This is a genomic window from Cytobacillus sp. MT66 (assembly GCF_058792595.1).
Genome location: NZ_JBXAFB010000005.1, coordinates 287,341 through 345,011 on the forward strand (window position 1 = coordinate 287,341; position 57,671 = coordinate 345,011).

General features: G+C 36.8%; 57 protein-coding genes (1 of these 57 running past the window's edge). 40 read left to right on the plus strand and 17 right to left on the minus strand.

Annotated features, from left to right (window positions below; genetic code table 11):
* From AC1Q59_RS11740 to AC1Q59_RS11765, 6 genes are all read left to right on the plus strand, one after another.
* Window positions 1-239 carry the 3' end of a virulence-associated E family protein gene (locus tag AC1Q59_RS11740; protein ID WP_492366004.1) on the plus strand. 2,167 nt of this gene lie to the left of the window's left edge, so only the last 239 of its 2,406 coding nucleotides appear in the window; the start codon falls outside the window, past its left edge; the stop codon is at window positions 237-239.
* Between the two features lie 254 nt (window positions 240-493).
* A complete protein-coding gene (locus AC1Q59_RS11745) occupies window positions 494-772 on the plus strand; it encodes a PDDEXK family nuclease (RefSeq protein ID WP_492366005.1) in 279 nt (92 codons plus the stop codon).
* Window positions 773-1,020: 248 nt separating this feature from the next.
* Window positions 1,021-2,010 (plus strand): UDP-glucose 4-epimerase GalE, encoded by a 990-nt coding sequence (gene galE / locus AC1Q59_RS11750; protein WP_492366006.1) that lies wholly within the window; start codon window positions 1,021-1,023, stop codon window positions 2,008-2,010.
* A 1,089-nt stretch (window positions 2,011-3,099) separates the two neighbouring features.
* The gene (locus tag AC1Q59_RS11755) at window positions 3,100-4,164 is read left to right on the plus strand and encodes a competence protein CoiA family protein (protein WP_492366007.1); all 1,065 of its coding nucleotides are present in this window, start codon (window positions 3,100-3,102) and stop codon (window positions 4,162-4,164) included.
* Window positions 4,165-4,317: 153 nt separating this feature from the next.
* Window positions 4,318-4,728, plus strand: a complete 411-nt coding sequence (locus AC1Q59_RS11760) for a hypothetical protein (RefSeq protein WP_492366008.1) — start codon at window positions 4,318-4,320, stop codon at window positions 4,726-4,728.
* Window positions 4,725-6,050 carry a recombinase family protein gene (locus AC1Q59_RS11765; RefSeq protein ID WP_492366094.1) on the plus strand — a complete coding sequence of 442 codons (1,326 nt, stop codon included), beginning with the start codon at window positions 4,725-4,727 and terminating at the stop codon, window positions 6,048-6,050. The genes AC1Q59_RS11760 and AC1Q59_RS11765 overlap by 4 nt, the downstream gene beginning before the upstream one ends.
* A 67-nt stretch (window positions 6,051-6,117) precedes the next feature.
* On the opposite strand, the gene AC1Q59_RS11770 is transcribed toward AC1Q59_RS11765, so the two are convergent.
* Complete coding sequence (locus tag AC1Q59_RS11770) at window positions 6,118-6,972, minus strand: DUF4365 domain-containing protein (RefSeq protein ID WP_492366009.1); 855 nt, start codon at window positions 6,970-6,972, stop codon at window positions 6,118-6,120.
* Between the two features lie 202 nt (window positions 6,973-7,174).
* Here AC1Q59_RS11770 and AC1Q59_RS11775 point away from each other — a divergent pair, with 202 nt between their 5' ends.
* The 4 genes from AC1Q59_RS11775 to AC1Q59_RS11790 all read left to right on the plus strand — a co-directional run bounded on the left by AC1Q59_RS11775 (window position 7,175) and on the right by AC1Q59_RS11790 (window position 11,385).
* Window positions 7,175-7,918 (plus strand): uracil-DNA glycosylase family protein, encoded by a 744-nt coding sequence (locus AC1Q59_RS11775; RefSeq protein ID WP_492366010.1) that lies wholly within the window; start codon window positions 7,175-7,177, stop codon window positions 7,916-7,918.
* A 142-nt stretch (window positions 7,919-8,060) separates the two neighbouring features.
* Window positions 8,061-8,618: a metal-dependent hydrolase gene (locus tag AC1Q59_RS11780; RefSeq protein ID WP_492366011.1), complete on the plus strand. Its 558-nt coding sequence runs from the start codon at window positions 8,061-8,063 to the stop codon at window positions 8,616-8,618.
* A gap of 12 nt (window positions 8,619-8,630) precedes the next feature.
* Entirely contained in the window at window positions 8,631-10,271 is a 1,641-nt protein-coding gene (locus tag AC1Q59_RS11785) for a helicase-associated domain-containing protein (RefSeq protein WP_492366012.1), read from the plus strand.
* A complete protein-coding gene (locus AC1Q59_RS11790) occupies window positions 10,261-11,385 on the plus strand; it encodes a hypothetical protein (protein ID WP_492366013.1) in 1,125 nt (374 codons plus the stop codon). Before AC1Q59_RS11785 ends, AC1Q59_RS11790 begins: the two co-directional genes overlap by 11 nt.
* A 90-nt stretch (window positions 11,386-11,475) precedes the next feature.
* Here the strand turns inward: AC1Q59_RS11790 and AC1Q59_RS11795 are convergent, their stop codons facing one another.
* On the minus strand, window positions 11,476-11,712 hold the full coding sequence (locus tag AC1Q59_RS11795) for a DUF2188 domain-containing protein (RefSeq protein ID WP_098353075.1): 237 nt from the start codon (window positions 11,710-11,712) through the stop codon (window positions 11,476-11,478).
* Between the two features lie 154 nt (window positions 11,713-11,866).
* On the opposite strand from AC1Q59_RS11795, the gene AC1Q59_RS11800 reads away from it, so the two are divergent.
* The 6 genes from AC1Q59_RS11800 to AC1Q59_RS11825 all read left to right on the plus strand — a co-directional run bounded on the left by AC1Q59_RS11800 (window position 11,867) and on the right by AC1Q59_RS11825 (window position 16,815).
* A complete protein-coding gene (locus tag AC1Q59_RS11800) occupies window positions 11,867-12,736 on the plus strand; it encodes a hypothetical protein (RefSeq protein ID WP_492366014.1) in 870 nt (289 codons plus the stop codon).
* Window positions 12,737-13,056: 320 nt separating this feature from the next.
* Window positions 13,057-13,518 (plus strand): hypothetical protein, encoded by a 462-nt coding sequence (locus AC1Q59_RS11805; protein WP_492366015.1) that lies wholly within the window; start codon window positions 13,057-13,059, stop codon window positions 13,516-13,518.
* A 48-nt stretch (window positions 13,519-13,566) separates the two neighbouring features.
* Window positions 13,567-14,691, plus strand: coding sequence for a PIN domain-containing protein (locus tag AC1Q59_RS11810; RefSeq protein ID WP_492366016.1), 1,125 nt, complete (start codon window positions 13,567-13,569; stop codon window positions 14,689-14,691).
* 106 nt (window positions 14,692-14,797) lie between these two features.
* On the plus strand, window positions 14,798-15,466 hold the full coding sequence (locus tag AC1Q59_RS11815; protein WP_492366095.1) for a restriction endonuclease: 669 nt from the start codon (window positions 14,798-14,800) through the stop codon (window positions 15,464-15,466).
* Between the two features lie 216 nt (window positions 15,467-15,682).
* Complete coding sequence (locus AC1Q59_RS11820; RefSeq protein WP_492366017.1) at window positions 15,683-16,276, plus strand: ATP-binding protein; 594 nt, start codon at window positions 15,683-15,685, stop codon at window positions 16,274-16,276.
* Window positions 16,276-16,815, plus strand: coding sequence for a transposase (locus AC1Q59_RS11825; protein ID WP_492366018.1), 540 nt, complete (start codon window positions 16,276-16,278; stop codon window positions 16,813-16,815). Before AC1Q59_RS11820 ends, AC1Q59_RS11825 begins: the two co-directional genes overlap by 1 nt.
* A gap of 74 nt (window positions 16,816-16,889) precedes the next feature.
* Here AC1Q59_RS11825 and AC1Q59_RS11830 read toward each other — a convergent pair whose 3' ends face one another.
* The 4 genes from AC1Q59_RS11830 to AC1Q59_RS11845 all read right to left on the minus strand — a co-directional run bounded on the left by AC1Q59_RS11830 (window position 16,890) and on the right by AC1Q59_RS11845 (window position 20,228).
* Window positions 16,890-18,020: a bifunctional cystathionine gamma-lyase/homocysteine desulfhydrase gene (locus AC1Q59_RS11830; protein ID WP_492366019.1), complete on the minus strand. Its 1,131-nt coding sequence runs from the start codon at window positions 18,018-18,020 to the stop codon at window positions 16,890-16,892.
* Between the two features lie 15 nt (window positions 18,021-18,035).
* A complete protein-coding gene (locus tag AC1Q59_RS11835; RefSeq protein WP_492366020.1) occupies window positions 18,036-18,956 on the minus strand; it encodes a PLP-dependent cysteine synthase family protein in 921 nt (306 codons plus the stop codon).
* A 152-nt stretch (window positions 18,957-19,108) separates the two neighbouring features.
* Window positions 19,109-19,570, minus strand: a complete 462-nt coding sequence (locus tag AC1Q59_RS11840; protein WP_492366021.1) for an S-ribosylhomocysteine lyase — start codon at window positions 19,568-19,570, stop codon at window positions 19,109-19,111.
* A gap of 19 nt (window positions 19,571-19,589) precedes the next feature.
* The gene (locus AC1Q59_RS11845) at window positions 19,590-20,228 is read right to left on the minus strand and encodes a class I SAM-dependent DNA methyltransferase (RefSeq protein WP_492366022.1); all 639 of its coding nucleotides are present in this window, start codon (window positions 20,226-20,228) and stop codon (window positions 19,590-19,592) included.
* A 318-nt stretch (window positions 20,229-20,546) separates the two neighbouring features.
* Between AC1Q59_RS11845 and AC1Q59_RS11850 the strand changes: the two genes are divergently transcribed.
* Window positions 20,547-21,572 carry a CapA family protein gene (locus AC1Q59_RS11850; protein WP_492366023.1) on the plus strand — a complete coding sequence of 342 codons (1,026 nt, stop codon included), beginning with the start codon at window positions 20,547-20,549 and terminating at the stop codon, window positions 21,570-21,572.
* 568 nt (window positions 21,573-22,140) lie between these two features.
* The gene (gene ftsZ / locus AC1Q59_RS11855) at window positions 22,141-23,280 is read left to right on the plus strand and encodes a cell division protein FtsZ (RefSeq protein WP_492366024.1); all 1,140 of its coding nucleotides are present in this window, start codon (window positions 22,141-22,143) and stop codon (window positions 23,278-23,280) included.
* A 294-nt stretch (window positions 23,281-23,574) separates the two neighbouring features.
* Here ftsZ and AC1Q59_RS11860 read toward each other — a convergent pair whose 3' ends face one another.
* Window positions 23,575-24,558 (minus strand): alpha/beta fold hydrolase, encoded by a 984-nt coding sequence (locus AC1Q59_RS11860; RefSeq protein WP_492366025.1) that lies wholly within the window; start codon window positions 24,556-24,558, stop codon window positions 23,575-23,577.
* 416 nt (window positions 24,559-24,974) lie between these two features.
* On the opposite strand from AC1Q59_RS11860, the gene ggt reads away from it, so the two are divergent.
* Complete coding sequence (ggt, locus tag AC1Q59_RS11865; RefSeq protein WP_492366026.1) at window positions 24,975-26,741, plus strand: gamma-glutamyltransferase; 1,767 nt, start codon at window positions 24,975-24,977, stop codon at window positions 26,739-26,741.
* A gap of 276 nt (window positions 26,742-27,017) precedes the next feature.
* The gene (locus AC1Q59_RS11870; protein WP_492366027.1) at window positions 27,018-27,278 is read left to right on the plus strand and encodes a hypothetical protein; all 261 of its coding nucleotides are present in this window, start codon (window positions 27,018-27,020) and stop codon (window positions 27,276-27,278) included.
* Between the two features lie 554 nt (window positions 27,279-27,832).
* Here AC1Q59_RS11870 and AC1Q59_RS11875 read toward each other — a convergent pair.
* The gene (locus AC1Q59_RS11875) at window positions 27,833-28,312 is read right to left on the minus strand and encodes a PAS domain-containing protein (RefSeq protein WP_492366028.1); all 480 of its coding nucleotides are present in this window, start codon (window positions 28,310-28,312) and stop codon (window positions 27,833-27,835) included.
* A 546-nt stretch (window positions 28,313-28,858) separates the two neighbouring features.
* Here AC1Q59_RS11875 and AC1Q59_RS11880 point away from each other — a divergent pair.
* A complete protein-coding gene (locus AC1Q59_RS11880) occupies window positions 28,859-29,611 on the plus strand; it encodes a DUF6904 family protein (protein ID WP_492366029.1) in 753 nt (250 codons plus the stop codon).
* A gap of 145 nt (window positions 29,612-29,756) precedes the next feature.
* On the opposite strand, the gene AC1Q59_RS11885 is transcribed toward AC1Q59_RS11880, so the two are convergent.
* The 4 genes from AC1Q59_RS11885 to AC1Q59_RS11900 form a co-directional block, all read right to left on the minus strand.
* Window positions 29,757-29,978 (minus strand): type II toxin-antitoxin system RelE family toxin, encoded by a 222-nt coding sequence (locus AC1Q59_RS11885; protein ID WP_492366030.1) that lies wholly within the window; start codon window positions 29,976-29,978, stop codon window positions 29,757-29,759.
* On the minus strand, window positions 29,971-30,201 hold the full coding sequence (locus AC1Q59_RS11890; RefSeq protein WP_492366031.1) for a hypothetical protein: 231 nt from the start codon (window positions 30,199-30,201) through the stop codon (window positions 29,971-29,973). The genes AC1Q59_RS11885 and AC1Q59_RS11890 overlap by 8 nt, the downstream gene beginning before the upstream one ends.
* 362 nt (window positions 30,202-30,563) lie before the next feature.
* Entirely contained in the window at window positions 30,564-30,965 is a 402-nt protein-coding gene (locus AC1Q59_RS11895; RefSeq protein WP_492366096.1) for a CBS domain-containing protein, read from the minus strand.
* A 237-nt stretch (window positions 30,966-31,202) separates the two neighbouring features.
* The gene (locus AC1Q59_RS11900) at window positions 31,203-31,688 is read right to left on the minus strand and encodes a hypothetical protein (protein WP_492366032.1); all 486 of its coding nucleotides are present in this window, start codon (window positions 31,686-31,688) and stop codon (window positions 31,203-31,205) included.
* Window positions 31,689-31,854: 166 nt separating this feature from the next.
* Here AC1Q59_RS11900 and AC1Q59_RS11905 point away from each other — a divergent pair, with 166 nt between their 5' ends.
* The 4 genes from AC1Q59_RS11905 (at window position 31,855) to AC1Q59_RS11920 (ending at window position 35,471) form a co-directional block, all read left to right on the plus strand.
* Window positions 31,855-32,514: a hypothetical protein gene (locus AC1Q59_RS11905; protein WP_492366033.1), complete on the plus strand. Its 660-nt coding sequence runs from the start codon at window positions 31,855-31,857 to the stop codon at window positions 32,512-32,514.
* Between the two features lie 56 nt (window positions 32,515-32,570).
* Entirely contained in the window at window positions 32,571-32,807 is a 237-nt protein-coding gene (locus AC1Q59_RS11910; protein WP_492366034.1) for a DUF6429 family protein, read from the plus strand.
* 18 nt (window positions 32,808-32,825) lie between these two features.
* On the plus strand, window positions 32,826-34,490 hold the full coding sequence (locus tag AC1Q59_RS11915) for an SWIM zinc finger family protein (RefSeq protein WP_492366035.1): 1,665 nt from the start codon (window positions 32,826-32,828) through the stop codon (window positions 34,488-34,490).
* A gap of 618 nt (window positions 34,491-35,108) precedes the next feature.
* On the plus strand, window positions 35,109-35,471 hold the full coding sequence (locus AC1Q59_RS11920) for a CBO0543 family protein (protein ID WP_492366097.1): 363 nt from the start codon (window positions 35,109-35,111) through the stop codon (window positions 35,469-35,471).
* Between the two features lie 89 nt (window positions 35,472-35,560).
* Here the strand turns inward: AC1Q59_RS11920 and AC1Q59_RS11925 are convergent, their stop codons facing one another.
* Window positions 35,561-36,313: a CBS domain-containing protein gene (locus AC1Q59_RS11925; RefSeq protein ID WP_492366036.1), complete on the minus strand. Its 753-nt coding sequence runs from the start codon at window positions 36,311-36,313 to the stop codon at window positions 35,561-35,563.
* A gap of 497 nt (window positions 36,314-36,810) precedes the next feature.
* Here AC1Q59_RS11925 and AC1Q59_RS11930 point away from each other — a divergent pair, with 497 nt between their 5' ends.
* The 11 genes from AC1Q59_RS11930 (at window position 36,811) to AC1Q59_RS11980 (ending at window position 49,142) form a co-directional block, all read left to right on the plus strand.
* Window positions 36,811-37,794 (plus strand): uroporphyrinogen decarboxylase family protein, encoded by a 984-nt coding sequence (locus AC1Q59_RS11930; RefSeq protein WP_492366037.1) that lies wholly within the window; start codon window positions 36,811-36,813, stop codon window positions 37,792-37,794.
* 585 nt (window positions 37,795-38,379) lie between these two features.
* Entirely contained in the window at window positions 38,380-39,396 is a 1,017-nt protein-coding gene (locus AC1Q59_RS11935) for a TAXI family TRAP transporter solute-binding subunit (protein ID WP_492366038.1), read from the plus strand.
* Between the two features lie 84 nt (window positions 39,397-39,480).
* Complete coding sequence (locus tag AC1Q59_RS11940; protein ID WP_492366039.1) at window positions 39,481-41,367, plus strand: TRAP transporter permease; 1,887 nt, start codon at window positions 39,481-39,483, stop codon at window positions 41,365-41,367.
* Window positions 41,368-41,453: 86 nt separating this feature from the next.
* The gene (locus AC1Q59_RS11945; protein ID WP_492366040.1) at window positions 41,454-42,230 is read left to right on the plus strand and encodes an IclR family transcriptional regulator; all 777 of its coding nucleotides are present in this window, start codon (window positions 41,454-41,456) and stop codon (window positions 42,228-42,230) included.
* Between the two features lie 29 nt (window positions 42,231-42,259).
* Window positions 42,260-42,646 (plus strand): hotdog family protein, encoded by a 387-nt coding sequence (locus tag AC1Q59_RS11950; RefSeq protein ID WP_492366041.1) that lies wholly within the window; start codon window positions 42,260-42,262, stop codon window positions 42,644-42,646.
* A gap of 19 nt (window positions 42,647-42,665) precedes the next feature.
* A complete protein-coding gene (locus tag AC1Q59_RS11955; protein ID WP_492366042.1) occupies window positions 42,666-43,049 on the plus strand; it encodes a MaoC family dehydratase in 384 nt (127 codons plus the stop codon).
* Between the two features lie 11 nt (window positions 43,050-43,060).
* Window positions 43,061-45,181: an acetate--CoA ligase family protein gene (locus tag AC1Q59_RS11960; protein ID WP_492366043.1), complete on the plus strand. Its 2,121-nt coding sequence runs from the start codon at window positions 43,061-43,063 to the stop codon at window positions 45,179-45,181.
* A 17-nt stretch (window positions 45,182-45,198) separates the two neighbouring features.
* The gene (locus AC1Q59_RS11965; RefSeq protein WP_492366044.1) at window positions 45,199-45,984 is read left to right on the plus strand and encodes an enoyl-CoA hydratase/isomerase family protein; all 786 of its coding nucleotides are present in this window, start codon (window positions 45,199-45,201) and stop codon (window positions 45,982-45,984) included.
* 35 nt (window positions 45,985-46,019) lie between these two features.
* Window positions 46,020-47,183, plus strand: a complete 1,164-nt coding sequence (locus AC1Q59_RS11970; protein WP_492366045.1) for a 3-hydroxyacyl-CoA dehydrogenase — start codon at window positions 46,020-46,022, stop codon at window positions 47,181-47,183.
* A 43-nt stretch (window positions 47,184-47,226) separates the two neighbouring features.
* The gene (locus tag AC1Q59_RS11975; protein ID WP_492366046.1) at window positions 47,227-48,003 is read left to right on the plus strand and encodes an enoyl-CoA hydratase/isomerase family protein; all 777 of its coding nucleotides are present in this window, start codon (window positions 47,227-47,229) and stop codon (window positions 48,001-48,003) included.
* 146 nt (window positions 48,004-48,149) lie between these two features.
* The gene (locus AC1Q59_RS11980) at window positions 48,150-49,142 is read left to right on the plus strand and encodes an NADPH:quinone oxidoreductase family protein (protein ID WP_492366047.1); all 993 of its coding nucleotides are present in this window, start codon (window positions 48,150-48,152) and stop codon (window positions 49,140-49,142) included.
* Window positions 49,143-49,366: 224 nt separating this feature from the next.
* Here the strand turns inward: AC1Q59_RS11980 and AC1Q59_RS11985 are convergent, their stop codons facing one another.
* From AC1Q59_RS11985 to AC1Q59_RS12000, 4 genes are all read right to left on the minus strand, one after another.
* A complete protein-coding gene (locus AC1Q59_RS11985; RefSeq protein ID WP_492366048.1) occupies window positions 49,367-50,677 on the minus strand; it encodes a TRAP transporter large permease in 1,311 nt (436 codons plus the stop codon).
* A gap of 2 nt (window positions 50,678-50,679) precedes the next feature.
* Complete coding sequence (locus AC1Q59_RS11990; protein ID WP_492366049.1) at window positions 50,680-51,222, minus strand: TRAP transporter small permease; 543 nt, start codon at window positions 51,220-51,222, stop codon at window positions 50,680-50,682.
* A 115-nt stretch (window positions 51,223-51,337) separates the two neighbouring features.
* Entirely contained in the window at window positions 51,338-52,450 is a 1,113-nt protein-coding gene (locus AC1Q59_RS11995) for a C4-dicarboxylate TRAP transporter substrate-binding protein (protein ID WP_492366050.1), read from the minus strand.
* Window positions 52,451-52,473: 23 nt separating this feature from the next.
* A complete protein-coding gene (locus AC1Q59_RS12000; protein ID WP_492366051.1) occupies window positions 52,474-53,457 on the minus strand; it encodes a fumarylacetoacetate hydrolase family protein in 984 nt (327 codons plus the stop codon).
* A 117-nt stretch (window positions 53,458-53,574) separates the two neighbouring features.
* Here AC1Q59_RS12000 and AC1Q59_RS12005 point away from each other — a divergent pair, with 117 nt between their 5' ends.
* The 4 genes from AC1Q59_RS12005 (at window position 53,575) to AC1Q59_RS12020 (ending at window position 57,299) form a co-directional block, all read left to right on the plus strand.
* A complete protein-coding gene (locus AC1Q59_RS12005; protein WP_492366052.1) occupies window positions 53,575-54,255 on the plus strand; it encodes a GntR family transcriptional regulator in 681 nt (226 codons plus the stop codon).
* Complete coding sequence (locus AC1Q59_RS12010) at window positions 54,252-55,013, plus strand: cyclase family protein (RefSeq protein ID WP_492366053.1); 762 nt, start codon at window positions 54,252-54,254, stop codon at window positions 55,011-55,013. Before AC1Q59_RS12005 ends, AC1Q59_RS12010 begins: the two co-directional genes overlap by 4 nt.
* A gap of 32 nt (window positions 55,014-55,045) precedes the next feature.
* Window positions 55,046-56,593: an AMP-binding protein gene (locus tag AC1Q59_RS12015; RefSeq protein WP_492366054.1), complete on the plus strand. Its 1,548-nt coding sequence runs from the start codon at window positions 55,046-55,048 to the stop codon at window positions 56,591-56,593.
* A 217-nt stretch (window positions 56,594-56,810) separates the two neighbouring features.
* Complete coding sequence (locus AC1Q59_RS12020) at window positions 56,811-57,299, plus strand: hypothetical protein (RefSeq protein ID WP_492366055.1); 489 nt, start codon at window positions 56,811-56,813, stop codon at window positions 57,297-57,299.
* Window positions 57,300-57,671 lie beyond the last annotated feature (372 nt).

The window sequence follows — 57,671 nt, forward strand, 5'->3', positions numbered from 1 at the left end:
CCTATTTGCATATGGATCAGGGTGAAAGCCAACCAGAAAAAACAATGAAGTTAAATAAGGTGTGTGCTCAAATGGTGTGGGAAGAGCTATTTCAAAAGGATATATCTATTATGACCAGATATGATGCCAAAGAAATCAATATGATTATTCAGCATACACCAGGCTGGAAAAGGGTGAGCTCTGTTCGTTTTGATAATAGTTATGGAACACAAAGAGGATTTAGAAGAGAGGGTTTGTAAACAGGTAAACTTTAAAAAACATTAATTGTTTACACCTCAAGCCCTTACTACATCTTACTTATATACTTTGTAAACATGATAAACATAACTATCTATATAAAGAAGAAATAGAGAATAACATATATAGCTTATACAGCCTAATAGCCATATATGTGTATGTTAACTGTTTTTATGTTTACTTGTTTACGAGAAAGCTGAAAGCCTATGAATACTGGGGGTTAGCTGTAAACATTTATTTTAGGGGTGATCGATAGATGAATGAAGCGAGTATAGAAAAAAGGCTAAAAATGAAAGTGAAGCAAGAAGGCGGGTTGGCTTTGAAACTCGTATCCCCCGGTTTTGCAGGGGTGCCAGATCGGTTGGTACTCTTTCATGGTTCAAAGGTTGCTTTTGTGGAATTAAAGGCACCAGCTAAGAGGCTACGAGCATTGCAGCTAAAAAGGAAGAAGCAGCTGGAATCGTTAGGATTTAAAGTTTTTAAGATTGATAGCTACGAGGCGGTCGATCGAATGCTGGAGGAGATGAACCCTTGAAATATAAACCGTATCATTACCAGGCTTATGCCACCCAATGGATTATTGATAAAAAGAAATCAGCTCTCTTCCTCGAAATGGGAATGACATAGTACGCTGTCACCAACCGAATAATCTTGTTTCACAAATATGTTTCACAACGGAGTTATCTTAGGATGGGCTCTTTTTTTATTTAATAAATGACAGTTGCAGTGAATTTTTTATTTTGTAAGTGCAATTGGTTAAAGACTATGGAGGTTAGCTTAAACATGTCTATATTAATAACCGGTGGATCTGGTTACATCGGATCCCATACAGTGAGGTACTTCTTGGACAATAAAGAAGATGTTGTTGTTGTCGATAATCTTCAAAATGGCCATAGAAATGCAGTTGATGTCAAGTATTTTTATGAAACCGATCTTAGGGATAAAGAAGCCCTTGATAACGTATTTAAGACACATGATATTGAAGCAGTCATTCATTTTGCTGCTAATTCCTTGGTTGGAGAAAGTATGGAGAAACCCTTTGATTACTATCATAACAATGTATACGGCATGATGTGTTTGTTAGATGTTATGAGAGAAAATCATGTTAATAAGATTGTATTTTCTTCAACAGCTGCTACATATGGAGAGCCTAAGAATATCCCTATTCTTGAGGAAGATGAAACCAATCCTAAAAATACTTATGGTGAGACAAAACTAGCAATGGAAAAAATGATGAAATGGTTTGACCAGGCATATGGAACTAAGTATATCTCATTAAGGTATTTTAATGCTGCAGGTGCACATGAAAGTGGAACGATTGGTGAAGACCATGATCCAGAAACCCATCTTATTCCATTAATTTTACAGGTGCCACTTGGCCAAAGAGAGAAGATTTATATGTTTGGCGACGACTATCCAACAGAAGACGGTACTTGTATTAGAGATTATATCCATGTAATGGACTTAGCATCAGCCCATTATCTAGCTTTAGAATACTTAAGAAAAGATAACCCTAGTGAAATTTTTAATCTTGGTAATGGAAATGGTTATTCTGTCAAAGAAGTCATCGAAGTGGCAAGACAAATAACAAATCATCCAATTCCGGCAGAAATAAAGGAAAGAAGAGTGGGTGATCCTGCAGTATTGATTGCATCGTCGGAAAAAGCACAGCGGATTTTGGGGTGGAAACCGGAGTTAGATTCTTTGGAGAAGATTATTGGGGATGCTTGGGAGTGGCATAGGAAGAATCCTAGCGGGTATTCATTGAAATAATAGAATACTATTTGTTTATATTGATATTGGTTTAGGTGCCAGTCACTGCCCCCTATATTGGCCAGAAATTGGCGGAACCCTTTGTCTGTTAACTGACGGGAATAATTTTCTAAATCATACATGGACATTATCATCGTCTAATTCTAGACAGGCAATACCGTCAACTTTTGGTCATTTGAGGATAGCGATAACACTGTTTTTTGACACTAAATTGGTCGGAAATTAATGAAATCATTTTTCCAAAAATAGATGAGTATGTTGCCGAATTAGGGAAATCTTAGAAATAACCGAGTTGATTGCTTTGCCAATGTATTACGGTGGTTTTGATTGCAAATAAAAAGGTGTCTCTTGAAAAAAATACAGGCGCTTTGTCCGGATTTATTATTAATAAGCTTTGTTGTAATTTAATTAACTAATTAAAAACAAACACCCATTTATCAAGGTTTTAAACAAAGAAAAAAGCTGATTATTCCCTGATTGAGAAGATAAACCAGCAATTTGTTACTGTTATATTCTTTTCTAATTTATTTGTATAATCTGCAGGTTCTACATCCTTTTAAAAGGAGTAGAACCCGCCGAGGTCTCATTAATTTTTGTTTTTAAACAATTTCTTTAACAGTATTTTTAGCAGTCGTTTTATATCTGGGTACAAGGGAGTTTTGGAAAATTGAAAAACTAATATTAATAATAGAAAAATCCATTCAATTGATTCTATTTTTATCGCCCCCCATGAGACAGGCGAGAACTGCTAACAAAATATTATATGTTAATTTTTGAGCATTGTGATAAAGAAATGACATTTTCTAAATAAGTATTCAAATGGAACATTAAGAGTTACAGTTGCCTGGCACCACCCAAAAAAATTTTGTTTCACAAAGATGCTTAGCAGCTGCTAATATAATTTCAAGGGATTGTATCTGTTTATTATTTTTTAAAATCCAAGCCTTCTTAAAAGAAGTTAACTTCCGATTGGATTTCAATGATTTCATGAATCTGGGTGCCATTCACCACCCGAATAATAGTTTAATATAATCACTCAACATTAGTATCTACATAATCCTTGGTATTTGTACAATAGGGGGAGAAAAGATGAATGTTGCATTATTAAATGATTACGAAATTGACATCGAAAGTTTGGGAATAGAACTAGAAGAACAGGGCTACGAACGAAATAAAGTCAAAAAACAGTTAAATGATCGTTATCGGCGATTTTCACAAAAAGGCGACTTTCGATGTGTATGTTGTGATGAGCGGGTAGAAATGGTTTTATCAGAAGATAAGGTGTTTTACTTTAGACATTATGATAAGGAAAAATGCTCCTATAGCGAAAATCATAAAATGTACAAAAGCCAAAAGGAACATTTAGAGGATGTACCGAAACATCGAGCCGGTAAAGCCATTTTACGAACTTACCTAGAAGGAACCTGTAAAATAAATAATATAAGGTTGATCGATGGAAATCGATTTAAGAGTACATTGTCTTTTGTTCCTGATTTTATCCTTGAATTTCCAGATGGCAAAAGATGGGCGATTGATTATTTAACAGGGCTAAAAAATGATAGAAAATATGCAAATAGCCTAAATAAGCGTAGACATGCATACATACAGCATCAATTCACCCCTATTTTTTTATTTGATAGTTATTGGTTAGCTTATGAACCTGAAATTAACCATGTTTCTCTCGTAGATGGAGAATTATTATGTGTTAGTCAAACCAAGCAAGATTACTTATGGACCGAATTTATAAGAGGATTGGAACCGAATCTGAAAGAGGCTTTACTTAATCATCGTCCTTTCAATCTTCAAGTAAAAAGCATGGTTTACTTTGTTCCCCATGAACGTGAAATTAATATTATCCGATTTTTACATGAACATGAAAACCTTAGAAAAACCAGAACAGTATACAAGCCAATAAAAGTACCATTGGAAAAAGCTTTAACAATTAATCATCAACAATCTGATTTTCTTTATACCAACGAGAACGAGGATGGGTATCGAGAAGATCTTAAAAGACAACTTGAGCAGCTCTATCAGCAACAAGAAGATATCCGAAAGCAACAAGAGTTAGAAAGAGCTAGAAAGAAAGAAGAGGAACGGAAACAAAGAGAGTTTGTCAGAGCTAGGGAAGAAGAACGAAAGAAAATAGCAGCTTAAAATTCAAGAGATTATTATGACAGCACATTGGATGTTCCTTTTACTGGACGAAGCCAGCAGCAAATGGATACAGACTTGAAAAGGGATATGGAATCCTTACAGAGGAACAATTTATCTACTAAGCCTTATTGGTACAAACAAGTGGTACAGCATATGTCGAAATATTATGGAGTAGATAGTGAGGTCGAGAAGGATCTACAGAGTATTGAAAACGCTCTAATAAATGAAACAGCGGGGGCTTCAGCTACTTTAGAAAATGACCAAACCAGGGAAGTAAAGAATAACATAACAACCAGACTTCCAAAATGGAAGGCTGATGAGATTTTAAATCATTATGTAAATGGTGAATCTTATTTTATTGGTGACCAAAGTAAATGGAAAGAAATAGTGTTAAATTCTTTCGAACTCATTTATCACAATAAGATATCAATGCCACAGTTGCTGCAGAAAATAAAAGAGCAAGGAATTGAGTTTAAACAATCTGAAAAAATCATGTCCTATCCAATAACATCGGGTGCCAGGCACCATCCAGAAGTATCGGAGAGAAACATCGGTGGCTTATAGATGAAGAAGAGGCAAAAGTCGTCCGTCGTATATATGCTGATATACAAGCCGGCAAAAATAATACGCAAATTATAACAGCGTTAACTCAGGACCGGATTCCTACCCCACAAGGAAGAGAGATTTGGAGCTTAAGTACTGTGAAGGAGATCCTAACAAATGTTGTCTATAAAGGCGACTACCTCTATCAAAAATACTTTATGCTAGATACTTTAGAAGAAAAGGCTGCTACGAACCGAGGAGAGTTACCTCAATATTATATTGAAGGCCATCATGAAGCGATCATTGATCCGGAAGAATGGGAGGCTGTACAAGCAATCATGAAGGAACGCTCGACGGCCTTTAAGACTCGTAACCACAAGAAATACTCGAAAAATAACAATAAAAATGAGGCTTTTATAGATAAATTTCAATGTGGAGAATGCGGAAATGGTTTTACTCATCAACGCTCTGTAGAACGACGTGGTGATGATGAAGGATACGAGGTTCACCGATGGGTATGTAGGCTAGCTCAGAAATATTTTGCTGTCTATGGCTGTTCCTCGCATCGCTTTCAACAAACCTATTTCGAACAGCACTTTATCAACATGTTAAAGGAACTTCATCAAAATGAGGTATTTCGGGAAAAAGTAAATAAGGCCATTTCTCAAACGGAGCTAAGTGCCCAGGAACTGAAACAAGAAGAAGAGGTTCAAAAAAGAATTGAGCAGTTGAATCAAGCGCTGTATGAAGCGGTAGATGAAGAGCTCCATCAAGACGGGCAAGATTCTAAAAGAGTAGATGATTTAAGTGGAGAGTTAGTAAATCTGCATAAGCAGCTAAAAGCATTCTCCGATCGTAAGAAGGTAGCGGAGAAATATAAACATGAAGTTAAAGAGCTAATGAAGCAAGTAAAAAAGGTGAATGAGGAACAACAGCATGTTTTTCCTGCAGAGCTTTACTCACAGTTTGTCGAGCAAGCTACGGTCTATAAGGACGGAAAGGTAGTTTACCATTTCAGTATGGGAATAGAGTGGTCTACGGTTGAAAGGTATGAAAGCTACCGACATCAGCTTTTAGAGGAAAAGAAAGCTAGGCGCCACGATAGGCGAAAGAAAAAACAAGCGGACTTTTTGAAAGGGCCGGAAGTGACGGCCTTACTGGAGTATTGTGAAGAACCACGGCTGTGGGGAGAAATCTTGGAGTTTATGAACACGTTGATGACGATATCACCTTCCTATTTCCGAAAAAGCATAGTATTACCACTAATCGAAGAGAGGAAGCTGCAGAAGAAATTCTTGCCGGAACGTCAAAGAAAGCATAAATATTATATAGTGAAGAAGTGATAAAGGTACCCACCGAGTTGATGTATAGGTTTCTATACGGATACTTGGTGGGTCTGTCTTTATATTATCAATGGCTACTTTCAAGAAATTTATCTACTGTTAAAAAGGCAGTACCTAACTTATTAACATCAATAAAGTAAGTATAGTGCTTATTTGGGCTGCTACTAGCTAATTCCAAATTTGCCCAACTTAGGTATTCCTTTATTGATTTGTCGAAATCCTTAGTGGGATCAAAATAAAAGTCCCAAGTGACTCTATCAATTACCTTAGATTGATCACTAGATAAAATTTCAATAAGGATTTTATATAGCTCTGGCTTTTCAGTGGGATTACAAGCTAATTTTATCTGATAATCTTTTAGGCGTAATTCTATTAGATATCTACTAGCTTTCAAAGAGGCAAATTTTAATTGTTGTGTACTTTGATTATGTGCAATTTCTTCAAGTGTTTTTATATATAAAGTATCATTTAATACTTGGTCCTTTGGGATAGATACCTTAAAACTTGCATCAAGCTTTTCTGTAGTCGCGGTTGTGATATGCTGCCAGTAACAAATTTGTGTTTTAGGGTGAACTACAACAATTAAGACAGGTAGTGCGTGGTTCAACCAGTAGTCATAATGTTTTAGTGACCCATAGAATATAATTTCTCTTTCATTTTCATCAGCTTGGTTTTCCCATCCATCTTTAAACCAACTAGATCCAGATTTAATTTGCAGTGCTATTAATCTACCAGTAGGCTTATCTCCCATTAGCATCTCAATGTGTGCATCAATTCCGTAATCATTTATTGGCTGTTCTCTAAAAGCCCATTTCATAACTGATTCTACAGATGCTCCTACAAAATGAATTCCAGAACGTTCAGTTCGTTGACTTTCGGTTGCTTTGATATATTCCTCTGCTATCTTTTGTTTACTAGTCATATAATCCCCCTATATAAAATATACTTAACATATTGATTATTTCACAATGCCATTAAGATGGTAAATAATAAATTTGGTATAATTTTGTAATAGAGAAGAACCTTGCTTTTTACACGTTTCTAAAAAGTAGTGTAAAACATATAAAAATATAATAGGGATAATAGAGTGAGTGTTACCAACAAGGAAGGGAGAATGATCAAGTTTGAAAGGTAAAATAATAGATAGGATTTACAAACCATGTAAAGCTTGCAAATTCAATTCTGACCGTGAGGTTTTATTTTATGATACAGAGCAAAATAAAGAGAACTTAAAGGTAATGATAATTTATGAGGAACCGGGTGGAACACCTGGTGGTGATGACAAATATATTGCCAATTATTCACCAATGGAAAAGGCTAAATATCATAGGAAACACTTCCCTGCTTGGCTGGCAAAATATTATACGTATCATTTACAGATTTTTAAGTTTTTAAGACGTGATGGTTATATTTCGAGGCATTTGAATTATTTTGAAACAGCCATGAAGGAAGTTTATTTCACTGACGCAATAAAATGTAGAGTAGAAGGAAATAAAGATAAAGGTGACTTAAGAACATGTAGCAATGAGTATCTGATTCAAGAAATAGATGAGCTACCTAATTTAGAGTTGATAATAGTTTGTGGTGCAATTGCACTAAATTCATTAAGGTGCATATGTGATACACCCTCACAGGTTGGTGTGCTGTCTCAAAATCCTTTAATGTCGTTTAATAATCGATACTTAGATAAAAGACATGGAGATGTATATGACTTTAAATTTAGAGGGAGAAAATGGATAAAGGTAATACACTTTGCACATCCTCGTTGGGTTTATGATTACTCAGGTATTCCAGCTGTGGACCGGGAACATGTAATTATTAAGAAAGCATGTAAATTTGCTTTTGATAGTGTAAAAGAATTGTCATAGATGATTTAGAAATAGAGGGAAATAAAGTACTAATCGTAGTTTTTTAGCGGATGTTGATTTTGAACTTATATAGTAAAAAAGTTATATCCATAAATAACCGAGCATATCCATAAAATAAAATCATATGGGGAGCTTGGTTATATTGCGTTATAAAACACACATCGTAAGCTCGTTAACAGCAGGTGCTGGTTTGGCAATTATGTTAAACTATCCTTTTCATATTGGATATGTAATTGGGATATGTTTTGGTAGCTTGCTGCCGGATATCGATGAACCGCGGTCGTTCATTGGTCGTAGATCCTTTGGTCTTTCTAAATATGTTAAACAAAGATATGGACATCGAGGAATTACACATAGTTTATTTGCATGGATGCTTGTATCAGTTGTTTTTTTAATCTACCCATCTTTCTTAACAGTTGGCCTTTCGTTAGGATACCTGTTTCATTTAATCGGAGACTTATTTTCAGTACGAAGCATTCCTATTCTTGCCCCATTTAAACCAGTCCGTCCGAATCTCCCCTTTACATACAAAACAGGTAGTTTTACAGAGGACATATTACTCTACATTTTTACTTTTCTATTATTCTATTTTGTGTTTGCATTCGGAAAGCTTTACCCCTATTTGATTCAATCAACAGTAGAGTTAGTTTCTTCAATTATTCATATATTAATGGATTACCTAAAGACAATATCTAAATGAGGAAGTGGTGAAGTGTATAGAAAACCATTGGTCATTCATCCTGACAGCAGGAATGTTTATTTGTTGGAAGGTTTAGATGAAAAAGGAGAAGTCGGTCAGGAATTAATTGAATTCGCAGATTTAATTAAGGCACCCGAGCAAGTTCATACATATGCTTTAACCCCATACGCGTTATGGACTGCAAAGGCAAAAGGGGTAGAAGTAGATTTTATTATTCGTTTCTTAGAGGAACAATCTCAAAATGTAGTACCAGATTCGTTAAAAGAGACTATTAAAAAGAATATGAACCATTTTGGAGCATTACAATTTTCCATGGATGATGATCGTTTGCAATTACAGGCAAGAACGGAAGAGTTAATAAGCGAAATTAAAGCCATTGAGGGAATTCAAAGTAAAATCGTAGGTCATCCGGATCCGAAGACTTTATTGTTTAAAGCTCGGTACAGAAAAGAGGTTAAGAAACTACTCTTTGAGCATGAATTATTTGCAAAAGATATTGTATATGAAGTTGGAGAGGAATTAGATATTACCAGCATAAACCTTCAACTATTGGATTACCAGTATGCTGCCGTTGAGTCGTATTTAACTTTTAACCACCAAGCTGGAGGTGGTGGCACGATAATTATGCCACCGAACTCAGGAAAGATCCTAGTCGGAATTAAAATTATTGAGGCATTAAAAATATCAACACTAATAATTGTCGAAGATAAACATAGGGCAGAGAAGTGGAAAAGTGAACTCATTAAAAAGACAGACCTATCTGAGAGCAATATTACAATCTTTAGTAAGGAAGACAAAAGCTTAAAACCAATTACAATTGGAACATATGAAATTCTTGCTGATCACGTAGAGGATTTGGTGGGCTTTGGTTTTGTGATATATGATGATGCTCATAAACTTCCAACGCCAACCCATGAAAAAACAGCAGATATTCAAGCAACAAACAAATTAGCTTTAGCCTCTACTCTTGCGAGATCTGATGGCAATGGCCATCTTGTTTTAGCATTAATTGGGCCAAGATGGTACGAAGTACTGCATCGAACCCTGGTAAACCGAGGATACCAAGTTCCAGTTAGGTGCGTAGAAATTAAAATCCCTTTACCTCCAGATGAGTGGCGTAAATATATAGCTAGAGATCATAATAAGAAAGTAAATCCGGACACTTTAAATTCTAACAAATATAAGGCGTTATCCATTTTATTAAAAAAAGAGAAAGCAAAAAGATTATTGGTTGTTTCTTATTTCAATGAGGTTACAACAGCATGTAGTGAACTAATTGAAATAGATACCTTGACGAATCAATTAGGTGAAGAAAAGCAAAAATACCTTATAAGTTCATTTAACAGTAGAGAGATTGATAAATTAATAACATCCTCAAAACTTATTGAAAATATGCCACTTTCCATGGTTGAAGTGATGATTGCCTTATCCCATCAGCAAGGGTCTGTAAGGGAAGAATATCTCCGGCTGGGGAAATTACTGCCGGCAGAAGAGTGGAAAGAAGATGCTGTATTGTACTCGCTCGTTTCATTAAATACGGATGAGGAAAGACATTATTCCAAAAGAAGACGAAGACTTATCAATTATGGATTTCATTATCGAATTCTTACATTTGAGGAGCTAGTGGATAGGGGTGAGTTTTTTGAATCATAGAGAAGCCCTATTGCAGTTAGGTGAAGAACATTTAGAGGATATCCTGAACAAATTAAAAATAGAACCTTTTAAAGATGCTACGAAATCATGGGTTGCTAAGGATATCGCAGCATTTTATCAAGATTCAAAAAAGTTTCATCGTGTAATACAAAGCTTTGGCGAACAGACAATAAATGATTTACTTCTTTTTGCACATATTCAAAAGCCAATTAATAATGAACAAGCACAGTTATTTAATGATTACGGAATACTTGTTGAGGGAGAGCTTCCAGATGATTTGAAAGATTGTTTAATCCAGTGGTCAAGATCGATGTTTGTTAAAACATTTTCATCAATTAGTGAAGGTACTAACCAAAGCTTTTTCTTAAAGTGTGTATTATTACTTAATTACTTTGAAAGAGAACAGAATGTGAAATTAACGCATAGAAAAAATGATCGTAATGTTCGTCTTTTGACAGAAGAGTTAATCATGGACAAGGAAACAGTTTGGAAAGTAATTAATACTTTAGTTAACTATGGATTTCTCAAGAAAACTAAACATCTATATGAACTTAATGTATCTGCTTATACAAAATGGAAAAAGCAAACAATAGACAAGGTTTTAGAAAATTTTTATGAGAATCAGGTTGGAAGTAGAGGTATTTTGTTTTTACAAAAAATCTCCAAATACCAACAGAACCCTGATGAATGGGTTGATATGACTGTTATTTCAGACACTGCTATGGAATTTGACCAAACAAGGCAATTAGGTTTAATACAGGTTCATAGGGAGTCAGGAAAAACATATGTTCAATTGATGCCTGAGGGCTGGTATCTTACTAAAAAGCAAGTTCATCCGTTATGGAATCAAGAAGCATTGTTAGTATCAGCTTCATTTGAAATTTTTGTACCTTATCATTACGATCCATTTATACTATTTGAACTTCTGCCAGTATGTAGATTGAAAGATTCACATTACTTTTTAGTATTTGATATTGAACTTGATCAGATAATGAAAAATAAAAAAATCACACAAGAATTTCATTACACTTTAACTGGATGCGCTTCAGCAATTCCAGATGTAGTAGATTATGAACTTAAGATAGCAATTAATAAATTAAAAGAAGAAGTATAAAGATATCAAAGGAACCCACCGAGTTGATGTATAGGATTCTATACGGATACTTGGTGGGTTATTTCTACTTGTTAGCTCCGGATATGCTGGCTAATGCTTTTTATCTTTTGGTGGGTTTGGGTCATTCCCGTAGCTGTCTGAATCTCGAAACTTACCATTTTTCCCTTGAATCCTTAATTCTGAACTGTTGCTTTTGGCCCGTTCTCTTCCGTAACTTATAGCATCCCTTTGAGTATCGAATGTTTTTGCTACCCTTGATTTGTTCTCACCACGAACAGCCCATTTATCTCCGTGTCTTACAACGTATTGATTATCTTTGTTTGCCATTATTACACCTCCCTCCTTTTTTACAAAATTCAACAAATTTATAAGAAACACCTTCTATTTACTGGGAATTTTGATAAACTAAATTTAATAGATGTCGGCAGTTTACATTGCTAGAGTGTGAAGAAACAGTATTAATTTCTAGGGGGTGTATAGTATGGAATGTGCTTTGTGTAAAAAAGGTACCACTTTAGAAGTAAGTCATATAATTCCGAAATTCGTTTATCGTAGCATGAAAAAGAACTCTCCTACTGGTAATATGCGATTAATGAGTGAACCAAATAGAAAAATACAAGATGGTGACAAGCAACAAATGCTATGTGGAGAATGTGAGGATTTGTTTAATCAAGATGAAACAACTTTTGCAAACACAATTTATCATAAATATCAGTCAGGGACGTTACAAGAATTCGAGTATGGTCCTTGGTTTAACCGATTTATAGCCTCTGTGAACTGGCGCAATTTGTATTTGGACATTATCGGATTTGTGTCAGAGCAGAACATTGATCCCTTCAGATTAGATGTGTTAATTCATGCTGAAAAAGTTATGCGGGGCTTTTTATTAGGAGAAAGTCAAGATTTAAGGGATATAGAAAATCATGTATTCTTTTTCAATCCTATAGAAACAGCTTCAGAAGATATGGCTGATTTAAACTTACATACTGTTTTTGGAGGTAGTGTTTTTGGTTATACATTTATCAGCCATGATCATGATTCATACTACGTTTTTATGAATCTTCAAGGGTTAGTCTTAGTTACTATTATTAAATCGGCTAAACAAGAATCCTGGAATAACACCTTAGTACATAAAAAGGGTAGATTTGACCCTAATAAACCTCAGCATATTACTTCACCATTATTTTCAGAATTTGAATATCTTGCTCAAGAACGTAAAAAATCAATGGAGCAAATGTCTGATAAGCAGCGAGAAAAAATTATTGAAGCCATAAAAAAAGACCCAGAAAAATTTAAAAACAGTAAAGCTTATGAACGTATGTTGAATGATCAACGACTTAGAAATAAGTAATAAAACCTTCAAAAATCATAAAAATCATCTGAGTCTGCTCATTACCTTAAAAGGTGATGGGCTTATTTTTTGTGCATTCTTAAATACATCTACACTGCATAGTAATCAAAACTACATTTTGATGACGAAAAGATACCGGATAGTAAAAGTAAAAGAAAATATCATATGGTGAAGAAGTAATGTAGGAACCCACTGATTTGGTTGATGAAGCCGCTTGGAGGGCTTTTTTTGTTGTTCTGAAATGTTTAATTATGAGACAAGCCTTTCTATTGATATGGTAAAATTATCAAAAAGGTCAGTTTTTATGAAGGGGAATAATAATGAGTGAAACTATCAAACTTACACCAGATGATATACAAGATATTAAAGCTGATATAGATGAAGTAACTAAACTAATTAAACATTATGCTATCCAATATAAAGGGCAAGAGCACTATGACCATCTAGGTGCCAGTTGTGTTATGTCAGCAACCAATACAGTTGATACAGTCATTGGTTCAGCTCAATATTTAGATGGTGCGTTTCTTATGCCGGATGAAATTCACGTTGAAAGGCTAGTTGACTGGTTTACACAGAATAGAGAATTTGAGTGTGATAGAGCCATTCTTACCTTTTACTTTGCAAACTATATTAAGCGAAAGATTAATGCCTTATATCGCTCTATCAATAAAGCTGAGTTTGCTACCACGCTAACTATTATGGGGGATAAAGCAGCAACTAATGAATTTAAAAAGCAATGCCGTAATCGTAAGAAGCTAGGTGTGAAAATAATCAGGCAGTAATATGAATTTATAAAATAGCAAGTGTTGTCTTAGAGGAGGTTATATAAAATGCATGTTTTTTTGGACTCAAATATTATATTTTCTGACCCATTTTTTAAAAGAAACTTTTCAAGAAAATTCTTAGAGATGTTAAAGGAAGTTGAAGGTAAATTATATATATCGAGTATCGTTCATGAAGAATCCCTAAATAATTACCGGAGGGAAGTTAGAAAGAGAAGGAAAGAGTTCGGGAAAGAAATGAATAATTTAAACAAGCTAATTAGGACTGAAATTGAAACCAGTAATATTAGCGATGAACTTTTTCTTAACGAATTCAATGATTTTTATCAGGAACTAATTGATGATGGAATAGTAAAGATAATTTCACATGAAGAGTTTGATATGTTTAATGAGATCGTGAGAAGGTCATTGCTACCTCAAAAACCTTTTGAACATGGTAAAGAAGAATTTAAGGATACTGTAATTTGGTTGACTTATGCTAAGTATGTTGAAAAATATGACTTATGCCAAAGTTATTTTATATCGAATAATACAAAGGACTTCTATGCTAAAGACAAAAAATCGCTTCATTCTGACTTACTTCAGGACACAAACAGACTTTTACCGTTTAAATCAATTGAAGAGTTTATGAAAGAAGAATCAGAGTTAATTGATGAGTTACAAAGAAAATATGAGGAAATGAGAGTTGAAAGTAATAATTTAGACAAGCTTATTAGTTGGTCTGAAGAAAATTTGAATCACAGGCTTATACAGGAAATAATCGCGGACACGTTTGTGGATATTTTAGATTCTGAGGTATACGATTACGTTAATAATTTATCACCTCATGAGTTAAGTCTTATAACCGGAGAGGATTTTGAACTAGCAGAGTCAAACGGTATTTTAAAAGTAGTTTTGACTACATTTGAAAGAGAGATTTATCCCGAGGAAATTATAGTTTATGGCTCCCTTAATGTACTGAATGATGTCTCACTTTATCTATGGAATTCGTTTCATGAAAAAGGTGATGATCCATATATCTATAATGGTTCAACAACAATCCAGCACACAATAGAGTTCACTTTCTCGATTGACGATTCTGGAGAGGCCAGTAATTTTGAAGTTAAGGATGTTGAAACAACAAAAGAAGAACAACCCTACTCTGGTAATGTTGATCCTACAGAACTTTTTTAACATTTTTTACTCAGGATATAATATTTTAGGTAACTAAATTAGCGGAGGGACTTAACATTAATATATTCATTAATTCTCCAACTGATTGGCGTGATAAGTAGGCAGCATATTTAAAGGTTTAGGCCATGAGGTTTTTATAGAAAAGGATATACAAACAGTGCGGGGAACGGTCAATGTAGACGTTTTTGCAAAGGATGAGGAAATTGTCCCATCATCTGTTTTTATATGTGAATGTAAACTTTGGAATTATAGAGTGCCAAAAAGTGTAGTACATGCTTTTCGCACAGTTATTACAGACTTTGGTGCGAATTTCGGTTATATAATTTCAAAGTCTGGATTTCAAGAAGGAGCCTTTCAAGCCGTAGAAAATAGTAATATCAAACTTCTCACATGGGATGAATTCCTAAGTTTATTTGAAAAGAAGTGGCTGGAAGCGATGATTATAAATTTACATAATGAGGGGCTGCCATTAAGAGAATACACAGATTTACTTTCTGAACAATACTTCAAACAAGTTAACCATAATCAAAAAGAAAGATTTAATGCTCGTTGTAAAGAATTAAGTAATATAGCACTCTATACGTCCAAACTGCTGTACGACCCGCCTAAAGGTATTAATTTCAAAGATCATATTGATAGTGTTATTCATTCATTTATAGGTTATCATCAATTGAAAGATATACATTCTTATAGTGATTTCTTTGAATATATGATTTCCTTTAGCAGAAAGTCAATTGGAAATTTAGAATCAGAATTTGGTTTAGTTCTACAATAATATTATAGAAGAAACTCGTTATAAGTAGCCTACTACCTTAATTGGTGGTGGGCCATTTATGCGTTAAATGAAGTGAAATCCGCTATAAATACGAGGTGACAAGTTATCAATGAGTGCTGGGGGAGAAGGAGTTAATATAACGCAATATATAATAGTAGAAACCCGAATTCTTTCAATTTATATCTTTAAAATTTTTATCCATCCGTCTCCACGGCGATGCTTCGGCAGCCATTAGAAACTGGAATGGTAACCATCAGCAGGGTGCATTCCACCGTAACTTATCCATCTGCATTTATCCTGGTTGGTGCAATGAATCCATGTCCATGCGGATACTTAGGATCAAATCAGCATTATTGTACCTGCACACCCAAGCAGATTCACGCCTATCAAAATCGATTATCGGGCCCTGTGTATGATCGTATTGATATATTACTAACCTTACGATCAGTTAAATTGGACCCGTCATTTAAAAGTCATGAGTCTTCGGAAGAGATCCGTAATCGCGTAGGAGCAGCACGTAGACGTCAATATAAGCGCTATCAAATGGAAATCACGAATGCCAAAGTGCCATTTGAAATGCTGACCGACAGCAGCCCATTAACAGATTCCCAGCAGAGAATCCTAACAAACTTAACCGTCAAGCAAAAATGGAGTAACCGAGTCCAGATTAAAATCATCCGGCTGGCAAGAACCATCTCAGACTTAGCGGGTGAGCCCAACATCACAGACCAAGCCATTTGGGAAGCAGCAACCTTAAGAAGAAAAGCTAGCAAACCGGCTTCAAATCTAGTCCTAGCGAGGGAAACATAATGGGACGCAAACCAAGGATATGGATCCCCAATAGATTTTATCATGTGGTTTGCAGGGGAAACCGGCGTGACCCGCTTTTTCGCTGCAGAACAGACTTCGAGGCATATCTATACAACCTGGAGAAAATCCACGAAAAGTTCCCAATAGAAATCGCTTCCTATTGTCTTATGACAAATCACTACCACTTGCAAATCCGTTCAAGGGAAGTTCCTCTTTCGAAAATTATGTCCCTAATCAATAAACGCTACGCTAACTACTACAACACCCGCTATAAAATCACCGGACACGTGTTTGAAAAAAGATATTATGACAAAATCATCGAGGACAAACAAGGTATGCTCGAAGTTAGCCGATATATCCACCTAAATCCAGTCGAAGCTAAAATGGCCAAACGGCCTGAATACTATCCATGGAGCAGCTACTACCTGTATAAATATGACAAAATTAAACCAGCTAATTTTATGAATATTGGGAGCATCCTTGACCATTATTTAGGAACTGATGAGGAGAAGAGAAAGAAATATTGTGAATCATTGTGAAAGTGTGATTGGTTCTTGTATTCTTTTTTTGAAGCAAGTGGGAACGGAAGAACCGTCCCCCTGTTCACTTTTTCTTATTTCAATGCTTGCGTTAAATCCTCAATTAAATCCTCTGCATCTTCTAGGCCAACGGAGATACGAACTAGACCTTCTGTAATGCCAAGCTCTGCACGGCGTTCAGCAGGGATGGAGGCATGAGTCATTTTAGCTGGAAGTGAGATGAGGCTTTCGACTGCACCTAAGCTCTCAGCGAGTGTAAAGAATTTCGTACGACGCAAGAGGTCTTCCGCTTTTTCTGTACTGCCGACATCAAAGGAGATCATGCCGCCAAAGCCTCTGGCTTGTTTTTTATGAATATCATGACCATTATGTTCGACGAGTCCAGGATAATATACTTTAGAAACAGCTTCCTGCTTCTGTAAAAATTCAACAATGCGCCTTGTGTTTTCTTCAATTTCTTCCATGCGTACACCTAAAGTTCTAATTCCTCTTATTAGCAGCCACGAATCCTGTGGACCAAGAATGCCGCCAACAGAGTTTTGGATAAAGTGGAGCTGCTGACCAAGCTCTTCGGAATCAACTACTACTAATCCGGCAACAACGTCACTGTGCCCACCAAGATATTTGGTCGCACTATGAAGGACAATATTTGCTCCAAGCTCAATCGGATTTTGCCAGTAAGGTGTGCTAAATGTGTTGTCCGCGATAAATAAAAGTTCGTGTGCTTTAGCTAATGCAGCAACAGCTTCGATATCTGTAATTTTTAATAATGGATTGGTTGGTGTTTCAACATAAATCGCTTTTGTATTCGGTTGTATTGCTTTGTCAACTTCTTCAATGGAGCTGGTATCAACGAATGTATATTCAATATTAAAGCGTGCTAATACTTTTGACATCACACGGAAAGTGCCGCCGTATACATCGTCTGTAATGATGACATGATCACCTGCAGATAAAAGCATCATAACAGAAGTGACCGCAGCCATTCCGGAACCAAAAGCAAAGCCGCGATAGCCGCCCTCAATATCGCGAATTAAAGCTTCAACCGCTTCACGGGTTGGATTTCCGGTTCTTGCATATTCATATACGAAGTTTCCTACACCTTCTTGTTTAAACGTGCTTGAATGATAAATGGGTATTGACACTGCTCCTGTATGTTTGTCACTAGCTATACCGCCATGAATGAGTTGTGTTTTTTTACGCATGTTTTTCACTCCAAATTATTGTTTTTTATAAATACCTGAGCTTAAATAACGTTCACTGCTGTCCGGGAAAATCGTAACAATATTTGTGCCCGGTTCTGCTGCTTGTGCTTCACGCAAGCTTGCTTCAAATGCCGATCCTGATGAACTCCCTACTAATAGACCACATTTTTGCGATAGTTCACGAACGCGTGTAAAAGCAGCATTGTCACTAATCGTATGGATCGCATCAAAAAGATCTGTGTCCACAAAAGGCGGGATAAACTCCATGCCAATTCCTTCTGTTCGATGTGACCTTGACTCACCGCCGTTTAGGATAGAGCCCTCTGGCTCAACAATTACGGTTTTTATAGCCGGATTTTGTTCTTTTAAATAGTTTGCTGTGCCTGTGAAGGTACCACCTGACCCAGCTCCTGCAACAAAGACGTTAACCTGACCGTCTAATGCATGCCAAATTTCTGGACCTAATGTTTCAAAATAGGTTTCCGGATTTGCCGGATTTTCAAATTGCTGTGGGCAATAAGAATGAGGGATTTCATTTAAAAGTTCCTTTGTTTTAGCGATTGCTCCTGTCATGCCATCTTTTGTCGGCGTATTGACCACAGTTGCTCCTAAAGCACGCATAAGCTCCTGCTTTTCAACGCTGAACTTTTCAGGAACAACAAACATGACGTTAATCCCTGTACCAACAGCTGCTAGTGCAAGCCCAATTCCGGTATTACCAGCTGTAGGTTCAATAAGTGTACCCCCAGCGGAAATATAGCCTTTTTCAAGGGCTGTTTGTAGAAGTTTTTTACCTAGTCGATCTTTTACGCTCCCGCCTGGATTTAAAAATTCAAGCTTTGCAAAAAGGCGGACACCATCAGGCAGTTCAAATTGTGTTATTTCAACTAATGGGGTATTCCCTATTAGTTCATGTACATGTTTATAATATTTCAATTTAAGCACCCCAATAATTTTGGAAAGTTTCAATTTAAAGTGATGTTTTCATAGTGGAATAGTTGGTTTTAACGGGTAATATTAGCGTTGTCTTTATGGTGACAACGCAAAAAAGTGACAATGGGTCAAGGATTCTGACCTCGTCTCCCGCCTTAAGAAAACACTTCTGTCCATTCATCTTTCTTTGCTAGCATTTTTTTAGCAATTTCTTTAGCACCTTCTAAGCTGTGGCTTGCAGCCCATCCACATTGAATTTCATTGCAAGCAGGTACCTCGGTTGCATTTAAAACATCATTTAATGTTTTTTCTAATACATCTAGAATTTCTTCATAATTTGTATGGTTGATTACTTGAAGAAAAAAACCAGTTTGGCATCCCATAGGTCCAATATCCAAAACGCAATCAATGTGATTACGAATAAATTCGGCCATCATATGCTCTAAAGAGTGAAGAGAAGGCATCTCCAAGTGCTCTGTGTTAGGCTGGCAAAAACGAATATCATACTTGTATACTTTATCGCCATTTACACCTTCAGTTGTTCTGACTAAACGTACGTATGGTGCTTTTACTTTTGTGTGATCAAGGTTGAAGCTTTCAACATTCATTTTTTGCATTTAAAAACAGACCTCCAGCTTATTGTTTTTCGGCCTCTATTAACCAAACGAATTTGTTTAATTGTTTGAAAGTTACATAGAAACCGTGCTCGGCAAATTGTTTACGGAGTATATCTATCGTTGTATAATATTCCCGATTTAAGTCCTCAGCTAAATTCTTAAAGCCTTTTTGTTCCGCATCCTCTATTACAGAACGTTTTGCATCTGGGTTTTCATAGACAGTATCTGCAAATACAACTTTTCCGCCTTTTTCAAGTAATTGGCTATATTTTTCGATCGCCACATTTTTTTCTTCATCAGTAAGGTGGTGGAAAGCCCAAGTACTTACAAACGCATCAATGTTAACATTTAATTCTGGCAAGTTTAAGAAGTCACCGTCAAGCAGGGAAAGAGCAGGCACTTTCTGCTGTGCTATTATTCGCATTTCTTTAGAAGGCTCGATACCCAATACATTATAGCCTTTTTCAAGCAGTTTTTTAGACAAGTTGCCTGTCCCAACTCCAAATTCAACGACCGTTCCATTCACTTTAGAAGCAACCTCTTCTAAAATTTCATCGTATCCTTCAAATACTTCTTTATATTCTTTATCATGACCTACTACTGTATTGTCATAGGTTTCAGCCCATTTATCAAATAATTTGATAAATTCACGCCCCATAATTACACTCCCCCTAAATTGAGCAAAAGCATATAATTCCTATCGATATACTATGCTTAATTACAGTTAATGTCACTTTACCACGATTATCACTGAAAGACAACATTGGGTGCCAGGTACCATCAAGGTACTTGATCTAGCGTGAATTGCCGATGGATCAAACAACAATCCCCGCACTCCACCACGTCAATAACGAGTAGTTCAATCTTGGGAGAACCAAATCATCCTATATCTCATATTCTATGAATAGTAGGACAAACACGATATGATCAATACCTCTACAGATGATCATATACTTCTTTTGAGAGGGGATAACTATTGACTACAATAAAGCCATTGGCGTACAGAGTTTCTGATAACCTCACGAAGGAGCTAAGTATCTTTATTGGCGGAGATACTTTGTTAGGTGATGCGGCACAGAAAATATTGGACAAAGAAGGGTATGTCTATCCATTTAAATACCTAGATCAAATATACAAATCAGCGGATGTGCGGTCATTTAACCTTGAGTCCCCGGTCAGTCAAAATGCAAAAAAGCTCGAAGTGGAAAAAGATTATATTTATAATATGCCGCCTCAAGTGCTTGATGTATTTAAACAAAAAGGGTTCAACGTTTTTTATTTGGCCAATAATCACATGACCGATTACGGACATGAAGGTTTATTGGAAACCATAACACATTTGAATAAAAATTCGATGCTAGCGATCGGTGCAGGAAGAAATAAAAATGAAGCAAGAAGAGCGCTCGTAATAAGGAAAGGAAATATTAAGGTCGCACTATTAAATTATATGAGCTTCAGGAAAAGCTATCATGAGAAATATCAACACTTTGCATCTAAAAATCACAGTGGTGTAGCTGCTTTGTCTAGAACAGCCGTACAGAATGACATTAAGGCTTTAAGAAAAATAGGGATAAACACTATTATCGTGTCCATCCATTGGGGAACAAATTATGAACCCGTATCAGAAAAGCAATTATTAGAGGCAAAAATGGTTGTGAAGGCTGGTGCTGATATTATTGTAGGACATGGATCACACCAATATCAGCCAATAAGCATCTTGGATGGAGTCCCTGTTTTTTTTAGTGTCGGAAACTTTATTTTCAATACACCCGGACGCTCCCCCCTCACCTATGGATTTCCAATTACTTTACACTTTAACAAAAGTGGATTAATAAGGGCAGATATTTGGCCAATCCACACAAATAATAAAATTGTTAAGTTCCAGCCTCGGCACTTATCTGGTAAAGAAGCGTATGAGGCCATCCATGAGTTATATACGAACTCCAATTTAAATGGAGTTAAAAAAGAAATCGACTTTAATAAAGGCGTTTTATTTTTTTAATTGGCTGTGTTAAAGCTTAATATTAATTTTATCCGCTTAGTTGATTGGAGTGGAAGGCGCGTAGACTCCTGGGGGATCAGCATTGAAGTGAGACCCCGCAGGAGCGCAAGCGACGAGGAGGCTCACAAAATGCCCCCCGGAAAGCGAAGCGCCTGGAGCGGAAGTCAACGGACAAATTTAACATAGCCTTTTAATTAAAAGACGCTTGCTGATGAAAATTTTAATAGTCAATTTCTGATAGGGGCAGCACAGCAAATCGCCTATATCTTTACTCGTGGATAGAAAGCCTTTGCCTATCAAAATTTTATTCCATATTGGTGGCACCCCTAAATGGTTAATTAGAAGGATCCCTGGTCTGGGTAGGATTGGGGGTCTTTTTGTGTATTGTCCTTCTTTTGTACCCGGACAATAGTCGAGCAGGTATTGAAATTGGTTCTCTAGAATCTATTACAACCGGGTTCAACCATGTAGTCTAGTATTGTATAACACTTTTAAAAGATTGAATGAAGATATTAGGAGCCTTAATGATTTGTGTAAAAAGATAGGCAGGAAATTGGGAGGTATGTTTATGTTTGAATTTGAGGGATATTTTGACCAAAATGCAAAAATTAAAGTAATCGGAGTTGGCGGTGGGGGAAACAACGCTGTAAACCGCATGATTGAAGATGGCGTAGAGGGTGTAGAGTTTATTGCTGTTAATACAGATGCTCAGGCTCTTAAACAATCAAGGGCAGCGAACACAATGCAAATTGGCGCTGAATTGACAAGAGGTTTAGGGGCGGGGGCAAACCCAGAAGTAGGCAGACGGGCCGTTATGGAAAGTAAAAAGGAGCTTGAAAAATTATTGCAAGGAGCAGATATGGTTTTCGTTACGGCCGGAATGGGCGGTGGCACTGGAACAGGGGCTGCGCCAGCTATTGCTGAAATGGCTCATGCGCTTGGTGCCCTGACGATCGGGGTGGTTACACGTCCGTTTAAATTTGAGGGACGCAAACGTGCAGCTAATGCAGCAAGTGGCATTGAATTCATGAAGAAAGCTGTAGACACATTAATTGTTATTCCCAATGATCGCCTGTTGGAGATAGTTGATAAAAGAACACCTATGGTTGAAGCGTTCCGTGAAGCAGATAATGTCCTTCGCCAAGGGGTTCAAGGGATTTCAGATTTAATTGCTTTGCCGGGGATGATCAACCTTGATTTTGCAGATGTGAAAACAATTATGTCCAACCAAGGAACAGCCTTAATGGGGATTGGTGTTGCTAAGGGGAAAGATCGTGCAGTTGAAGCCGCAAGAGCAGCCATTTCAAGTCCTTTACTCGAAACGTCCATCACGGGAGCCCAAGGAGTATTGATGAATATTACAGGCGGCAGCGATTTAAGCCTATTTGAAGTCCAAGAGGCCGCAAGTATCGTTGCTTCTGCTTCAGACGATGAATTAAACATGATCTTTGGTTCGGTGATTAACGAGAATCTAAATAATCATGTTTTAGTAACAGTGATTGCGACGGGTTTTAAAGAACAAGAAACTCCGTCACCAAAACCGGCCCCTATTAAAGAAGAAAGATTGGAACCGTATGTAGAATTACATCATGGCCATCATCATCGGGCCGAGCGTGATGAATTGCCTCGAAGTGAAAGGATGCGCACACAACCAACTCCCGAATCACTAGATACCCCTGCTTTTTTGCGTAATCGGAGACAACGATAACGGTTAGATTAGAGGGTATTTACCCTAAATTAGGTGCCTGTGCATTACCCGCATAATCTTGTTTCACAAAGATATTTCACATGGTTCTGATGAAAATTTGAAATTTGAGGGGGAGGATTAGCCTGTACAAAATAGCAGTTGCGGGAATAGGGTATGTCGGCTTATTGGGATAAGTCTCTTATTAAGAAAAACACATTGAATTCTCAAATTAAAGTGTTCGGTTTTAGGATGCACGACAGTAAAAAGACATAACAAATGGCATACGCATTGACGTATGCCATTTTTGTTGTTTCATCAAGCTTCCTGATATGATTCAGCAAGGGTTCGACCGTTACGTTCCTGTACTTGTTCAACTACATGTTGGATTGCTTCAATAACATATTCGGGTCGTGGCATTTGCAGACTGTGTCCCTTTCGATCACTAGTCTTATGGATATGGTTGGTTGACCGGGAGGAAAGTTCTTTTTGCATCACGGTCCAATGGTCGCCAAATCCTGGGTTGTTGATAACAGCGATCGGAAGGTCACCAAACTGTGGTTTTTCCATACAGTTATTTAATTGATTTGTGGCAACCTCCAGATGTGCCCATGCACCTTTAAATTCGGCTCCAGCTGCCTTTCCGGCAAAAATACTGTAAACTGTATTTTTCCATTGCCTGTATTCTTCGGCGCTAAGCTGCTGCTTGTAATATGAAAGTTCATTACCATACATTGGAATAATACCTAGAACATTACCAAGGAAACGTGGTATACCAAATGGAGACATGAGTCTTAGTATCTTCAGCATAATGCCGATCATAGCAAAGCCCTGCTTAAACTTGACATCATCCTTGAGAAACTCATGCGTTGAATCTAAGAAAACTAAGCCAGCCACCTGATTAGGATATTTCAAAGCATAGAGTCGGGCAATCAGTCCCCCCAAGGAATGACCCACAAGCACATAGGGTCCAGGGGCACCAGTCTTATCTAGCAGGTTGTTTAGTTCTTTGATGGTATTTTCGGGAGTTGGCTCGGGACCGGGATCACTCGAGCCCATACCTGCACGGTCATATGTAATAACTCTAGTAAACTTAGATAATTCTTTGCGAATATGTATCCACGAATAAGAGGAATCACCCGCGCCATGTATCAGGACGACCGTGGTTCCCCCTTGACCAGTATCCGTTAGATGGAGGCGATAACCGCCAACATCAATCATTTCACCGGTATGGGGTATTCCCGCACCCCTTCGCCGTAAAACTTGTTCGTATACCAATCCAAGTAAAAGTAAACCTGCCAATACGACTAATCCAATTAACATCTATCCCCCTGCTTTCCCCAATGGTTTCGCCTTAAAAAATAAATCCCTATTTAAAATATAACAACCAAAGGTTCTATCCACAACATACAAGTGGGCTTTATTATCGGCAAATAATTGTGCGATGAACAGGCACCCTATCAAGGCAGCTTAAACATTTTACATCTTATGAAATGATCGTTTCTTTTATAACCAAAGAAATGATAGTGAACAAAAGCATTCTCGTGCTCCATTCCTAATTATTACATGAGCTGTGTACATAGATTTTCGTATATTTATGGAAAAATGAGGCAAAAGAACCGCCCCTAGCTTCGTAATATGGGAACTTATGACTCTCTCATTATTTTGAATATTTGGTAAAATGAATTTATACTTGTTTAATAGGGGAGGAGAAAAGCTTGAGGAGTTCTTGGAAATCTTGGTTAGCGGTTTTATTTAGTATTCTTTTGATTGTGGGGACGCTTCCTTTTAGCGTGGAGGCTAAAGGGAAGGAGGTTGATTATGGAAAGTACAGTCAGGTTGCGGTTGGAAAAGATGGTATGGTTGCTACTGCCCATCCGTTAGCATCTGAAATTGGGGCTGAAGTATTAAGGACAGGCGGAAATGCCATTGATGCTGCTGTGGCCATTCAGTTTGCTTTAAATGTTGTTGAACCGATGATGTCTGGGATCGGTGGCGGCGGCTTTATGATGGTGTATGATGGAAAAACAAAAGACACCACCATCATTAATAGCCGAGAGCGTGCACCAGAAGGGGCAACTCCGGATATGTTTTTAGACAAAAACGGAAAAGCGATTCCCTTTGCTGAACGTGTTGAGAGCGGTACAGCGGTTGGTGTACCAGGAACATTAAAAGGGCTTGAAACTGCACTGGAGAAATGGGGTACACGCCCAATGCAGCAGCTGATTGGTCCAGCGATTAAGCTTGCTGATAAAGGCTTCCCAATTGATTCGGTGCTGGCAAGTGCAATCGAGGATAGCAAGGAAAAGCTATCAAAATCAGCAGCAAGTGATGTCTTTCTTCCGAATGGAAAGCCGTTAGAAGAAGGGGATACTCTTGTTCAAAAGGATTTAGCCAATACCTTTAAAATGATTCGCTCTAATGGTGCCGATGCTTTTTATAAAGGATCAATTGCTGAAGCGATTGCGGACACTGTACAGCAATACGGCGGTTCGATGACTACAAAGGATTTAAATAAGTATGATGTGACGATTGACCAGCCAATTTGGGGAGATTACCAAGGCTACCAGATTGCCAGTATGCCGCCGCCAAGCTCGGGAGGCGTATTCCTTTTACAAATGTTAAAGACTTTGGACAATTTTAATCTTTCTCAATATGATGTGAAATCATGGGAAAAATATCATCTGCTTGCGGAAACGATGCATCTAGCCTATGCTGACCGTGCGGCCTACGCAGGTGACCCTGAATTCGTCAACGTACCGTTAAAAGGGCTTTTGCATTCGGAGTATATTAAGGAACGCCAGGAGCTTATTAGCTTAGATAGCGTAAACCAAAATCCAACAGCGGGCGATCCTTGGAAATACGAATCTGCTTCAGCAAATTATAAGGCTACTAAACAGCCGACAGACCGAAAGTATGGCGAAACAACTCATTTCACGGTAGCGGATCGATGGGGAAATGTTGTTTCTTATACAACTACCATTGAACAAGTGTTTGGAACGGGTATCATGGTTCCGGGATACGGCTTTATGTTAAATAACGAGTTAACAGATTTTGATGCTGTTCCTGGCGGTGCCAATGAGGTACAGCCAAATAAACGCCCATTGAGCAGCATGACACCAACGATTGTGTTCCAGGATGGCAAGCCGGTATTAACCGTTGGATCACCAGGAGGGCCGACTATCATTACTTCTGTATTACAGACCATTCTGTATGCGATTGAGTACGATATGGAGCTAAAGGCAGCGGTTGAAGAGCCAAGAATTTATACGAATAATCTAAGCTCTTATCGTTTTGAAGAAGGGATTTCCCAAGAGGTCCTGACTCAGCTTAATAAGATGGGGCACAAATTTGGAACAGGTCCCGTAGAAATAGGAAATGTACAAAGCATTTTAATCGACACCGAAAATGGCACGTTTAAAGGAGTGGCTGATTCCAGCCGTAACGGAGCTGCCATTGGCGTTGATTTTAAAGGAAATAGATAATACACAGGGACGGTTTTCCTGCTTCGTGAAATGAAGCGGGAGAACCGTTTTCTTGCTTCAGGAAGTTGCAATTCACTTCCCGAATAATCTTGTTTTACAATAATGTTTCACGAGAGATTAGTATAATATAAGAAAAGGAGAGTATCTTGAGTGGCTCTCCTCTATTTAGATTGTAACCAATTATTTCTAGAGCCATGCTTAAATCCAACATTGTTCGATTGATGCCTGGTGTACAGTTTCTGTGTTATAATATAACAAACTTATTAGAGGTGATGGATGATGAAGAACGAATTAAAGGAATTATTACGTTCCGTTTTAAAAGAAGAATTATTAGAACCAATCAATAAACGTTTGGATGTTATTGAAAAAGATGTGAAAGTGATTAAAACTGGACAAGAACAACTTCAAAAAAACATTATCGAGAGTCTTGGACAATACACTGAGAAAATCGCTGACCATGTTGACAATAAAACAGCAGCATTGAATAAACGTGTTTATGATGTAGAAACAGAGATTCAAAGGTTAACCAGACAATAACACTCTAAGAGCATCCGAGATAGATCGAGATATATAGAACAAATAGAGAGTTAACGTTATTCTATGTGTTGATTTTGAATTTGAAAGTTATATGAACTGGAATCTCTATCCGGCTAATTTTATATTTTTCCTCTCATTTATTTAGATCCATATGCAGGATTTTTTTATAACATATATGGAATATACAAACTATGATAGTATAGTAACAACCCAATCCGATCCAATTCTGTACATTTAACTCTTCTGTATGATCCACATAACGAAAATATTGTAAGCCCCATTTTATTTTCCCTTTTCTAAAATCAATCGTTTCACCACCCGAATAATCTTGTTTCACAATAATGTTTCACAACAAGTGAACAGGATGACAAAGTAAACTACTAGTAGTTTACTTGTTTTTTAGTTGCTTGGAAATAAAATTACATTCTGGATTTTGGGGGGAGGTTAATCTCTGCAAAATAGCAGTTGCGGGAACGGGATATGTTGGCTCAGTGGAATAACCCTATTATAAAGAAAAACACATTGAATTGGGAAATTCAATGTGTTTTTCAGTATTATTTAGGCTTAACAGCAATAAATTCGTCAATCGTTTCAGGGGTATGTTTCCCTTCTTTTCCTGAGAAAAGGTCGATATTAACGGTCACATCCATACAGCCAAGGTAGTTTCCATTTTCATCACGTACAGCCATGAACTTTTGGTAAATTTGGCCGGTTTCTTCACCAGAGCGTTTTGGGAACCAAAATTCCCAATCGTCGCGTGCTCCTGAACGGAAATCATTCAACAATTTTTCCACATGATGAGCCATTCTTGGGTGAAGCTCTAGCACATGGCGGCCAATCGCTTCTTTGCGGCGACCATGCACGCGATCTGGATTATTTGAATACCAGCGGAAAATATCGTTGGCATCGCAAAAGCCCATTTCAAATGGCAAAAGCTTGATGATTGAATCCAACGTGCTTGCTTTAATCGCACCAGTATCAAAATTAATAACAGCTTCAGGACTAATTAATTCAGACAATTTATTCTCAGACATTTTTAACTCCCCTTTATACAATCTCTCTTTTGCGAAGAATATAATAGTACAAATATTAGTGAGAAAAAACCTGCTTGTTTTTAGGTGATTATTATCTCTTACTACATTAATAATGATAGCATTAATAATCTCAGTGAAATGTGATTTATCTCACAAAAATAGGTAATGAATTGTAATTGATGCGGACAGGGGGACAGGCACCATGTCCATCCATTATCTTACAGAATATATTCTTGTATTCATTGAGATCTTTAATGGTTCAATTTTTGATGTGTTGAACAATTAACTTGTCACCAGCAGAATGGGGGTGTAATCTCCTGCTGTTCAGAGAAGGACAAGGGGGTGGTGCCTTTCACCGCCCTATAATCTTGTTTCACATAGATAGGGTGGCCTAATAGTAAAAGTACCTTTTCTCGCCGTATCTGAATTTATGTTAAAATAAACGCATAAATAAAAAGGTGGACTTGAACCAGCTATCAGTAGTTTTTATATGTTTACTATGAGGGAACAGGTCCCATCTTTAATAGAATAGGTCGAGGGATAAAAATGATTTATTTAAAAAACACCCCAAATTATGCTGGCGTGACAGTGTATGGAGATTATTTAGATTTTGACCAGCTATATGAAGCGCTCTATACGATTTTGCGAGAGGATGAAGAAGAAGGGAGTCCGTATGAAGGGGCCCGTTTAAGAATACTTGGTGTATGTTATGACATACGCCATGCGCTTATGGGTAATCGGGAAGTTGAATTTGTTGATAATGGCCTAGACCGTGATAAAATGAGGCATCTATCGATTGTTGGCAGTGATAAGAACCTTTATCTGACCTTCCAGGTACTGTGGCCTGAGCTACTGTTTGTAACGATTGCCCTGAATGAATTTGTAAAGCAGTATGCAACAAATCAAGCAAAAAGCAGCTACAAACCGATGGAAGATTTCCGGAATATTTGGGATCCTTCGATTGCCCATGTAAAGGGATTTCAGGCTGCCATTGCCAAGTGTATTGAGGAAACAATACCGGCTACTTCTTATAGCAGAATTATGAGATTAATGAACACCAATTACTTTAATTTGTACAATTATGCGACACAGTACCTAGACGAACTGAATTGTAAATTTATCGATATGGATAAGACCAAACGTCAGAAGAATATTACGATTATGGCTAAGCGAATCGCTGAGCAAGGCCAAAAATATCAGAAGGTTAAAAGGGATGTTATGGAGGCTGCCAGAGAGTATCATTGTTCAATGACAAATATTAACCCACTTGTAGAGTATCCGGAAGTCATTGATTGGTAAAATGATATGCTGGGTGGTTAAGTTAGAGGTGTACACCCAGTATAATAAAGGCTAAGGTGAAAATAGAAAAATAAACATTGTTCATTTAAAGAAGTTTAAATTTATTTATAAATATCCCCGCGAGGGCCTATGTCTAATACGATTATTATAAGAGTATCGTTATGTATGCGATAAGTAAACGAAGGGTTCCAATACGAATTCTATAAACATCATGATTGGAGCCCTCTATGGGTTTTACGTTTGGAATGGCGTATGGATTTTCCCGAAGCTGATTTATAACTTCTTTGACTTTTTCCTTTAGCTTAGGAGGCAGTTTCTCATAATATTTTGCAGCAGGTTTTCTTAATTTAATTATATATTTAGACATTTAGGTCATCCCAATCGATGAGATCATCATTTTCTATATCATGTTCAGCTTGTTTCAGTATTTCTTTTTCCTCTTTGCTTAAAGGTGAATTATCAGCCTCTACAATCATTTCTTTTTCATTGTTCTTTTCAATAACAACACTGATAAGATCATACACAAGTTCTGCATCTTGTTCCCTTACGAGATCCACAAGTAAATGAAGGTCTTCCCGGCGAACACTCATAACTTCACCCCTTAAAAAGAGTAATTAAATTAATATTAAGTATAGCTCAAATTAACTTTGCGGTAAACTCAGGGGTGAAGCCTGTTTCAGGATGGTCTGGGTGCACTATCACACCCAAAATATCTTGTTTCACCAATAGCGCAGCAAATCGTATCCATCCGCCTCAAGGATGAAGTAGCTTATAATATTAGCGGTAACCGTGGGTTAAAGCTTGTTGAAAATAGAACGATAGTCATTAGCACTCAAAAACCGACTGAAGAAGTCCATTGATTCTGTGACTGCAAGGAGTCCATTTTAATTTTTGTCTAATAAAAATAACTGGCCCATTCTGGCGGACAGAAAGGGCCGTTACTTTTATTATTTTAGTGTGTTTGCTGAGAAATATTACTTAGCGCTTCACCGGCTTCATTGACGAAAATATTAATTCTAGAAAGATCCCCAATCGCACAAATTCCTACTAATTCTCCGTTTTGAACGACTGGAATCCGGCGAATTTGATGATCAGCCATCATGCGTGCACACTCGTGTACATCTGTGTCCGGAGAACAAGTAACCACATCAGTTGTCATACAATCATGGCAATGAGCGCTATTCGTGTCTTTTCCGTCTGCTACAACATTTAACACAATGTCACGGTCTGTGATCATCCCAACCACTTTTTTTCCTTCACAAACTGGAACCGTCCCGCAATTTACGTCACGCATAATCCATGCCGCGGCAGTTACAGGGTCATGTGGCGCACATACTTTTACATCCTTTGTCATAATGTCCTGAACTGTTTTCACTAGAAATTCACCCTTTATTGAGATTTGTACTGCATTGATAGTGTCTCTAATTTTTAAGAAATTATTAGGGAGGAAGGTAATCTTGAGATTGCGTGCTTACCCGGAATTTTCTGAACGAAAGTTCTTGATAAAGTGCCTATGGAATATTGCTGGTAGGAAGAAAAAAAAGGATCCTAGCAACAGCAAAACTGAAATCTGTCTGAGTCGTAGTTACCTCTAAAAAGTAACTGAGCTAATAACAGCACCAGAGAGTTTGTTAGGGATGTTACTATTTCGAAAAAGCCAGTTAATCAAATGAGGGTCTGTATAAAATTCTTCAATAATAACTTTACCCTCTATCATCATCATGGCAAAGTTTGTTTCTATCTTTATTAAATTTTTGTTCCTATCTTCTACAAACAGTTCTTCGTACTTAATCGGATATTTATCTATATCTGTGCCATAGAGTTTTTGATAGGCATCAAAATCTTCATTGTATTTAGGTCCACATATTTTTCGAAGGACATTGAAAAAATCTGTAATGTTATCAGCAAAGACTTTCATTTTTATTTCACCATGAATCTTTGTTTCATTAATGGTTATATTGAAGAGATCAAAATCAATACGTTCATTCAAAATTTCCTTCCATTGATCAATTGAAAGAATTTCTTTTGATGAGGCACAAAACACATTAATCACACCAATCGTATAATAAGTTCCCACCCGATAAGCCCCCCAAGGTATTATTTTCCCCTACTTAAAAATGTCTTCAGCTTGAAAATAGTTTATAAAATTGGGATAGAAAAAACAAATTCTTGGGAGCATTGGATTGCTCACATATCTGTATTAAAATTAAGAAAAAGATTATTAGAAAGTGTGACGCAATAATTTGGCAAAGAAAAATAAAAAGGGAAATCTGGGTCCAAAACGAAAAAGGATGTCTCGGAGCTCAAGATTACAGAGTTTAAAGGTTAAAGAATGGGTAAACAAATATAATGGGAAAAATATCATTAAAAGTTATTCAAAATGGTATGGAGTTGATCTGGTTTGTGCAATGAAAGAACTAGAAATGCTAGGCTATTCAATTTCAGAGGGCACAAAGGAAAAAACGAGAATGGCAGTGAGAGATCGGGCTTATCAAAAAAAGCTGAGAGAAAAGAGAAAACAGAAAAAAGAAATGTCATTAGATGTATTTGAGTCTGATGAAACCTTTGCGTTTATTGTTGGTTATACTGCGGGAGGCGCTCCTTATGGGGTAACCCACGAAGAAATGGAAGAATTAGTGAACCAAGAAGAAATACATAAAAAGCATAGGTTTGAGGATGATTCGATTTGCGAAGATAAATGGCTTGAGGCGGAGTGGAATGATTTATGTGAAGATGCTGGGTACGAACTCACAAATGAGGAAATTAACGAGCTTTTATTATATATAGATGACCATTTTATCCTAGATGCTGATGCAAAAAGTGTATCGAAAAGAGAAAATAGCAGAAACCAAGCTGCAATGAAAAAAGTTCTTTATATTGAAAATGACGAAATACCATTCTAAAAATCACCTATATTAAATTTCTTATTTGACCATCTGTTATAAAGGGGTTGTTAGTCATGGATGAAAAGATAAAAGAGCTTACTCTTTTACTGCTGTACTTAACATCCTGGGAAGAAAAAGAGTTTTTCGGGGAATGGAGAAGGAGTTGGAAGGGCTATCCTTTTGAGATCTTAGATGAACTTTCTGAAAAGGATTATATTCGAGGAAGCCACCGATCCAAATCCGTTTATTTAACCGAAGCCGGTATCAAAGAGGCTAAGTCTTTAGCAGAAAAATATTTGGGGAATGTGTAAAAGGTTGGGGTATCTTATATGAATATTTTAAATTTCGAAAACTATATAAACAAAACAATTTTAGATAGAGGGCATAGCTATTTTCTTGAAGGAAATGTTGTTAAAGTATACGAAAAGAGTGAAAACGAATATATTTTTCACATTGAGGGAAGCGATCATTACGAAGTGGTTGTTGAACTTGAAGAAGAAGGAGAGATAAAATTTTCCGAGTGTGATTGCCCTTATGATTTTGGGCCGGTTTGTAAACATGAGGTTGCAGCGTATTTTCAGCTTTTTGAAATGATAAGCCCTGGGTCTGGTAAGGAACTGCCAACTAAAAAACCTTATAAGCGGCCTAAGCTTCAAGAGGTACTATCTAATCTTCCGAAAGAAGAATTAATCAAGGTTATTAAAGATATCGCTCAAAATGATAAAACGTTGGAAAACAGACTTATCGTTAAATACTCAAACGGCGACGAACACCAGGAGCTTGCGGCATGTGTGGATTTAATCAAAACGATTGTGAGAAAACATACTGGCAGAGAGGGATTTATTAAATACTACGGGACAAGTGATTTTGTCAACGAACTGGGTGCTGTTCTTGAAAAGGCAAAAAGTACGAAGGATATACTGCTAGCCACAGATATTGCCTTGCTGTTGCTTAAGGAAGCAATCGGGGCTTTTCAATATGCTGATGATTCTGGCGGAGATATTGGTGATCTTGTCGCAGAAACATTTGAGGCAATAGAGGAAATTGCCAATAAGAGTATAGAGAATGGTCATCAAAGAGAAGTATTTGAAAAACTTTTAGCCTATACCGAAAATGAGATTTTTGATGGGTGGGAAGACTTCCAGGTTGATTTACTAAACATTTGCTTAAAGTTTTCAGGTGATAAGAGGCTTAGAGACCAGCTGAGAACAAAAATTGAATCCATGCTAGATAGAAAAACAAACGGTCGAAAATATTGGAATGAAAGCCTGTCCCAAATATTGTTACAGTTAATTGTGCAAAATGGTGATCTAGAGGAAGCGGAACAATTCATATACAGCCACCTTCATTTTTCATCATTTAGGGAAAAATTGCTGAATAAGTATATTCAAGAGAAAGAGTATCACAAGGTAATAGAATTATCTAAAGAGGGAGAAAAGCAGGATCAGCAATATCGTGGATTAGTGACTTGGTGGAAAAAATATAGATACACTGCCTATAAATCCCTCTCATTAATAGAAGAACAGAAAACGCTGGCAAAGGAACTTTTGCTTCATGATGGTGACTTAGTTTATTACGAGGATTTAAAAGAACTAGCCGCAGAAAATCATGAAGAGTTTTATCAAAACTTGAAACATGAATTGAAGCTGCGAAAAGGATGGAATGCGAATCAACTATACCTTAAGCTGATAGATAAAGAGAATGACCTTGCAGAAATATTAGCATTTGTCAAAGACGATCCTAGCTATATAGAAAGCTATGCTGAGAAATTAGCAGAGCATTTTAAAGACGAAACCATAGAAATTTATAAAGAATATATAAAATCCGCGGCAGATACTTCATCCAACCGGAAAAATTATCAAGCCGTTTGTTACAAAATCAAAAAGTATAAAAAACTTGCAGGCAAACCTAAGGTATTGGAATTGATAAATGAACTAATGAGCGAATATAGAAAAAGGCCAGCGTTTGTAGATGAATTAGAGAAAATAAAATAGCAAAAGGGGTGGTGCACTGTCACCACCTCCTGCCTAATATTTCAACCTAAAATATCCCCTAAGTTTTCCACATCAATAATTTTCATTAAATCATTATTTTCCCTTAAATGGTTAACATAACTGTATCAAAAAAAGCTTCGAAGGGAATTGGCATGCACCTTGTTCTGGCGATAATCAGTATTTTAGCTGTCTGTATCAGAAAAGATTATCGGGTATGGAAAACCTATTACCCCACCATGCAAAAGGACAGGGGGACAGGCACCATGTCCATCCATTATCTGACAATACAATTCGATCTCTCATTAAGATTCTCTTTAATATTAATTTTTTCAGGGAAAATAAGATTATTGACGATGTTAGGATATGTAATTGAACCTATGTAATTGGAGCTTTGTTGATACCCCATATTTTTTGATAAGAACAAATCTGTCCCTGTGTTCTTTAAGATGTGCCTATCTGCAATTAAAAAGAGATGAAAAAGCAGCTGGCACATTTGAAATGCCAAGAGTTGAAAATATATACATCAGGTATTTTCATACCTGTCGTCACACTAGACTAATGGGGAGATGTAATTGAAAAAACAAATGCAGAAAACCTTTTTAAGGCTATATTTCCTCCATACTGGATACGATTGTTATAAAAAAGGGATATATTAGATACCCGATTAATTTATTTAAGTTTTTTAATATCAGTGTTTTATTTAGCTACCTTTTATACCCTTTGGCATGTGTATATTTTAATCAGGTTACTAAAAACTCAAATATAATTGGAATACTTATAAAGGTTTTATTTTTTAGCGTCCCCATGACCATTGCTGAGTTCCTCTTAGAGAGGAAAACAAACCTAATTAAATATTGCAAGGGCTGGAATTCAATTGTAAGTTTTATAACACTCACACTTACCTTTTTACTTGTAAGAGGATTTATGGCTGCAGTTCGTATGCTTAATAAAGAGGTGGTGCCTGTGTCATCACCCGAATAATCTTGGTTTTACTATACAAATGAAACAAGCATGGCCAGCATCCTATCTATGAGGTTGCTGGCCATTTTCATTAGTTATGGTAAGAGCCACTACATTTGGTTTACCAAGGTAAAACTTGTATGTTCGATTCTAACCAAGTCCCTTGGAGTGACAATTCCAATTGGCTTTTGCTTAAGTTCTCCATGCTCGGTGATTAGAATGGCTTCTAATTTTTCATTCTTGCTGATGCTTTCTTTAAATGCATCTTCTAAGTCGTAAATGGTGTTGCTTTTGCTTAGAAACTTGACGCTATGTTTTTTTTCTAATGGGAGGATGTCACAAACACACACCTCGTCAATGGAAATATAGTGTTTTTTAAGGGAGTTTTGCGAAAGCCATTTTGCAATTCCGCCTTCTGTCACCATTCCAGCAAATTCTTTTTTATTGTAAATAGGGAACTGAGAATAACCCTTTTCATCAATTTTTTGCAGGATTTCCTTTAATGGTGTTTCAGGTGAATAGCTGGTCACAGGCTGAGAGGCAATGCTTAGAGCAGGTGTTGGTTTTAATAGAACCTCACTGATTCTTTCTATTTCTTCAATCACCCAGTCATGTGGCTCTGCTATATAAAAGTCTTTATCCATTTTTTGATGAACAATCGCATTGCGCAGGTTCCCAAATTGTCTTAAATGATCATAATGATTTCGAACGATGGAATGTAACTTTTTTGCCTTAGATAGAACATCTCCATAGGGGGCATGGGGCCTTGGGTCTTTTACCATGTTCCTCAGCTTAACGTGGATGCGATTAAATGCTGCTTCAAAGCGGATAATTTTCTCACTTGTTTGTTGAATGGTATTCATGGCAACCTCCCTTTGCAAGCTTAAGTACCATTAAAAATCCGAATTTATTACTATATATACTATTGAAACATTAATAACGTAAAAATGGAAGTAGGACAGGGGGACAGGCACCTTGTCCATCCATTATCTGACAGAATATATTCTTGTATTCATTGAGTTCTTCTCCAGCAGCTCAGATCCTTCTTTTTTTACAATTTTATATTCTGGTTTAACATTGCCATTCGACTGGGAGTTATTACGCGTCCGGTCTTTTTTATTTTTGCAAAAGACGCTGTGAGATCCCGTTAAATTAATCCTTGACGCAATAATGAAGCGGTAGTACCATTATTCTGACTTATTAATCATATAAGAATAGTAGGGATTCGGGGATATGGTTATAAGTTGAAGGACAAGGGGACAGGCACTCTGTCCAATGTCTAGTTTTTTTTAGAGGGAGTGGTGTTAGCCGAGGAGCCGTTTGGATTGAATGCTTAGAAAAAAGAGAGGGGATAGTTCATATGCTAAGAAGAGAAAGATTGCTGAAGGCCTTTAATAATGAAGAGGTAGATCGACCACCAGTAGGTTTTTGGTTCCATTTTGTTCAAGAGGAGGATTTTAGTAAGGGCTTACAAAATCCAGATTTGCTGAACCAAAATTTAGCGGGGCATCAACAATTTATTGAGGAAATACAGCCGGATTTTGTAAAGATTATGAGTGATGGTTATTTTTTCTATCCTCGTGAGGAGTATAACCATATAGATGAAGCGAAAGATTTAAAAAATATAAAGCCGTTGCCCAAAGATCATGTTTGGTTTAAGGATCAGGTGAAAATAGTAAAAACTGTTATCGGGTACTTGAATGGTACATGCGGATTTTATAATGTGTTTTCACCGGCAAAATCGCTGCAATTGGCTATTTCCGGTGAAAAATTCATAGAGTTTTTTAAAGAAGATAAAGAAGCTGTTTCCTATGCACTTGATGTCATCGCTCAAGATTTAATAAACTTGGTAGAATTAATTATTCAAGAAGCGGGTGCGGATGGGATCTATTTAAGTGTGCAAAATCCTAAAAATGGATCGTTGTCGTACGAGGAATACCGAAACTATATTACGCCAAGCGAAAAATCTGTGCTAGAACATGCGAATAAGCTTTCAGAGAATAATATTCTTCATTGCTGCGGTTATGAAGGAAATAGAAATAATCTGGAAGTTTGGAAGGATTATCAGGCAAAAGCAGTTAACTGGGCCATGCACATCGAAAACGTCAACCTCAAGGAAGGAAAAGAATTTTTTGGAGGCAAGGCAGTGATTGGCGGTTTCGATAACCGCCCAGGGAAGCTCTTGCATGCAGGAACGAAGCAAGAGATAGAAGAGTATACAGAAAAATTAATTGCTCAATCCGGTTCCAAAGGTGTCATCCTCGGTGCTGATTGTACCGTACCAAGCGACATCGACAGGGATCGAATAAGATGGGTCAGAGATAAAGTGGCTTCGATGATGTAAGGACGGGGGGACAGGCACCGTGTCCACCCTTTACCCTTAATTTGGGTGAAGGACAAAGTGCCTGTCCCTGTGTCCTTTTTGTTTGGCCTTCTATACAATAATAGATTTTTGCAATTACTTGTGAATCTATTATTATATAGAAGGTTTTTTTCGTGTTTGGGGAATGGAAGCGGGACGAAGGTCATTACCTGCCTTGTAATTTAAGATAAAACATTCATTTAGCTCCTTTTCCTAACAATTGTGAACTGTTCATGTTATTATCAATTATTTCACTTAGTAACATGATTTAAAAATCATTCATTCACTGGATATTCTATAGATCTGCGACATCTCACTTCCACTTATACTTGTTCCTCTAATTCATGCGCAATATTTAAAAATTTCAGAATTTTGTTGACAATAGAAAATCGGTATGATAAATTTTATATACAAAAGTTTGTTTTTTACAGATAAAAACAATAGAATGCGTCTCAACTGGAAAAAATCAAAGGAAAGGAGAATTGGTAAAAAAGAAGAGAACATAATATCCACCTAATACTGTAACCGTTTACTTTTTGGTTTATAAAATTTGTGAGGGGGAGAAGAATGAAATTCCAAAGGATTTACAAATTAATATTAATAATTGGTTTAATAATGGTTTTTTTAATTGGCTGTAGCGAACAATCTGATAATAAAGTTACTGGGGAATCAAAGGAAGGAGAAAGCAATAAACCATTTGCAGCAGCATTTAGTACAGGAAGCGCGGGTGGATTATACAATATTATCGGTGGTGGAATGACAAAAGTTATTAATGAAAAGTCAGGCTATATAAATCTTAATGCCACAACTCCTTCGTCTGTTAGTCAAGTACCACAAATGGTTAATGATGGTCAGGCTGCTTTTGGTATAGGTATGGCTGATATGATGAAAAGAGCAATGGAAGGAGAAGGAGAATTTGAAACAGCATTTGATAAGTTACAGCCGGTATTAGCAATGTACGATAATGTAATGTCCACTATAGTCTTGAAAGATTCTCCAATCAATAATGTAAAGGAAATTAAAGGGAAAAAAGTAGGGGTTCCTTCGGCTTCAACTCAGAGTGCAGTAATAAAGATTTTTGAGGAAGCTGGAATAAAGGAGAATGACGTTGAGTGGGTTTTCCTATCCTATAATGAACAAGCAGAAGCTATTAAAGATGGAAACATCGATGTAGGAGTTTTTACAGCATATCCTAAGAGTGGTCTTTTAGAAGAATTGGCATCAACCAAAGGCATAAAATTTTTACAGGTAGATCAAGATGTGAGAAACAGTTTCGATGAGAAATATCCATTATGGTCGACAAATAAAATTCCTGGAGGTACATACCCAGGCATTGATGAAGATAATTTCTTCTACACGGTATATACGGTACTTTATACAAACAAAGATGTACCAGAAAATGTTGTATATGATGTTACCAAATTAATTTTAGAGAACAATCCTGAGATTTCAACAATTCACCCTGCAGGAAAGGATATAACTCCTGAAAAAACAAAAGAATATATTGATAGAAAAATTATTGATCCAAATTTATTTCATCCGGGAGCTAAAAAGTATTTTGAGGAAAAGGGGATAATTCAGTAAATTTAGATTCAAGTGATTTGGTAATAGGGGATATAACCTAGTCTACCTATTACCAAATCCTTGGGTAAAGAATGAGGTGATCACTTGTTATCAGAAAAAAAATTTCAAACGACAATTACTGTAATTGCTGTATTGTGGTCGTGTTTTCAACTGTTTACCGCATATAACGGGGTCCTCCCAGCTTTACAACAACGGTCCATTCACTTAATGTTCGCCTTATTAGTCTTATTTATGATCTATCCGTTTTCTAATAATGAATTACTCAAAAATAAATTTACACTTGGAAAATTGTTTTTTTGTTTAATTAGCGCATGGGCAATTAGCTATATTGCTATAAACCACGTTGAATTGTGGACACAAACTAGTGGAATAACAACTTATCAAACGATTATTGGCTTTATAGTCCTTTTCCTTGTTTTGGAGTCAACACGTAGAGTGACGGGATGGGCACTTCCAATAATTTCAATATGTTTCTTAATTTATTCATATTTTGGAAACCTTTTTCCTGGATTGCTCCAGCACAAAGGGTATAGTCTTGTGGAAATTATTCGTTACCAAGCAATGGGGTTAGAGGGGATTTTTGGGGTTGCACTGGGGGTAGCATCTACCTTTGTCTTTTTATTTATTTTTTATGCAGCAGTCCTCCAAGTATCTGGAGGGGGAGAAATATTTATTGATTTGGCCAAAGGATTGGTAGGAAAAGTGCGTGGTGGCCCCGCTAAAATAGCAATATTAGCTAGTTGTATGTTTGGCTCAATTTCGGGCAGTGCAGTAGCTAATGTTGCGGGAACTGGTGCATTTACTATTCCTTTAATGAAAAGAACTGGGTATTCAGCAAGATTCGCAGGGGCGGTTGAGGCTGTAGCCTCATCGGGCGGCCAACTAATGCCGCCAATTATGGGTTCAGCGGCCTTCCTTATTGCTGAAGTATTGCAAATACCGTTTTGGGAAGTGGCAATTGCTGCATTTGTTCCTGCTATATTATATTATGCGGCTGTATTTTTTATGGTTGATTTGGAGGCAGCAAAAAACGGAATTAGGGGCTTAAGTTCAAGCGAAATTCCAAGTAAAAGAGAAACTTTAGCTAAAGGATGGCATTTATTATTATCTCCATTGGTACTAGTATATTTATTATTATTTTTACAATGGTCCCCAATGAAATCAGCCTTTTTTGCCATTTTAGTAACTGTGTTATCTACTTTTATTAATCCGAAAAATAGACTTACATTAAAGAAAATCGTTGAGTGTATGAGGATTGGGTCAATAGGTGCTATTGAAACTACTGCTGCATGTGCATGTGTAGGTATTGTTGTTGGCGTCATAATGCAAACGGGAATGGGTTTTAAATTATCATCAGTACTAGTTTCAGTCGCAGATGGAAATTTATTATTATTATTGTTACTCACTATGATTGTTTCGCTTATTCTTGGAATGGGTTTACCTACTGTTGCGGCATATCTCGTTTTAGGGGTTATGGTTGCACCTACATTAATTAGTATTGGTGTTAATCCATTAGCTGCACATTTGTTCATCTTTTATTTCGGTATCATCTCAGCAATCACTCCTCCAGTTGCGTTGGCATCCTTAGTTGCAGCCGGAATTTCCGGTGACAAACCATTCGGAACAAGCCTTGTTTCATTACGCCTTGGTCTCTCAGCCTTTATTTTGCCATTCATGTTTGTTTACGGTCCGACTTTACTTTTGCAAGGTGAGGTTATTGATATTGTTGTTAGCATCGTTACAGCTTTAATTGGTATCTATGCACTCTCAATAGGCTTACAAAGATACTTTATCCGTAATTTAAATATAGTGGAAAGTTTCCTCTTTGCAGGCGTATCCTTACTACTCATTCATCCTGGTTTTATAACAGACTTAATAGGAATAGTGATTTTAATGATCTTATTTTCAATAGTTAAATTAACTAAGAAAAAAAGTGCAGAGAATAAAGTTATCGAGAAAATAGAGGCATAATTCATAAAATTGACATTTTAATCATTTTGATGTTATTTTATATATAAAAATATATTTTTTATATATAAAAGAAAAGGTGAAACTAAATGAAAAATGAAAAGTATGTAGTGCCGGCTATTGATAACGCAGCAAAGATAATTGAATACCTAGCAAGAGAAGTTCCACAAGGGAAATCCCTGTCGGAAATCTCTGATGCCTCTGGGTTAAATCCCAGTACATGCTTTAGACTATTACACGCCTTACAGAAATATAACGTTGTCTCATATCATGAAAGTGATAAAACGTTTACACTAGGATTTTATTTAAAAATTCTAGGCCAAAAAGTGGGTGGATCTATTAATTTAGAAAAAGCTCAGCGTTTTCTTGAAAAAGCTTCTTTAACAACAAAACAAACATGCGTTCTTTCTCAAAGATTTAGTGAAGATAAAGTTATCTATATAGCTAAACAAGAAAGCAACAATGACTTTAGAATTAATGTGAACTTAGGCCAAACTCGAAATATTCACACAACATCAACAGGTAAATGCTTTTTAGCTTATTTAGATGAGGAAGAGGTGAAAAAAATTATTGATTACATGGGAGGTGTTAAAAAGCTAACAAAGTACTCGGTGAAGAACGAGACGGAATTATGGGAGCAAATAAAAAGAATACAAGAATTCGGATACTCTATATCAGAGCAAGAAACAATAATAGGTGTTTGTGGAGTCGCAGCTCCGGTATTTGATAATAAAAACCACATTCGCTTTGTTCTGTCTGTCCATTGTTTTTGTTCCCAGGTAAATAAGGACCTGCTTCATTCTTATGGGAAAACTTTGAAAGATATTGCTAGTCAGATGTCATCAAGTATATTTCCAACAGATTAAAAAAATATGTGATGGGAGATGTTTAGAACGTGAAAGAATACACTTTTGATGAATTGTCCCTAGGGCAAAGATTCCGAACTCAGTTTGATCTTAAAGAATCTATAGCTAAAGATTTTTTAAAGTCCTTAAATATTGAAAATATTGAAGGCCAACCTTTACCAGTGGCAGTTTTTTCAACTCTTACTCCAATTTATAAAGCTATCGGAGCTAGGTTTCCTCAAGGAACCATTCATTTAAAACAGAAAATGGAGCATTATGGTAATCCATATATAGGAGATATATTCGATATTGAGGTACTCATAGCTAGTAAATATGAAAAAAAGGGAAGACAATATTTAGTATTTGAAACTTCTTTTATAAAAGATAACAAATTAATTTGTAAGCAGGAGTCCACTCAATTGATGGCTTTTGCATAAAAGATAGGAGGAAGGAAACATGATAGTTAAAGAGCACCTTAGTAATAAATTTATTATTGAACAAGATAAACTTAATCTCTTTTCAGAAGCAAGTGGTGGTATAGGGAAAATCCATACTGACCCAGACTATGCAAGTCAAACTGCATTTGGAGGAACTTTAGTTCATGGGATATTACTAGTTGCCTTGATTGAAAAGGAACTAGAATCAAAGATTGATGGATGGGCAGAAAAGGGGCGCTTAGAGGTAACCTTTATTAAACCCGTATTGTCTGGTAAAGAATTTTTTATAAAATTGGAAAGAAACCAGGATACTGACATTATAGTTACAGTTTTGTGTGAAGAGGAAGTAGTTTCTACTGGCAAAGCCATGCTTTCGGAAGCTTTGGCGGAAAAAAATAAATAGGAGGCCTATAAATGCAAACAATTAATGAAATAAATGGGCTTCAACCTTTGTTAGAACCCCAAAATATTGCAATTATTGGAGCTTCAAATGACCCAAATAAAATTGGTGGAAGACCCATCGATTATCTGAAAAAGTACGGCTATAAAGGAGACATCTTTCCGATAAACCCTAAATACTCTAGTATTCAGTCTATTACCTGTTATCCTTCCATACTGCAGGTTCAAAAGGAAATTGATTTGGCTATAATTGCTGTTCCGGGTAGTATGGTCATTGATACCTTGCATATGTGCGGAGAAAAAAAGGTAAAATCAGCTGTTATTTTCAGTTCAGGTTTTGCTGAGATTGGAGAGGAAGGGAGAAAGGCTCAAGAACAGATAAAGCAAATCGCTAAAACTTATAAAATGAGGATTATGGGGCCGAATTGTCAAGGCGTAGGAAACTTTAAGACTGGAAGCATTGCAACATTTACTACGTCTTTGGCCGACGGTAAGAAAATTGCAGGATCAGGAGCTATTATAAGTCAAAGTGGGGCAGTAGCTGCAATGTTATATAACATTTTAAAACAGTACGGCAGAGGTGTTAAATATTGGATTGGTACAGGTAATGAGGCTGACATAAATGTTTCAGAATTAATTAACTACATGATTGATGACCCTGAAGTGAATGTTCTGCAAGTATATATAGAAGATGTCAAAGATAGTGTTTCGTTAATAAAAGCAGCAGAGAAGTCAAAAAAGATGAAAAAACCAATTTTAGCCTTAAAATCAGGAAGAACTTTGGAAGGAAGCAAAGCAGCTAGTTCACATACAGGGGCCTTGGCTTCGGAGGATATAGTATTTGATGCTGTATTTAGTAATTATGGTATTGTACGTGTAGATAGCGTGGTTGAGTTAGGATTATTTTCCCAGGTGTTTGAATTAAGAAAAGTGCCAAAAGGAAAAAAAGTAGCTATCATATCAAACTCAGGAGGACTAGGGGTGATGATGATTGATAAGTGTAAAGAAATGGGGTTAGATTTAGCTTCCTTTTCAAACACTACAATTCAAAAATTATCAGAAGTCCTACCTGTTTTTGTGACACCTCAAAATCCAATAGATGTTGCAACACAGTTACTCAATGATAAGGATTTACTAGAAAAAATTATGACTGTTTTAAAAGATGACCAAAATGTTGATATTATTCTTATTGGTTTAGGTATTATTGGTCAGGGTTATGATGTTCCTAAAATGATTGAGCATGTTTCTGCAGCACAAAAAGATAGTGACGCGATTATTGCTTTAACAGGAGTGGGCTGCCAAAAAGAAATCCTAGAAACCTTTAGCAGAAGAGGGGTTCCGTCTTTTGAAGATCCGAATTTATGTATAAAGGCTGTAGCAAGCTATGTAAAATATCATAAAGATCTGCAAAACGAATTTGATAATGATTCTTTCGAACCTTTAGTTAGTAGTAATATGATTCAATTGGATAGAAAAGGATATTTAAATGAATTTGAAAGTAAAGCACTCTTAAAACAGTGGAATTTACCAACAACCCGTGAAATTTTGTGTACATCAGCTGAGGAAGCTAAACAAGCAGCCGAAACAATAGGATTCCCAATTGTAATGAAAGTATCATCAAAAGATATTCAGCATAAAACTGAAATCGGTGGAATTATGCTAAATATCCAAAATGAAGAACAAATTAAAGAAGCATTTAATAAGATTATGTCGAACGCAACACAACATGTTAATGAGGAAAAAATAGACGGAATATTAGTACAAGAAATGATTTTGGATAAAGGGTTTGAAATTTCACTTGGAGTTAAAAGAGATAGGGTATTTGGTCCAATTATTATGATTGCTTCAGGTGGAATCTACATTGAGGTTCTTAAGGATTTTAAATTATTAGTGCCTCCTTTAAACTATTCAAAAGTAAAAGATGCTGTCAATTCACTAGTTATGGCTCCACTATTAAAAGGAGCAAGGGGGAAAAAACCTCTTGATTTACCAGCATTATACGAAACCATTATTTCATTCTCAAAATTTGTAACACAGATAGAGTCAATCGAAGAAGTAGATTTGAATCCTGTTATTGTGTTAGAGGAGGGAAAAGGTGTAAGGATTGTAGATTCAATTATTAAATTTAAAGAATAATTGTGAGGTGTATATACTTGGAACTATCAAATTTACTGGTAAATGACCAAGAAGGTATTCGGACCATTACACTTAATCGCCCAAATGCACTGAATGCAATAAATTACGATGTACTAGATGAATTTGAAATGGTTATTTCTGATAGTAAAAATAATGACAATGTACGAGTGATTGTTATAAATGGGAATGGAAAGGCATTTTGTGCAGGTGATGATTTAAAGGGAATGGGTACAATCAGAACACCTCTACCTGAGGATTCACCCTTAAAGCGTTCAGAATTGGGCTATACACGTATTATTTTAGAATTAAGAAATATTAATAAACCAGTTATTGCTCAGGTGCACGGCTTTGCTTTAGGTGCTGGGTGTGATCTTGCTCTTTCATGCGATATGATTATTGCTGCGAAGGATACAAAATTTGGGCTAGTGTTTGCTAAAAGAGGGTTATTAGGTGGCACAGCGCTATTACCTCAAATGGTAGGATACCAAAAAGCTTGTGAAATTTTATTTACTGGTGATATGTTCTCAGCTGAAGAGGCTCATAAAATGGGGATTGTTAACTATGTAACAAACATAGAGGATCTTGACAAGGCTGTAAGGGATTGGGCAGTTCGATTTTCGAAGGCTGCTACCGGACAATTAGGTATGATGAAAAAGGCAATTAACCAAAGTATTGGTTCTTCTTTAGAGAGATCAATAGATTATCAGCGATATATTACAGCTATAATGTACAATACTTTTGACCATGATGAGGGCAAAAAGGCCTTTATTGAGAAACGGGAACCAAGCTTTATAGGTAAATAAAAATATTGAACCATTATGGAAGGAGATACCTAATTGTGAAAGCTGAAGATATTCGGAATATAGCTGTTATTGGTGCTGGAGAAATGGGCCACGGAATTGCACAAGCAGCTTTAATGGCAGGTATTCCAGTAAATCTCTATGATACAAAAGAGGAGTATCTTGATAGAGGTGTTCAACGAATTTACAACAGCTTAGATAAATTTTTGATGAAAAACAAAATAACTAATCAAACCTATGAATTTTGTAAAACTTCTCTAAATCCTACAACAAACTTAGAAAATGCAGTAAGAAATGTACAGTTTGTAATTGAAGCTGTGCCTGAAGTTTTTGAAATAAAAAAAGATGTATTTAAAAAACTAGCAAAAAGTACCTCATCAAATACGATTTTAGCTTCTAATACTTCTAATATGAGTATTTCAGAAATTGCTAAGGAGATTGAGTTTTCTAACAGAATAGTAGGTGTACATTTTTTTAATCCCGTTGTATTAATGAAACTGGTTGAGGTAATAAGGGGAGAACAGTCTTCAGACGAAGCCATGGAGATTTCCTATGACTTATGTAAAAGATTGGATAAAGTTCCGGTTCGTGTGGAAAAAGATTCTCCTGGGTTTATTGTTAACAGAATAAATGCCCCTGCACGAGTTTACCTAGGTTCAATTGTTGATAATGGATATTCAACTCCGGAGGAAATAGACTCCTATTTCAAAAAACAGGGCGATCCTATGGGGCCTTTTGAATTAATTGATTATGTTGGAGCAGACACAGTTTATTATTCCTCAATTTATCGGGCAGATCATCTTCATCCAGATTTTGGACCTTTTAAGAGCCTTGAAGAAAAAATAAAAAACGGAGAATTGGGTAAAAAAACTGGCAAAGGATTTTATGATTGGTCACAGGGTAGACCAACAATAGATTTGACTAAAAATACAGATCAAATAGACAGGTATGATATCCAATATATTAAGTTAAATGAAGGCTGTAAATTAATAGAAGAAGGTATAGCCACAGCAAAAGATATTGATACTGCTATGGTTTTAGGGACATCTGATAAAAAAGGGCCATTCGAAACATGTAAAGACTTTGACGCTGATATAATTATTAATCGATTAAATCATTTGGCTGATAAATATAATAAAGAAATATTTAGACCAACAAAGCTTTTAGAAAATAATTTTAAATCCATTATAAATGTAACATGATATTTTAGCAAGCTGATTTCTTTATATAGGGGAGGAAAAAGTATTGAATTATAATAATATCCTACTAGAGATTAAAGATAATATTGGCATAATAAGTATAAATAGACCAGAAGTACGGAATGCTCTTGACCTTGATACGGTAAATGAAATTAAACAAGCTCTTGAAGAGTTAGGGAAAATAACTGATGTAAAAGTTGTCATTTTTACCGGTTCGGGGGAAAAGTCTTTTGCCGCAGGCGCTGATATTGCTGCATTAAGGGATAGGGACTTCCTTGAAATATTGGAGCCGGGTATGTCCGGATTATACTATCAAATCGAAAATTACGAAAAGCCTACTATTGCTGCTATAAATGGGTATGCTCTTGGAGGCGGCTGTGAATTAGCAATGGCATGTGATATACGAATAGCTTCAGAGAACGCTAAAATGGGATTGCCAGAACTAAATTTAGCAATTATCCCTGGTGCCGGAGGAACACAGAGATTATCAAGATTAGTAGGCAAAGGAAAAGCAAAGGAATTAATATTTACAGGGGATATATTAACAGCTGAATGTGCCGAAAAAATTGGATTAGTCAATAAGGTTGTTCCACCAAGTCAATTATTAGATTCAGCTATTGAAATGGCTATGAAAATAACAAAAAAGGGCCCACTATCCTTAAGGTTAGCGAAGGTAGCTATTAATGTGGGAGCCGACACCAATATGGAAACTGCTCTAGTTTTAGAAAAATTTGCACAAAGCATACTTTTCACAACTCAAGATAAATATGAAGGTGCCTCAGCATTTTTGGAGAAAAGGAAACCTGTCTTTAAAGGTAGATAATCATGTATTTATAAATACTGTATTTTCATCTAGTCAATCCCAAATGGTTATGTAGTATTAGGATTGGCTGAGTTTTTCTATGTTGAATTTATCCCTTACCTCTCTCCTATGAATAACTTGATACCTATTAAACAGGAGTTGTTTTCATGAAAGAACAGTTTAAAGCGTTAATAGTAAACAAGACTGATAATAGCTTTTCCGTTAATATTCAAAATCTCTCACTAAATGACCTTCCGAATGAGGGCGTATTGATAAAAGTTGAGTATTCTGGGATTAATTATAAAGATGGACTAACAAGTATTCCTGATGGGAAAATAGTGAAATCATATCCCTTTATTCCAGGAATTGATTTAGCAGGAACTGTGGTTTCTTCTGATGATTCCCGTTACAAGGAAGGGGATCCAGTGATTGCGACAAGCTATGAAATTGGGGTTTCACATTTTGGTGGATACAGTGAATATGCACGTATCCCTGGGGATTGGATTGTTCCTTTACCAGCTGGAATGACCTTAAAAGAAGCTATGATTTTTGGTACAGCTGGCTTTACAGCAGCTCTTTCAATAGATAGCTTGGAAGAACACGGTTTAGCTCCAGACAAAGGCAAGGTACTTGTTACGGGTGCAACTGGTGGAGTAGGAAGCATGGCTGTTTCGATGCTTGCAAAAAAAGGGTATTTTGTTGTCGCTAGTACCGGAAAACGTGAACAACATGATTATTTATATCAATTAGGTGCAAATGAGATTATTTCACGTGAAGATGTAAATAACGGGAAAATAAGAGCGTTGGATAAACAGCTGTGGGCCGGAGCCATAGACCCTGTTGGCGGTGAAACCCTTGCAGCAATCTTAAGTAAAATAAGTTACAACGGTTCTGTTGCAGTTAGTGGGTTAACGGGCGGGACCAGTGTTCCTGCCACTGTATTTCCATTCATTTTACGAGGTATTAATTTACTTGGTATTGACTCTGTCTATTGTCCAATGGAAACCCGTAAGAATATTTGGAGTCGAATGGCAACTGACTTAAAACCAGCCAACCTTTCAGATACAGTTCAATCGGAAATTACACTTGAAGAACTCCCAGAGTATTTACCACGAATTTTAAAAGGACAATCAAAAGGCCGGGTTATAGTACGAATTTAAAAAATATTAAAAGGCTGTGTGAATAAAGCACAGTCTTTTTGCAAAGCCGCCAATTATGAGCTGGGTGATTTTTAGTAAGGTAAGCGGCGCTCTTGAAGGGAGAAGTACCCAACCATTTCTGATATGATAAGCTTTTATCTATAAGGACGGGGGGACAGGCACCGTGTCCATCCTTTACCCTTTATTTGGGTGAAGGACAAAGTGCCTGTCCCTGTGTCCTTAAATTAACCGCCCATTAAACTTGGCAGAAATGTTATGATCCATGGGAATGCGATAAATAGTGCGATCATCACTAGATCTACAAAAATAAATGGCATACATCCCTGTACTATTTCTTTATAGTCACTATTTTCTTGGGTTCCTTTAATAATAAAAAGGCTTATTCCAAAGGGCGGGGTGACTAGGGCTACTTCTGCTAAGAATACAAGCAGAACACCAAACCATACTAAATCAAAACCTAATGCCTCTATAGCTGGCAGAATAATCGGTAACGTGAGAAACATTGCCGCCAGCATATCAATGAACATTCCCAAAATGAGATACATGATGACTATTCCAATTAATATAATTATTGGGGGTACTGGGAGTTCTGTTAAGAAGGTTGAAATGTGTGTAGGTAAGCGAGTAATTCCTAGAAAGTTCCCGAAAAGGAATGCACTGGCTACAATGAAAAATACCATACTTGTAGTTTTGACCGTCTCTATAATAGAGTCTCTTAGCGCCGCCCTAGTTAACTTTTTCTGAAAAAGCAGCATGAGAAAAGCTACAAAAGCGCCAACTGCTCCGGCTTCTGTTGGTGTAAATATCCCAGTATAAATGCCCACGATAATAATGATTCCAAGAAATAGAAACCCTTTAAGCCCGTTTAACGAGGATATTCTTTCCCCCCATGAGGCTCTCTTAACCGGTTGTGCAAGTGATGGATTTATTTTTACTCGAATGTAAACCATCATCATATAGGCCAATGCTGTTAAAACACCTGGTAATATTCCTCCAATTAATAGTGCGCCAACTGGCTGTTCAGCAATGATTGCATACATGACCATCATGATACTTGGCGGGATCATTTGAGCAAGTGGCCCCGCGGATGCCACTACTCCATAGGCAAGTTTTCGGTCCACTCCTCCCTTAACCATTTCGGGGATGGTAACTCTCGCTAAAGTAGCAGTTGAAGCAATTCCAGAACCTGAAACTGCTCCGAATCCTGCACCGCCAGCAATCGTTGCCAGTGCCAATCCTCCTGGAATATGTCCGATTCCTTTTCTTGCAGCTGAAAACAGGTTGGTGATCATTCCTGTATGGAATGCAAAATACCCCATGATTAAAAAGAGAGGAACAACGCTAAAGCTGTAAGAAGCAATTGTAGAATAAAAAGTCATTCCCGTAATACTCATCGCCTGACTAAGGCCGCTAATCAACCAATAGCCAATAAACCCAACAAAAGCCAAAACATATGCAATTGGTATTTTTAAAAACAACAGGATTAATAGCCCGATTACTCCTATAGATCCAATTAACTCCGGTGAGAGTTCCATCTTTACACCACCTTCTTTGTTGGTTCAATTTCTTCTTTCGGACTTACTAAATGTAAATTTAAAATTTTACTGATGATATCAACAATTAAACGGAACCATAAAACAAAAGCCCCTATTGGGATTACACTTTTTGAAGGCCATAATGGATATTGGATAATCCCCATACTATAATCACCTGAAACGAAGGATCGCCATGCTTCTACTCCTGTCTGGTAAACAATAATGCTTACGATAAATATGGCAATGATATAGCCAATTATATCCAGTAACTTAAGTAGTTTTGGTGACATCCACTTCGTACCAATATCAATCTGGATATGACCTTTAACTCCTTGAACATAGGAAATACCAAAGAATACTACCCCTATAAATAAGAATTGGATTAATTCAAAGCCGCCTTTTAAGGGGCTATTAAATACATATCGCAGTAGAACATCAATAGAAATTAATGTCATCATAAATAGAATGATAGCTCCGGATATCCAGACCAAGACTAGTTCTAACTTTCTTAATCCTGCATCCGTTTTCATAATAAAATTTTTCAATTTAGAATCACCCCTTTGTTGACCACTAGATAATTTTGAAGTGAACACTTTAACTTCAGTAATAAAGTGTTCACTTCTTTATGACAGACCTTCGTTAAAATTTCAGCATGATTACTTATTTATAAGGGTTTTCTTGTTCAAATTTGTTTATGCTTTCGGTAAATGCATCAAATACCTTTTGTCCAGGAAGGCCTTTAGACTCTGCATCCTTCACCCATTCAGACCATATTTCATTCCTAGCAATTTCTTTTAATTTGTTTAAATCCTCTTCGCTAGCTTCTGTAATGGTAGCGCCTGCATCGATGAATTTTTGTAATGCTTCCTCATCTCCCTGAATCTGATAGATTTCATGGAATTTATTTGGATGAACCTCTGTTCCAATTTCCATGATCTTATCCTGAAGATCTTTTGGAATTGAATTCCATGTGTTTATGTTAAAGCCGATAATTCCGGCGGAACCCCCAACAGGAAGCTTCCAAACATACTTTGCAGACTGTTCCAAGCCGTATGTTGCTGCAGATGTTACACCATAAAATACTGCGTCAACGGTGCCGCGTTCCATTGCTTCAAAGGATTCGGTAATTGGAATTCCTACAGGGGCAGCCCCTAAATGCTGGGCTAGAACACCTAACTGGCCAGTAGCTATGACTTTTAATCCTTTTACATCTTCTAGACTATTAACGGGTTTATTAGAAATAATGTAATAAGTTGGTGTGGCGTATTGACTGACGAATTTTACATTTTGACCTTCTAATTCTTTTTGGAGTTCAGGAACTGTGTGGTATATTTCATTGTAAGCTTTTGAACCAACCCAAGAATCAGCCCATAGAGCAGGATTAGAGGAGACAGTTGCTAATGGTATTTTACCTGGTGTATAGGTAGGAACAAACATGGAAATATCAGCAATTCCAGTTGATAGAGCATTTAATTGGTCCGCTGCTTTTGCTAAGGTTTCAGAATAATATCTTTCAAATTTTATTTGACCATCACTAATCTTTTCCACTTCATCTAAAAAGGCATCAAAGCCTCGAGATAAATGGGCTTTTGGCGGGGATTGAATACTTGATTTTAATGTGATTGTCTTAGTTTCAGCTTTGTTTTGGTCACTTGTTTCACTTGGTTTACTTTGCTCATTTTGAGTACTTGTTTGTTCATTGCTGCTGGAACATCCAACCAGCATGAATATACCAACTAGAATAATTGATAGCGCAGACATCCATTTTTTCATCGCTATTCCTCCTTAAAAGGTTTTTATTTTTTAGTGAAAACTTGGTTTTTCAGTACTCCTAAATGTTCTATTTCTAATTCGATGATGTCTCCGTCTTTTAGTTGTTTGCCCAATTCTAATCCACAGCCATTTCCTACGGTGCCGGAGCCAAATATATCCCCGGCTGATATATTTTCATCCTGGGAGGCGTAGGCAATCATATCGGTGAACTTACGATACATGGAATTGGAGTTGCCATCAGACCATAGCTCCCCGTTTATTTTTGCTGTCATTCTTAAATGATAGGGATCAGGCAGTTCATCCTTTGTGATGATATATGGCCCGAAAGCCGTTGCAAAGTCCTTGCCTTTGGCTGGCCCAAGTCCGCCTTCAGTCTCTTTAAATTGCATATCACGGGCACTGAAGTCATTCATAATTGTGTATCCGAAAATATGATCCTCAGCTTCTTCTTTACTAATATTCTTTCCGCTTTTTCCGATGATACAGGCCATTTCTAACTCGTAATCCATGAAATTAGAATAAGAAGGCCATTCAATCGCATCTTCCGGTCCTACAATGGAAGATACATTTCCTTTGTAATAAATCGGTATTTCATACCAAACAGAAGGAACTTCCTTTCCCCGGCGGGCTCTTGCATTTTTTAAATGTAATTCAAATGATAAGAAGTCTCTTAAACTATAAGATTTTTCAATTGGGGATAATAACCGCACGTCCTCCTCTAGAAAAGTTGTTTTTTCCCCTAATACATTGGTTTCACCCTCTTCTTTAATAAATTGTAATGCGTTGTGAGCTGCCTCCATGGAGAGGGGGCCGTTTTCGATGAATTCCAGCATTTTTCCAGGCAGCAGGGTATCGGCCAGGCGATAGGCACCTTCTTTCGAACTTAAAGTCCTTGCGTATAAATAAGCCCGAAAGCTCGCGGCAAGGTCAACCACTATATTTTTTTGCAAAACACCAATACGTGGTGGTATACCTAAACATTTTGGAATAAATCGAACTAGTTTCATTTCTTCTCCCCCTAAAATATTTGATTACAGTGATAATATATGATGGCTAAAAATATATATTAACTGGGAAGTATATTATTTTTAAATTTTCGTTACTTAGGTAGTAGGAGTGAGGAAATGGCAAGGTCTACAAAAACAGATAGGGTTTATGCTCAGCTGGCTGATGAGATTATAGAAGGGGGGATAAAACCAGGAACAAAACTGATCATTTCCCATTTGGCAAAGCAATTCGAAGTTAGTGAGATTCCGATTAGGGAGGCGATACAGCGGCTAGCTCAAGACGGATTAGTCATACTCAAGGCTAATTCTGGTTCGGTTGTTAGCAGTTTATCAAGAGAGGATATCCTAAATATTTCCGAAATAAGAATTAATTTAGAAGGCTTAGCAACAAAGCTGGCAATTGATAATTTATCAAATAATCATTTTAAAGAACTAAGGAACATACTAAATAGTTCAATAGCTTGTTATAAAGAGGGGAATCAGCATGAATATCCCTATTGGAATCGCTTGTTTCACGAATCCATTTATCAGCATTCTAATAATGCCAGACTGATCACAATGATTAGTGATTTATGGAATCTTTCGAAAAGATATCCCAATATGTTTGTTGACAAAGAGAGTATGAAGCTTTCTATAAAAGAACATGAACAAATTTTGGAAGCGCTTATGTCTGGTGATTCGGATTTGGCTGAAAAGCTAATGATCCAGCATAAAAAGCGGGGCTTTCAGCAAGTCATTGAATTAGCCAAAGAGTTAAATGAAGATAAGATGGGGATAGAGGAGGAAGAAATGATATGAACGCTAAAATTATTGATTTAAGTGTGCCGTTAGATTCAAGAACACAGGACCCTACGCCACCAGACATTAAGTATTCAAACCATGATCAAACAGTGGAACGTGCGGCTCAACTGTTTGGAATTTCTCCGAGTGAATGGCCAGAACAAAGGGCATGGGCAACTGAAACGGTGACCCTTACGACACATACGGGAACCCATGTAGATGCCCCCTACCATTATTGGGATAAAACCGGTGAGAATAAATCTAAAACGATTGATGAGTGTCCATTAGAATGGTTTTATGGACCAGGTGTTCTATTAAATTTCACATGGAAAAAAGCGGGGGAACAAATCTCAAAAGAGGATATCATCAACGAGTTAAATAGAATTGGTCATGTCCTATCTCCTGGTGAAATTGTTCTTATTCGCACTGACTGTGATAAGAAAATTTTTGAACCAGGATATGGGGATATCCATCCCGGAGCTAGTGCAGAAGCAACACGCTATCTCATTGAACAGGGGATAAAGGTTATGGGAACTGATGGTTACGGTTGGGACGTCCCTTTTAAAGTATCTGCACAAATGTATAAAGAAACCGGAGACCCTAGTATCATCTGGGAGTCCCACTATGTAGGAAAGAAACTTGAATATTGCCAAATTGAAAAGCTGGCAAATCTTGATCAGCTTCCTAATCCAACAGGATTTAAGGTCATTACTTTCCCGATTAAGATTGCTGGTGCAAGTGGAGGCTGGGCTCGTACCGTGGCTATTATTGAATAGTCTGTTAAATATTTTTTAAATGAGGCGGTTACATGGATATAATCGGGAAACGTACATTACCGGAGTTGTTGCTCGAATTAACGGCTGAACATCCTGAGAAGCACTTGTTATTTTTCGAAGATATTAACGAACATTTAACTTCATACACCTATTCTGAATTTACTGCTAAAGTGATTCAAATGGGTATTGTTTTTAAAGAAAAGGGTGTGGGGAAGGGGGATGCCGTTACACTTCATCTAACGAATGGTCCGGAGTTTTTAATAGCGTGGTTTGCCCTTTCCTATATAGGAGCCATTATGGTACCCACGAACCCGCAATCACCTGAAAAAGAAATGGAATATATCATAGAGCATTCCAACTCGGTTTTGGTGGTAACCGAAGAAATTCATCTTAGAAAGTTTCAAAGCATCAGACCAAACCTTTCAAAGCTTCGAGACATCCTGTTAGTCCATTGCCAGTCCAAAGAAAATGAAGAAATAAATCTAGAAAAATTGATGGCACAGGTAAATTCACATATCCCTTTTGAAAAAATGGATGGAGAAGACGTCGCAGCCATGTTGTATACCTCCGGAACCACTTCTCTTCCCAAAGCTTGTATGATTACCCATGCAAATTATTTATTTGCAGGTGAAGTAATGTCCAAGTCTATTAGATTGTCACCTGAGGATAGACAATTTATTTCTCTTCCATTGTTTCATGGGAATGCACAATATTACTCAACCATGTCGGCTCTAACAGTTGGCGGGAGTATTGCGTTGGTTGAACGATTTAGTGCATCAAGATATTTCAAACAAGCCAAACGTTTAGACGCTACAGTAGGCTCCCTATTTGCAGCACCGCTTCGCATGATTTTGGCAAAGGAATACGATCCGCTGGATAGGGAGAATCCATTACGTTTAATCATGTTCGCACAAACGTTAACGAAAGACCAGGTGTCCCTATTAGAGGATAGATATAAAACAAAACTGATACAACTGTATGGAATGACGGAAACCATAGGAACTCCTTTGATCAATCCGATCGATGGAAAAAGGAAAAATCAAGGGATTGGAAAACCTGCCTTAGGATATGAAGTTAAGGTTATAGATGAATATGGAATCGAAGTATTACCTGGACAAACGGGGCAATTGATTGTTAAAGGAATTCCTGGGCGTACCATCATGAAGGGTTATTTCCAAAATGAAAAAGCCACGAATGAAACCATTAAAGATGGATGGCTTTTTACAGGAGATAATGTGTCTTTTGATGAAGAGGGATATTTTTTCTTTGAGGACCGATTAAAAGATATGATTAAGCGTTCCGGAGAGAATGTAGCAACACGAGAGGTCGAAGATACGATAAAGGAGCACACTGGAGTTTTTGATTGTGCAGTCATCGGTGTCCCAGATGAATTACGGGATGAAGCCATAAAAGCATTTGTGATTCGAAAAGAGAGCCATCAGCACATTACCCAAAATGACATAATCACATTTTGCGAAGAAAGGCTTTCCAAATTTAAAGTCCCACAATTCATTGAATTTGTCCCAGACTTCCCGCGTACCTCAGTGGGAAAAATCCAAAAACATAAACTTCGTAAATAGCATGGACGGGGGGACAGGCACCGTGTCCATCCTTTCCCCTCTATTTGGGTGAAGGACAAAGTGCCTGTCCCTGTGTCCTTTTTGCAATTACTTGTAAATCTATTATTATATAGAAGGTTTTTTTCGTGTTTGGTGAATGGAAGCGGGATGAGGTCGTTACCTGCCTTGTAATTTCTGATATGATTAGTTTATATCATAAATTTTTGGAGGAAGAAGTATGGTTGGTGTAAAATCGATCATCATCGACGGGGAAACGATCTACACATTTAAAAGTGCCATCTATATTTTTGAATCCCCTTCCGGAAGCACTTTGGAAGTGGATATGATTGTAAGCGAGGTTACGTTAAAAAAATATAGAGATCGGGAAAGTCTGATAGCAGAGATAGAGTTGGGGGATGGAAGAGTTATTAATTCCTTTATGTTTCTAAAATCGGTGCCGGGAAAGCTGCCCCGGATTACTTTATTTTGTGAGCTGGATGAGGAAGAAAGCTATGAGGGCATCCATTGTGTAAGTGAAGATAATCTATCATTTCCGGATATTGAAGAGGGCATTACATTAGAGGATATCAGGAAAGTAGAAATGCCTAATGAAAAAATTACACTTAAATTAAACTTGCCCATTGACCAGGTGGAATGGCTGAAGGAGCAGAAAAGCAAAGACTTAAATTTGCTTTTTAAGGAGATTTTAGGAAGGTATCTTAATTAATGGCTTAAATACGGGGGCGGTTCGAGGTTTTAAAACTGGGGAAACGTCTCCGTGTATTAGCGGGCCCTGGGAGCATTTAATTTTTATCCAGAGAATAAGTTGAATTCCTTTGTAAAACTTTTTCAATGAAAAAAAAAGGGAAAGAACACCCCTCCACATAAGCACTTAATCCCTTAAGCCATTTTCTTGCCAAAACCTATTTTACGAGTTTGATAAATATCCTAATCTAGTCTCCGAAGGAAAACATAGTTTTCAGAATACATTTTATATTTTACAATTTTCTGAATTCTACATTGACAAGCTATGAAATATTCAATTATAATTGGTTAAAATCGTACATAAAGCTCTTTTTGTATAATTATAGTATGAAGA

Coding starts and splice junctions, on each gene's coding strand:
- AC1Q59_RS11995 (WP_492366050.1), bottom strand. CDS start 52,450: ATGAAAAAATGGATGTCTGCGCTATCAATTATTCTAGTTGGTATATTC.
- AC1Q59_RS11935 (WP_492366038.1), top strand. CDS start 38,380: ATGAAATTCCAAAGGATTTACAAATTAATATTAATAATTGGTTTAATA.
- AC1Q59_RS11795 (WP_098353075.1), bottom strand. CDS start 11,712: ATGGCAAACAAAGATAATCAATACGTTGTAAGACACGGAGATAAATGG.
- ftsZ (WP_492366024.1), top strand. CDS start 22,141: ATGTTTGAATTTGAGGGATATTTTGACCAAAATGCAAAAATTAAAGTA.
- AC1Q59_RS11830 (WP_492366019.1), bottom strand. CDS start 18,020: ATGCGTAAAAAAACACAACTCATTCATGGCGGTATAGCTAGTGACAAA.
- AC1Q59_RS11875 (WP_492366028.1), bottom strand. CDS start 28,312: ATGTCTGAGAATAAATTGTCTGAATTAATTAGTCCTGAAGCTGTTATT.
- AC1Q59_RS11825 (WP_492366018.1), top strand. CDS start 16,276: ATGGGACGCAAACCAAGGATATGGATCCCCAATAGATTTTATCATGTG.
- AC1Q59_RS11915 (WP_492366035.1), top strand. CDS start 32,826: ATGAATATTTTAAATTTCGAAAACTATATAAACAAAACAATTTTAGAT.
- galE (WP_492366006.1), top strand. CDS start 1,021: ATGTCTATATTAATAACCGGTGGATCTGGTTACATCGGATCCCATACA.
- AC1Q59_RS12020 (WP_492366055.1), top strand. CDS start 56,811: ATGGTTGGTGTAAAATCGATCATCATCGACGGGGAAACGATCTACACA.
- AC1Q59_RS11755 (WP_492366007.1), top strand. CDS start 3,100: ATGAATGTTGCATTATTAAATGATTACGAAATTGACATCGAAAGTTTG.
- AC1Q59_RS12005 (WP_492366052.1), top strand. CDS start 53,575: ATGGCAAGGTCTACAAAAACAGATAGGGTTTATGCTCAGCTGGCTGAT.
- AC1Q59_RS11910 (WP_492366034.1), top strand. CDS start 32,571: ATGGATGAAAAGATAAAAGAGCTTACTCTTTTACTGCTGTACTTAACA.
- AC1Q59_RS11880 (WP_492366029.1), top strand. CDS start 28,859: ATGATTTATTTAAAAAACACCCCAAATTATGCTGGCGTGACAGTGTAT.
- AC1Q59_RS11985 (WP_492366048.1), bottom strand. CDS start 50,677: ATGGAACTCTCACCGGAGTTAATTGGATCTATAGGAGTAATCGGGCTA.
- AC1Q59_RS11770 (WP_492366009.1), bottom strand. CDS start 6,972: ATGACTAGTAAACAAAAGATAGCAGAGGAATATATCAAAGCAACCGAA.
- AC1Q59_RS12000 (WP_492366051.1), bottom strand. CDS start 53,457: ATGAAACTAGTTCGATTTATTCCAAAATGTTTAGGTATACCACCACGT.
- AC1Q59_RS11955 (WP_492366042.1), top strand. CDS start 42,666: ATGATAGTTAAAGAGCACCTTAGTAATAAATTTATTATTGAACAAGAT.
- AC1Q59_RS11890 (WP_492366031.1), bottom strand. CDS start 30,201: ATGAGTGTTCGCCGGGAAGACCTTCATTTACTTGTGGATCTCGTAAGG.
- AC1Q59_RS11845 (WP_492366022.1), bottom strand. CDS start 20,228: ATGGGGCGTGAATTTATCAAATTATTTGATAAATGGGCTGAAACCTAT.
- AC1Q59_RS11885 (WP_492366030.1), bottom strand. CDS start 29,978: ATGTCTAAATATATAATTAAATTAAGAAAACCTGCTGCAAAATATTAT.
- AC1Q59_RS11870 (WP_492366027.1), top strand. CDS start 27,018: ATGATGAAGAACGAATTAAAGGAATTATTACGTTCCGTTTTAAAAGAA.
- AC1Q59_RS11745 (WP_492366005.1), top strand. CDS start 494: ATGAATGAAGCGAGTATAGAAAAAAGGCTAAAAATGAAAGTGAAGCAA.
- AC1Q59_RS11980 (WP_492366047.1), top strand. CDS start 48,150: ATGAAAGAACAGTTTAAAGCGTTAATAGTAAACAAGACTGATAATAGC.
- AC1Q59_RS11840 (WP_492366021.1), bottom strand. CDS start 19,570: ATGCAAAAAATGAATGTTGAAAGCTTCAACCTTGATCACACAAAAGTA.
- AC1Q59_RS11800 (WP_492366014.1), top strand. CDS start 11,867: ATGGAATGTGCTTTGTGTAAAAAAGGTACCACTTTAGAAGTAAGTCAT.
- AC1Q59_RS11930 (WP_492366037.1), top strand. CDS start 36,811: ATGCTAAGAAGAGAAAGATTGCTGAAGGCCTTTAATAATGAAGAGGTA.
- AC1Q59_RS11895 (WP_492366096.1), bottom strand. CDS start 30,965: ATGACAAAGGATGTAAAAGTATGTGCGCCACATGACCCTGTAACTGCC.
- AC1Q59_RS11960 (WP_492366043.1), top strand. CDS start 43,061: ATGCAAACAATTAATGAAATAAATGGGCTTCAACCTTTGTTAGAACCC.
- AC1Q59_RS12010 (WP_492366053.1), top strand. CDS start 54,252: ATGAACGCTAAAATTATTGATTTAAGTGTGCCGTTAGATTCAAGAACA.
- AC1Q59_RS11760 (WP_492366008.1), top strand. CDS start 4,318: ATGTCGAAATATTATGGAGTAGATAGTGAGGTCGAGAAGGATCTACAG.
- AC1Q59_RS11820 (WP_492366017.1), top strand. CDS start 15,683: ATGCTTCGGCAGCCATTAGAAACTGGAATGGTAACCATCAGCAGGGTG.
- AC1Q59_RS12015 (WP_492366054.1), top strand. CDS start 55,046: ATGGATATAATCGGGAAACGTACATTACCGGAGTTGTTGCTCGAATTA.
- AC1Q59_RS11925 (WP_492366036.1), bottom strand. CDS start 36,313: ATGAATACCATTCAACAAACAAGTGAGAAAATTATCCGCTTTGAAGCA.
- AC1Q59_RS11805 (WP_492366015.1), top strand. CDS start 13,057: ATGAGTGAAACTATCAAACTTACACCAGATGATATACAAGATATTAAA.
- AC1Q59_RS11945 (WP_492366040.1), top strand. CDS start 41,454: ATGAAAAATGAAAAGTATGTAGTGCCGGCTATTGATAACGCAGCAAAG.
- AC1Q59_RS11810 (WP_492366016.1), top strand. CDS start 13,567: ATGCATGTTTTTTTGGACTCAAATATTATATTTTCTGACCCATTTTTT.